At 71.4% G+C, this 57,366-nt stretch carries 51 protein-coding genes, 1 tRNA gene and 1 pseudogene (1 of these 53 only partly in view); 34 read left to right on the forward strand and 19 right to left on the reverse strand.

The genetic code is table 11. The features are described from left to right. The 6 genes from glp to J7E86_RS05855 form a co-directional block, all read left to right on the forward strand. Positions 1-827 (forward strand): gephyrin-like molybdotransferase Glp (gene glp / locus J7E86_RS05830; RefSeq protein ID WP_215080408.1); only part of this gene is annotated, 827 nt, incomplete at its 5' end. A gap of 97 nt (positions 828-924) precedes the next feature. Then, entirely contained in the window at positions 925-1,431 is a 507-nt protein-coding gene (gene moaC / locus J7E86_RS05835) for a cyclic pyranopterin monophosphate synthase MoaC (RefSeq protein ID WP_215080409.1), read from the forward strand. Next, positions 1,431-1,991 (forward strand): MogA/MoaB family molybdenum cofactor biosynthesis protein, encoded by a 561-nt coding sequence (locus J7E86_RS05840; protein ID WP_215080411.1) that lies wholly within the window; start codon positions 1,431-1,433, stop codon positions 1,989-1,991. Before moaC ends, J7E86_RS05840 begins: the two co-directional genes overlap by 1 nt. After that, positions 1,988-2,611 (forward strand): GNAT family N-acetyltransferase, encoded by a 624-nt coding sequence (locus J7E86_RS05845; protein ID WP_215080471.1) that lies wholly within the window; start codon positions 1,988-1,990, stop codon positions 2,609-2,611. Before J7E86_RS05840 ends, J7E86_RS05845 begins: the two co-directional genes overlap by 4 nt. 151 nt (positions 2,612-2,762) lie before the next feature. Then, positions 2,763-3,917: a gephyrin-like molybdotransferase receptor GlpR gene (gene glpR / locus J7E86_RS05850; RefSeq protein ID WP_215080413.1), complete on the forward strand. Its 1,155-nt coding sequence runs from the start codon at positions 2,763-2,765 to the stop codon at positions 3,915-3,917. A 74-nt stretch (positions 3,918-3,991) separates the two neighbouring features. After that, positions 3,992-4,065, forward strand: a tRNA-Ala gene (locus tag J7E86_RS05855). 414 nt (positions 4,066-4,479) lie between these two features. On the opposite strand, the gene J7E86_RS05860 is transcribed toward J7E86_RS05855, so the two are convergent. Beyond that, on the reverse strand, positions 4,480-4,848 hold the full coding sequence (locus J7E86_RS05860) for a hypothetical protein (protein ID WP_215080414.1): 369 nt from the start codon (positions 4,846-4,848) through the stop codon (positions 4,480-4,482). A gap of 1,680 nt (positions 4,849-6,528) precedes the next feature. Here J7E86_RS05860 and J7E86_RS05865 point away from each other — a divergent pair. The 4 genes from J7E86_RS05865 (at position 6,529) to J7E86_RS31990 (ending at position 9,910) form a co-directional block, all read left to right on the forward strand. Further along, the gene (locus J7E86_RS05865) at positions 6,529-7,425 is read left to right on the forward strand and encodes a hypothetical protein (protein WP_215080415.1); all 897 of its coding nucleotides are present in this window, start codon (positions 6,529-6,531) and stop codon (positions 7,423-7,425) included. 575 nt (positions 7,426-8,000) lie between these two features. Continuing rightward, a complete protein-coding gene (locus J7E86_RS05870) occupies positions 8,001-8,645 on the forward strand; it encodes a hypothetical protein (protein WP_308312483.1) in 645 nt (214 codons plus the stop codon). 3 nt (positions 8,646-8,648) lie between these two features. Then, entirely contained in the window at positions 8,649-9,143 is a 495-nt protein-coding gene (locus J7E86_RS05875) for a hypothetical protein (protein WP_215080416.1), read from the forward strand. A 302-nt stretch (positions 9,144-9,445) separates the two neighbouring features. Then, entirely contained in the window at positions 9,446-9,910 is a 465-nt protein-coding gene (locus J7E86_RS31990; protein WP_374223769.1) for a hypothetical protein, read from the forward strand. A gap of 257 nt (positions 9,911-10,167) precedes the next feature. Here the strand turns inward: J7E86_RS31990 and J7E86_RS05885 are convergent, their stop codons facing one another. Continuing rightward, positions 10,168-11,778 (reverse strand): FAD-binding protein, encoded by a 1,611-nt coding sequence (locus tag J7E86_RS05885; RefSeq protein ID WP_251018722.1) that lies wholly within the window; start codon positions 11,776-11,778, stop codon positions 10,168-10,170. 222 nt (positions 11,779-12,000) lie between these two features. Between J7E86_RS05885 and J7E86_RS05890 the strand changes: the two genes are divergently transcribed. Beyond that, a complete protein-coding gene (locus J7E86_RS05890) occupies positions 12,001-12,567 on the forward strand; it encodes a nucleoside deaminase (protein ID WP_215080473.1) in 567 nt (188 codons plus the stop codon). Between the two features lie 75 nt (positions 12,568-12,642). Here the strand turns inward: J7E86_RS05890 and J7E86_RS05895 are convergent, their stop codons facing one another. After that, a complete protein-coding gene (locus tag J7E86_RS05895) occupies positions 12,643-13,218 on the reverse strand; it encodes a TetR/AcrR family transcriptional regulator (RefSeq protein ID WP_215080418.1) in 576 nt (191 codons plus the stop codon). Between the two features lie 156 nt (positions 13,219-13,374). Here J7E86_RS05895 and J7E86_RS05900 point away from each other — a divergent pair, with 156 nt between their 5' ends. Beyond that, the gene (locus J7E86_RS05900; RefSeq protein WP_215080420.1) at positions 13,375-13,959 is read left to right on the forward strand and encodes a dihydrofolate reductase family protein; all 585 of its coding nucleotides are present in this window, start codon (positions 13,375-13,377) and stop codon (positions 13,957-13,959) included. Positions 13,960-14,058: 99 nt separating this feature from the next. Here the strand turns inward: J7E86_RS05900 and J7E86_RS31535 are convergent. Together J7E86_RS31535 and J7E86_RS05910 are read right to left on the reverse strand one after the other, a co-directional pair. Beyond that, a pseudogene (locus J7E86_RS31535) lies at positions 14,059-17,476 on the reverse strand (ATP-dependent DNA helicase). A 225-nt stretch (positions 17,477-17,701) separates the two neighbouring features. Then, on the reverse strand, positions 17,702-19,888 hold the full coding sequence (locus tag J7E86_RS05910; protein WP_215080421.1) for an alpha-N-acetylglucosaminidase: 2,187 nt from the start codon (positions 19,886-19,888) through the stop codon (positions 17,702-17,704). A gap of 232 nt (positions 19,889-20,120) precedes the next feature. Here J7E86_RS05910 and J7E86_RS05915 point away from each other — a divergent pair, with 232 nt between their 5' ends. The 3 genes from J7E86_RS05915 to J7E86_RS05925 all read left to right on the forward strand — a co-directional run bounded on the left by J7E86_RS05915 (position 20,121) and on the right by J7E86_RS05925 (position 22,583). After that, complete coding sequence (locus J7E86_RS05915) at positions 20,121-20,759, forward strand: hypothetical protein (RefSeq protein WP_215080422.1); 639 nt, start codon at positions 20,121-20,123, stop codon at positions 20,757-20,759. 20 nt (positions 20,760-20,779) lie between these two features. Continuing rightward, positions 20,780-22,000 (forward strand): HAMP domain-containing sensor histidine kinase, encoded by a 1,221-nt coding sequence (locus J7E86_RS05920; RefSeq protein WP_215080423.1) that lies wholly within the window; start codon positions 20,780-20,782, stop codon positions 21,998-22,000. Between the two features lie 85 nt (positions 22,001-22,085). Then, a complete protein-coding gene (locus J7E86_RS05925; RefSeq protein WP_215080424.1) occupies positions 22,086-22,583 on the forward strand; it encodes a DUF1269 domain-containing protein in 498 nt (165 codons plus the stop codon). Positions 22,584-22,602: 19 nt separating this feature from the next. On the opposite strand, the gene J7E86_RS05930 is transcribed toward J7E86_RS05925, so the two are convergent. Next, positions 22,603-23,085 (reverse strand): GNAT family N-acetyltransferase, encoded by a 483-nt coding sequence (locus J7E86_RS05930; protein ID WP_215080425.1) that lies wholly within the window; start codon positions 23,083-23,085, stop codon positions 22,603-22,605. A gap of 67 nt (positions 23,086-23,152) precedes the next feature. Between J7E86_RS05930 and J7E86_RS05935 the strand changes: the two genes are divergently transcribed. The 6 genes from J7E86_RS05935 to J7E86_RS05960 all read left to right on the forward strand — a co-directional run bounded on the left by J7E86_RS05935 (position 23,153) and on the right by J7E86_RS05960 (position 26,515). Further along, a complete protein-coding gene (locus J7E86_RS05935) occupies positions 23,153-23,941 on the forward strand; it encodes an exodeoxyribonuclease III (RefSeq protein ID WP_215080427.1) in 789 nt (262 codons plus the stop codon). A 157-nt stretch (positions 23,942-24,098) separates the two neighbouring features. Then, entirely contained in the window at positions 24,099-24,311 is a 213-nt protein-coding gene (locus J7E86_RS05940) for a hypothetical protein (RefSeq protein WP_215080429.1), read from the forward strand. Further along, on the forward strand, positions 24,292-24,828 hold the full coding sequence (locus tag J7E86_RS05945; RefSeq protein ID WP_308312485.1) for a DUF6879 family protein: 537 nt from the start codon (positions 24,292-24,294) through the stop codon (positions 24,826-24,828). The genes J7E86_RS05940 and J7E86_RS05945 overlap by 20 nt, the downstream gene beginning before the upstream one ends. After that, entirely contained in the window at positions 24,812-25,669 is an 858-nt protein-coding gene (locus J7E86_RS05950) for a helix-turn-helix transcriptional regulator (protein ID WP_308312486.1), read from the forward strand. Before J7E86_RS05945 ends, J7E86_RS05950 begins: the two co-directional genes overlap by 17 nt. Before the next feature lie 66 nt (positions 25,670-25,735). Next, a complete protein-coding gene (locus J7E86_RS05955) occupies positions 25,736-25,969 on the forward strand; it encodes a DUF397 domain-containing protein (RefSeq protein WP_215080431.1) in 234 nt (77 codons plus the stop codon). Between the two features lie 78 nt (positions 25,970-26,047). Beyond that, positions 26,048-26,515: a hypothetical protein gene (locus J7E86_RS05960; RefSeq protein ID WP_215080433.1), complete on the forward strand. Its 468-nt coding sequence runs from the start codon at positions 26,048-26,050 to the stop codon at positions 26,513-26,515. 5 nt (positions 26,516-26,520) lie between these two features. Here J7E86_RS05960 and J7E86_RS05965 read toward each other — a convergent pair whose 3' ends face one another. From J7E86_RS05965 to J7E86_RS05975, 3 genes are all read right to left on the reverse strand, one after another. Continuing rightward, positions 26,521-27,717 (reverse strand): MarP family serine protease, encoded by a 1,197-nt coding sequence (locus J7E86_RS05965; RefSeq protein ID WP_215080435.1) that lies wholly within the window; start codon positions 27,715-27,717, stop codon positions 26,521-26,523. 176 nt (positions 27,718-27,893) lie between these two features. Further along, entirely contained in the window at positions 27,894-30,119 is a 2,226-nt protein-coding gene (locus tag J7E86_RS05970) for an MMPL family transporter (protein ID WP_215080437.1), read from the reverse strand. A 105-nt stretch (positions 30,120-30,224) separates the two neighbouring features. Beyond that, a complete protein-coding gene (locus J7E86_RS05975; protein WP_251018723.1) occupies positions 30,225-30,824 on the reverse strand; it encodes a TetR/AcrR family transcriptional regulator in 600 nt (199 codons plus the stop codon). 137 nt (positions 30,825-30,961) lie between these two features. On the opposite strand from J7E86_RS05975, the gene J7E86_RS05980 reads away from it, so the two are divergent. Then, the gene (locus tag J7E86_RS05980; RefSeq protein ID WP_215080438.1) at positions 30,962-34,261 is read left to right on the forward strand and encodes a S41 family peptidase; all 3,300 of its coding nucleotides are present in this window, start codon (positions 30,962-30,964) and stop codon (positions 34,259-34,261) included. 104 nt (positions 34,262-34,365) lie between these two features. Here J7E86_RS05980 and J7E86_RS05985 read toward each other — a convergent pair whose 3' ends face one another. The 3 genes from J7E86_RS05985 to J7E86_RS05995 form a co-directional block, all read right to left on the reverse strand. Then, entirely contained in the window at positions 34,366-34,554 is a 189-nt protein-coding gene (locus tag J7E86_RS05985; RefSeq protein ID WP_215080439.1) for a hypothetical protein, read from the reverse strand. A 103-nt stretch (positions 34,555-34,657) separates the two neighbouring features. Beyond that, positions 34,658-35,542: an SDR family oxidoreductase gene (locus tag J7E86_RS05990; RefSeq protein WP_215080440.1), complete on the reverse strand. Its 885-nt coding sequence runs from the start codon at positions 35,540-35,542 to the stop codon at positions 34,658-34,660. Further along, a complete protein-coding gene (locus J7E86_RS05995) occupies positions 35,539-37,044 on the reverse strand; it encodes an NAD(P)/FAD-dependent oxidoreductase (RefSeq protein WP_215080441.1) in 1,506 nt (501 codons plus the stop codon). Before J7E86_RS05995 ends, J7E86_RS05990 begins: the two co-directional genes overlap by 4 nt. Positions 37,045-37,224: 180 nt before the next feature. On the opposite strand from J7E86_RS05995, the gene J7E86_RS06000 reads away from it, so the two are divergent. Both J7E86_RS06000 and J7E86_RS06005 read left to right on the forward strand, forming a co-directional pair. Then, entirely contained in the window at positions 37,225-37,980 is a 756-nt protein-coding gene (locus J7E86_RS06000; protein WP_215080442.1) for a MerR family transcriptional regulator, read from the forward strand. An 85-nt stretch (positions 37,981-38,065) separates the two neighbouring features. Further along, positions 38,066-38,659, forward strand: coding sequence for a DUF5919 domain-containing protein (locus J7E86_RS06005; protein WP_215080443.1), 594 nt, complete (start codon positions 38,066-38,068; stop codon positions 38,657-38,659). A gap of 333 nt (positions 38,660-38,992) precedes the next feature. On the opposite strand, the gene J7E86_RS06010 is transcribed toward J7E86_RS06005, so the two are convergent. Continuing rightward, on the reverse strand, positions 38,993-41,029 hold the full coding sequence (locus tag J7E86_RS06010) for an MFS transporter (RefSeq protein ID WP_215080444.1): 2,037 nt from the start codon (positions 41,027-41,029) through the stop codon (positions 38,993-38,995). A 228-nt stretch (positions 41,030-41,257) separates the two neighbouring features. Between J7E86_RS06010 and J7E86_RS06015 the strand changes: the two genes are divergently transcribed. From J7E86_RS06015 to J7E86_RS06035, 5 genes are all read left to right on the forward strand, one after another. Next, positions 41,258-42,310 (forward strand): energy-coupling factor ABC transporter permease, encoded by a 1,053-nt coding sequence (locus tag J7E86_RS06015; RefSeq protein WP_215080445.1) that lies wholly within the window; start codon positions 41,258-41,260, stop codon positions 42,308-42,310. A gap of 2 nt (positions 42,311-42,312) precedes the next feature. Next, positions 42,313-43,083 carry a cobalt ECF transporter T component CbiQ gene (cbiQ, locus tag J7E86_RS06020; RefSeq protein ID WP_215080446.1) on the forward strand — a complete coding sequence of 257 codons (771 nt, stop codon included), beginning with the start codon at positions 42,313-42,315 and terminating at the stop codon, positions 43,081-43,083. Between the two features lie 11 nt (positions 43,084-43,094). Further along, positions 43,095-43,958, forward strand: a complete 864-nt coding sequence (locus J7E86_RS06025; protein ID WP_251018724.1) for an energy-coupling factor ABC transporter ATP-binding protein — start codon at positions 43,095-43,097, stop codon at positions 43,956-43,958. A 138-nt stretch (positions 43,959-44,096) separates the two neighbouring features. Then, positions 44,097-45,266: a serine hydrolase gene (locus J7E86_RS06030; RefSeq protein ID WP_215080476.1), complete on the forward strand. Its 1,170-nt coding sequence runs from the start codon at positions 44,097-44,099 to the stop codon at positions 45,264-45,266. A 10-nt stretch (positions 45,267-45,276) separates the two neighbouring features. Further along, positions 45,277-46,077, forward strand: a complete 801-nt coding sequence (locus J7E86_RS06035; protein ID WP_215080447.1) for an SDR family NAD(P)-dependent oxidoreductase — start codon at positions 45,277-45,279, stop codon at positions 46,075-46,077. A gap of 35 nt (positions 46,078-46,112) precedes the next feature. Here J7E86_RS06035 and J7E86_RS06040 read toward each other — a convergent pair whose 3' ends face one another. The 5 genes from J7E86_RS06040 to J7E86_RS06060 all read right to left on the reverse strand — a co-directional run bounded on the left by J7E86_RS06040 (position 46,113) and on the right by J7E86_RS06060 (position 52,111). Further along, entirely contained in the window at positions 46,113-46,964 is an 852-nt protein-coding gene (locus J7E86_RS06040; protein ID WP_215080448.1) for a DMT family transporter, read from the reverse strand. A gap of 649 nt (positions 46,965-47,613) precedes the next feature. Further along, a complete protein-coding gene (locus J7E86_RS06045; RefSeq protein WP_215080449.1) occupies positions 47,614-49,248 on the reverse strand; it encodes a penicillin-binding transpeptidase domain-containing protein in 1,635 nt (544 codons plus the stop codon). A 167-nt stretch (positions 49,249-49,415) separates the two neighbouring features. Beyond that, the gene (locus tag J7E86_RS06050; protein ID WP_215080455.1) at positions 49,416-51,137 is read right to left on the reverse strand and encodes a dolichyl-phosphate-mannose--protein mannosyltransferase; all 1,722 of its coding nucleotides are present in this window, start codon (positions 51,135-51,137) and stop codon (positions 49,416-49,418) included. Further along, entirely contained in the window at positions 51,127-51,699 is a 573-nt protein-coding gene (locus J7E86_RS06055; protein WP_308312487.1) for a methyltransferase domain-containing protein, read from the reverse strand. Before J7E86_RS06055 ends, J7E86_RS06050 begins: the two co-directional genes overlap by 11 nt. 49 nt (positions 51,700-51,748) lie before the next feature. Further along, a complete protein-coding gene (locus J7E86_RS06060) occupies positions 51,749-52,111 on the reverse strand; it encodes a DUF6415 family natural product biosynthesis protein (RefSeq protein WP_215080458.1) in 363 nt (120 codons plus the stop codon). 119 nt (positions 52,112-52,230) lie between these two features. Between J7E86_RS06060 and J7E86_RS06065 the strand changes: the two genes are divergently transcribed. Next, a complete protein-coding gene (locus J7E86_RS06065) occupies positions 52,231-53,565 on the forward strand; it encodes a hypothetical protein (protein ID WP_215080460.1) in 1,335 nt (444 codons plus the stop codon). Positions 53,566-53,576: 11 nt separating this feature from the next. Here the strand turns inward: J7E86_RS06065 and J7E86_RS06070 are convergent, their stop codons facing one another. After that, entirely contained in the window at positions 53,577-53,954 is a 378-nt protein-coding gene (locus tag J7E86_RS06070; protein ID WP_215080462.1) for a hypothetical protein, read from the reverse strand. A 109-nt stretch (positions 53,955-54,063) separates the two neighbouring features. Between J7E86_RS06070 and rsmI the strand changes: the two genes are divergently transcribed. From rsmI to J7E86_RS06090, 4 genes are all read left to right on the forward strand, one after another. Beyond that, on the forward strand, positions 54,064-54,945 hold the full coding sequence (gene rsmI, locus J7E86_RS06075) for a 16S rRNA (cytidine(1402)-2'-O)-methyltransferase (RefSeq protein WP_215080463.1): 882 nt from the start codon (positions 54,064-54,066) through the stop codon (positions 54,943-54,945). Between the two features lie 161 nt (positions 54,946-55,106). Continuing rightward, positions 55,107-55,565, forward strand: a complete 459-nt coding sequence (locus J7E86_RS06080; RefSeq protein WP_215080464.1) for a hypothetical protein — start codon at positions 55,107-55,109, stop codon at positions 55,563-55,565. Between the two features lie 50 nt (positions 55,566-55,615). After that, a complete protein-coding gene (locus tag J7E86_RS06085) occupies positions 55,616-56,560 on the forward strand; it encodes a TatD family hydrolase (RefSeq protein WP_215080465.1) in 945 nt (314 codons plus the stop codon). A gap of 98 nt (positions 56,561-56,658) precedes the next feature. Continuing rightward, positions 56,659-57,366: the start of a resuscitation-promoting factor gene (locus tag J7E86_RS06090; RefSeq protein ID WP_215080466.1), read on the forward strand. Its footprint extends 828 nt past the window's final position; 708 of the gene's 1,536 nt are visible here — the first part of the coding sequence; its start codon is at positions 56,659-56,661; its stop codon lies beyond the right edge, outside the window.

Here is a 57,366-nt window from a genome sequence, read left to right on the forward strand (position 1 = left end):
CCCGCGGCCACGTCCGCGCCCGCGGCAGCGACGTCGCCGCCGGCGAGCTCGCCCTGGCCGCCGGCACGATCCTCGGCCCGCCCCAGATCGGCCTGCTCGCGGCGATCGGCCGCGCCACCGTCACGGTCCGCCCCCGCCCCCGCGTCGTGGTCATGTCCACCGGCAGCGAGCTGGTCCAGCCCGGCGTGGCCCTGGGCCCCGGCGAGATCCACGACTCCAACAGCTTCGCCCTCACCGCCTGCGCCCGCGACGCCGGCGCCATCGCCTACCGCGTGGCCGCCGTCGAGGACGACGCGGACACCCTCCGCTCCACCCTGGAGGACCAGCTCGTACGGGCCGACGCCGTCGTCACCAGCGGCGGTGTCAGCGTCGGCGCCTACGACGTGGTCAAGGAGACCCTCTCCGGCCTCGCGGGCGAGGAGGGCAGCGTCTCCTTCCGCAGGCTCGCCATGCAGCCGGGCAAGCCCCAGGGCTTCGGCCTGGTCGGCCCCGACCGGGTGCCGCTGCTCGCCCTGCCGGGCAACCCCGTCAGCTCGTACGTCTCCTTCGAGCTGTTCGTGCGCCCCGCCATCCGGGCGCTGATGGGCCTCGACCCCATCGACCGCGTCACCGTCCGCGCGGTCTGCGCCGACGCCGTCGCCTCCTCCCCCCAGGGCCGCCGCCAGTACTTGCGCGGCCGTTACGAGGACGGCACGGTCACCGTCGTCGGCGGCGCCGGATCCCACCTCGTCAAGGCCCTCGCCGACGCCAACGCCCTCATAGTCGTTCCCGAGGAGACCACCGCCGTCGAGGCCGGCACCGAAGTCGACGTGGTCCTTCTCGACTGAGTCCTCCCCGGCCGAGCCCTCCCCGCCCGCCCGCACCGCTTCGCCCCGGCAGGCTGCCGGTACGGTGTCTGCCCAAACGGACCGGCCCAGGAGAACGATGAGCAGCGCACACGACCCCCGACTCACTCACCTGGACAGTGCGGGGGCGGCCCGCATGGTCGACGTCTCGGACAAGGACGTCACCGCCCGCACCGCCCGCGCGAGCGGCCGGGTCCTCGTCTCCCCGGCCGTCGTGGCGCTGCTGCGCGGCGAGGGTGTCCCCAAGGGCGACGCGCTCGCCACGGCCCGTATCGCCGGAATCATGGGCGCCAAGCGCACCCCCGACCTCATCCCGCTCTGCCACCCCCTCGCCGTCTCCGGCGTGAAGGTCGATCTGACCGTCACCGACGACGCCGTCGAGATCACCGCCGCCGTGAGGACCACCGACCGCACGGGCGTCGAGATGGAGGCGCTCACCGCCGTCACCGTCGCCGCCCTCACGGTCGTCGACATGGTCAAGGCGGTCGACAAGGACGCGGTGATCACGGACGTACGGGTCGAGGAGAAGACCGGCGGCAAGTCCGGCACGTACACGCGCGCCGCGCGGGAAGCGGGCGACGCGTGATGCCGGGCCCCGGGGGCGACGCCGCCTCTCCCACGCACCGGCCGCAGCGCACGGGTCCGGCAGCGGCTCCGTATCGTGCGTTGGTGGTCACCGCCTCGAACCGGGCCTCCGCCGGTGTCTATGCGGACAGGGGCGGCCCCCTCCTCGCCGAGGGGCTCTCCCGGCTGGGCCTGGCCGTCGACGGGCCCCGGGTCGTCCCCGACGGCGACCCTGTGGAGGCCGCCCTGCGGGAGGCGGTGGCGGAGGAGTACGACGTGGTCGTCACCACCGGCGGCACCGGCATCTCGCCCACCGACCGCACCCCCGACGCCACCCGCCGCGTCCTCGACTACGAGATCCCCGGCATCCCCGAGGCCATCCGGGCCGAAGGGCTGGCCAAGGTCCCCACGGCCGCGCTCTCCCGCGGCCTGGCCGGCGTGGCCGGCCGGACGCTGATCGTGAACCTCCCCGGCTCCTCCGGCGGGGTCCGCGACGGCCTGGCCGTACTGGGGCGGCTGCTGGTCCACGCCGTGGACCAGCTCCACGGCGGTGACCACCCCGGACCCGGGAGCCCGAGCTGAGCGCCACCTGGCCCGTAGAGCTGGCGGACGGCGACGTACTGCTGCGTCCCATCAAACTGCGCGACCAGCACGCCTGGCGGGAGGTCAACCGGCGCAACCGCGACTGGCTGCGCCCCTGGGAGGCCACCATCCCCCCGCCGCCGCCCGGCGGGCCCCTCACCCGGCGTCCCACCTACCGGCAGATGGTCCGCCACCTGCGCGCCGAGGCGCACGCGGGCCGCATGCTGCCCTTCGTCATCGAGTACCAGGGCCGGCTGGCCGGCCAGCTGACCGTGGCAGGGATCACCTGGGGCTCGATGTGTTCGGCCCACGTCGGCTACTGGGTGGACGCGGCCGTCGCCGGCCGGGGTGTCATGCCCACGGCCGTCGCGCTCGCCGTCGACCACTGCTTCCGCACGCTCGGCCTGCACCGCGTGGAGGTCTGCATCCGCCCGGAGAACCTGCCCAGCCGCCGCGTGGTGGAGAAGCTCGGCTTCCGGGAGGAGGGGCTGCGCCCCCGCTATCTGCACATCGACGGTGCCTGGCGCGATCACCTCGTCTACGCGCTCACCGCCGAGGAGGTCGCCGAGGGGCTCCTGGACCACTGGCGCCGGTCGCGGCCCGGTACGGCGCAGAAATAAAATAAACGTTCGAAATTGACTGTCAATTGACGGTATTCGAGTGATCTCGGTCCCAACAATCACAAAAAAAGTTCGAGATATCAGCCGGATCGTGCGACACACCGGGCCAATTGGCGGAATCCCTCGCGTGCGCCCCTCTACGGTGTGAACTGTGAGCAGCAGCGGCCTCATCTACGCAGTCATCGTCGGGGCCTGGGCCGCCTACTTGGTGCCGATGTGGCTCCGTAGGCAGGACGAGCTGAATGAGGCCCGTCCGACGGAACGCTTCAGCACCGCCATCCGGCTGTTGTCCGGACGGGCGGGAATGGAGCGCCGTTACGCCAAGGACCTCGAAGTCCGGCGCGCCGACGACGCGCCGGTCCCAGCCGACCCCGCGGAGCCGGACGCCCGCGGGCCCGAGCCGGACGCGCCGACCGCCATGGTCGACGTCCGGCCCTTCGGCGCGCCTTCTTCCGGATCTTCGGGTTCTGCCGGGTCGCCCGGTTCTCCCGGTTCTTCCGGGGTGGCGCCGGTGTCCTCTTCCCAGGCCCCTCCACCGGCTCCCTCGCCGGCTCCTTCGTCGGCCTCCGCGTCGGCCTCCGCGTCGGCCTCGGCCTCGGCGGCCGCCGAGCGGGCCCGGCGCTCGAAGGTGCTGGCGCGCCGCCGGCGCACGACGGTGATCCTCTTCTTCGCCTTCACGGTCGGCGCGATCGTCGCCGGCGTCGGCGGGCTGGGCTTCCTGTGGGTCCCCGCGGTGCCCGCGATGCTGCTCAGCGCCTACATCGTCTACCTGCGCCTCCAGGAGCGACGCCGGTTCGCCTTCACCATGGACCAGCACCGCGCCGAACTGGCCGCGCAACGGCTCAGGGAGGGGCGCACCCGCCCCCCACACGCCGCGGCGCCGGACCCCGTGACCGCCGCCGCTCCCGTTGACACGGTCGCCCACCCGGCGCCCACCCCGGCCCCGGCCCCCGAGCCGTCGGCCACCGCCGACCGCCGCGCGCTCGTCGAGCAGACCGACCACGCCGAGTGGGTCGACCAGCAGCGCGACCGCGGGGCCGGCGGCGGCTGGGAGCCCGTGCCCGTACCGCTGCCGACGTACGTCACCGCGCCGGTCGCCCCGCGCGCCGGCGACAGCGTCGACCTCGGCGCCCCGGACACCTGGAGCTCCGCCCGCTCCAGCACCGCGGAACCGGCCGGCCGCCGCAAGCAGCCCGCGGAGGACCGCCGCTCGGGCCGCCCCCGCCGCCGCCCGCGCGAGCGCGGCCGCACCCCGCTCTTCGACCAGTACGCCGACGACGACCGCCCCCGCGCGGCCAACGAGTGACGCCCCGCCGCTGACCAGCGGGGAGCGGATTTCCGAGCACCCGGATGGAGGTGCTAGAGTTTCACTCGTTGCAAGGGCCTGTGGCGCAGTCTGGTAGCGCACCTCGTTCGCATCGAGGGGGTCTGGGGTTCAAATCCCCACAGGTCCACCGCAATGACTGTTCTTGAGTTCGCTCGGGAAGAGTTGACGAAATCCCGTCCGATCATCACGATCGGGCGGGATTTCGGCGTTTCCGGGTCTGTTCGAGGGGTTTCCGAACTCGGCGGCTCCGCGGGTGAGTGCTCGGATGGCTGTGAGGCGGGTTCGGGGGTGATTCCGGGTGCGGGAGGCATGCTGGGGTTGCCGCTGGGCGAAAAGCCGGCGGTGTCCTTCCGGGTGGCTCTTCAGCGGTCGCGTGGTGTGGCGATCAAAGCGGTGGGGGATCCCGCCGTTGTCCAGCGGTGTGGCACCGCTGGCGCGGGAGCTGCGGCTCTTGGCCTCGGGGAAGTTGAAACGATCACCACGGCGACGGGAAACGCTCTACGAGCCGCCGAGTGTTCGCAGCGGCCACCCCCGCGGACGCTCAGCCAGCGGTGGCTGTCGGCGCCTGGCCCTGCTCAGTCTGCAGCCGACGCTTCGTCTGCATTTTCGCCAGGGACAGCAGGATCAGTGCACTGTCCTGGTTCTTCTTCGAGTCCTGATAGGTCATGAGGGTGATGACGGTGCCCACACGCACCGTCATCGAGATGCTTGGCTCGGCATAGGCGGCTCTGGGCTCGGTGTAGGCCATGCTCTCGTTGCCAACTCGCGGCATGGAAAACTCAGTGGCCCCGCCCCCGCTCAACTCGGCACTCTTCAGGTTGCTGAATGCCGTGGCAGCCGCTTCCCTGTCTGGATACGCTGTCAGGTACGAGTGCACGCTGCCGGAGTCACCGGGTGCCTTGTACTGCACGGAGCCATGGCTCCAATGCAGCGAGCAGTCCCGGGAGTCGCTGTCCTTCCGTCACCGCTTTGCCCAGGGAACATCCCTGGCATTCAGCGGCGTCACGCCCGCCTTCCAGCCCACCGGCATGCTCTGCAGATCCGGTAGAGCCTTCCTGAGACCTCCTGTATCGAGCACTGTGCCTGGGTCGGAGCTTCCGCCCCGCTGCCCGCCGCTCACAGGACTGGTCCCCTCACGGGGAACCGCCGCACTGCCACCGCATCCGGCCACGGCCAGACCCAACCCCGTCACCAGCATCCAGGCAACCGAGCGTGACCACACCGAACGCGACACACGAGCCCCCTCTCAGCTCTGTCCTCAAAGCACGACCCCGAGCATAGAGGGATGGCCACGCGGGAAAAGATCACTCTGCAATCAGGAAACGATCTCCAAGAGCCTGCTTCGTCGCAGGTGGAGCGCACTCGTGAACACCCGACCGGAGCGGCGTTCTTGAGTTCGCTCAGGATCGGTTGATGAAATCCCGTCTGATCGTTTCGATCGGGCGGGATTTCTGCAGCGCGGCGTGGCCGTCTGGGGCCGCCCGGTGTGCGGCCGCGGACGGTGCCGCCTGGCTGCCATGCTCGCCCTGAGCGGCAAAACCCCGCTGCCTGCGGCTACGACTGTTCTCCGCCGCCGCCCAACTCGTCACCACCGTCCGCCGCCGGCACTTGAAGTTCACCCGCCAGTGGTCCTGGACCGACGTGATCACAGGCGCAACTCAGCGGCTCGATGCACTCCGAACCGCGGCTGACCAGCAACAGTCATCCGTTCCGACGAACATGAACCATCCCACCAGAATCGGGGAACCCGGCGCCCACTCGACGCGAAAGCCGGGCCACCGGCATACCCGCCACCAGCCCGAACAGCCGAAACGGACTGCCGGAAGATCCGATGGGCCTTCACGAAAGATCGAGGTTAAGTGAAGGATTGCGATGAAGAGACTCGCTGCGAGGCCTTCGCTGGCACACCTGCCTGCCATTACACATGAGCAATGCCTGAGTGCTGCCGCACCATTGACGTCTTGAAAGCGTCGGCGGATGGCCGGTTGAGGTCCCTGCGCAAGTCCGCTGAGTCGTACGCTGATCGGTCTGAGCCAGTCTGGCAGCAACGCAGTGCATGACGGCATGGCACTTCAACAACCCCGGCTCTGCCCGCGTGCCCTCATGGTGGGGGGAATTATGAAGACATATTTGAGAAGTATGGCAGCCGCGTCAGCTGCCGCCGCGCTCGCGCTCTCCGTTGCGCAGCCCGCGTCTGCAAACTACCGGAACTTGGATCCTCGCCAGTGCGACGGCTGGGGCTGGAATTTTGAGTTGTTCTATAACCGAGACAACAATGGTGCGCATATTGCATTTGGGTACGACGACGAAAATTTTGGAGTGCCAGACGCCAATATCGGGTCCTATAGATTCTGCAACAACGGTAATGGGGGAGGTGCTGAAGTAAAGAACGCTGCCGCATCAGCGCGGAATCGAACACAATACTACGCGACCGTGTACTACAACAGCTGGTTCCGAGGGAAGTCGGATTCGGTCGAAGTGAATATGAACCTCCTAAACATATTCAACAACAATGCCTCATTCCGATTCACCGGTTAAGCTCTCAGAACTCTACGGCGGTTGAGTCGAGAAGGCTGGACTAGGAGTAAGCGTGAAGGCGAATCGCACCATGGCACTCACCGCATTAGGTGCCGCCGTCGTATTGGGTACCGCTGGGTACCTGACCTCGGGAGGAAAAGAGAAAGAGGAGATCGAGCGAACAGAGTCGGTGGTGGATATCTCTCGCGCCGCCGAAGATGGCCACTTGAGGCTTCCTGTCGAGGCATACCTTCCTGACAAGGCGCAGCGAGAACTGCTCAGGCGTGCCCGTCAGAAGGCAGTCGAGCAGTGCATGAAGGATAAGGGCTTTTCTTGCCGCGCTCCATCGGCCACTAGCCTGCCTGACGATAGCACCGGCAACCTAACGGACGGCCGCTACGGTATTCATGACCGCGCGAAGGCAGCCAAGTTTGGCTATCATCCCGACCCGAAACTTCAGGAGCAGAGGGCTAAGGTGATGGATGCCAGCTCGAAGTCGCTCACGGGATCGTCGGAGCGGGAGCGGCGAGCCCTCATGGGTTCTGCCCCTGCGAAGAATGATGGGTGTATTCAAGAGGTCAAGCAGAGGTTCGCAGGCGCCTCGGCGCAGAACAGCCCTGCCATGAAAATTGCGAATCAGGCGTACGATCAGGCCAAGGCTGACAGGCGAGTCAAGCACGCCTTTTCTGGCTGGGAAGCCTGCATGCGTCACCAAGGCTACTCGTATGGCGAGCCCATGCAAGCCAATGACGACTCGAAATTTGCGACCCGTAGTCCGACGGAGCAGGAAATTCAAGTCGCTGTCACAGACGTTGACTGCCGCTTGCAGAACGAAGTGAATAAGATCTGGTACCAAACCGAAAATGAGTACCAGAAGCGCCTTATCGGCAAGAACTCGGGCGAGTTGGAAACCGCACGGCGGGACGTCGCTCGCAGCCTCTCTGAGGCGCGTAGCCTAGCTAAAGGCTAACCGCGGTGGAAAGTCTTGATCCAAGCATGGCTCCTCATGCCTTTTGTCTAGTACGGCCATGGCTTGCGATTGATGAGGCGTCTCCAGTAGGTGAGACCGCAAGCAAGGGAGGCATGTATTCCCTCAGGCCGATGAGTGCTGATCGCTGACAACTGCCCCCGCACCCCGGTGCCTGGATACTGCTCAGGCGCGCCGGGCTGTAAAAAGTCGGCGGCTGCACGAAACTCACTCCTGCGAGGAGCGCCCGACTGCTGTCAAGCGGAGGTGGCGCTGCGACTTCCACCCTCGTTGGTAGTGCGAGTCGCGCGGCGCGACTCGCACCCGCCCCACCCATAACTTCGGCTACCCGCTACCCGCTACCCGCTACCCGCTACCCGCTGCCCTCTGACTGGGCCTACGACCAATTCGATACGCGCACCATCGGATCCGGCGACGGGCGGATTGAGATCGATAACAACATCGCCTCCGGCCGTGACATCGGGGAGAACTCGTTCAACAAGCCGCGTGGCACCCTTCCCGACGTCAGATTTGACGGTCGCTTCCTGAACGCCCTGCATGACGACATCGGCAAGTACATGCAGTCGATCGGCTTCCCAAACGACGGAGGCAACAGGATCTTCACTCACACTCAGTGCTTTGAGACGATCCTCGCCGAGGACTCCCCCGTCACCTCGTTGTCAAACAGGTTCAACATGCGCAAGGCGCTGATCCAGACGTCCACGTACTGGGAGATGCGCCACTACGACATCATTGACCAAGCTGTGGATGCTGCCGTCGTCTACTACCACACTGGTGTCGGCGGAGGAGTCATACCGAAACGGGATTCGTCCACGGGTATCGCCCAGATCAGTGGGGATGTCGGTATCCGTGCCTGGAACCACTGCATCAACAAAGGCTACGTGTCCGGTGCAATCCTCGACCCTGCCAAGGACTCGGACATCTGGGCGATGTGGCAGAAAGTGAACAAGAATCACGCGTTCAGCGTGCAGACCGTTTCGCTGATCCATCTGTGGGACGCGGAAGGTAAGCCCGGCGGTAACAATCCGCCCGGCGGCGAGTCCACCCTCCGCCCCATTCGCCTGGACTACACAGAAGGTGAGATCTTCGAGGTGCTGCGTCGCTACCAGGGTTGGGGGACAGAGGCGGAGGGGCACGCGACGAAGCGCATGGCCCTCTATCAGATCTTTGAAAAGTACAACGGCATCGTTCGGAGCATGTAAGCCATGGTGAGGGCAGCTGATCCCTTTGAGGGGCACAACCCCTACGCACTGTTGGCGATCATCTTGTTCGGCTTGGTGATCGCCGCCACTCTCGCCGTGTACGGGTTCGCCACCATGGCGCGGCACGGCATGAGGCGATCGGGCATGCCAGTCACTCTGCGCTACCTCGCCTCCTTGGCCGGCGCCGCTGCGGTCGCCGTGTACACCTGGGGCGCAGTCCATCTCATGCTGCTGGACGAGACGGGGCGAGACCAGGCGTGCAAGGAGGCAGTGGGTACCGCCCATGCGATGCACATAGATGGTTACCGCCCCACCTACATTCCCCTACGCCTGGGATGCCACGTCACAGGAGACGGCACATATGCGGCCGGTGTCCCCGAGTACATCATTCCGACGGTGCTGGTGCTGGCATTCATCGCGCTCGTACTCGCCATTTTCGCGGCGTTCGAGTCGGAGCGCCGTATCAGTCATGTCATCAGGAAAGAGGCAGATAGCTGATGAGCACCCTGTATGTATCGCGACGCACCCTTCTCGCCCGCGCTGCCGTCATTACTGGCGCCGCCATCGCTGCTACCCTTCCCGCCTCTCATCTTCTGTCCTCCCAGGCATATGCAGCCGGGAACGATCCGATCCCGGCAGATGTGAAGAAGGCTGTACGCCGGGCGCAGGCGCGGCAGAGACGTGTCCTGACGGGCAAGCCCTCTCACAACGGGTGAGAGATGGAGCGGGTCGCGGACGACGGCGGCTCCATTTTCACCCGCCCTGTCCCGGGAACACCCCTTGCTGGTATCGCGGTGCGCATGGGTGCCGTCGAAGCCATCCTTGTCCATCTAATCCGGCGTTTCCATTACGAGATCGACGAACTTCGTAAGGGGGACGCCGTCGGCTGGCGCTCCCCGGGAAGCACGCGGAACGGGTTGCCTGAGTCCAACCAGGCGTCCGGGACAGCTGTGCAGGTCCGGCCCGGCCACTACCCGGCCGGTACGCGCGGCGGTTTCTCCGCCCATCAGCAGGTGGTGATCCGGGACATCCTGGCAGAACTCGACGGAGTTGCCCGCTGGGGCGGCGACGACCGCAAGGTGGACGAAGCCCTGTTCTACATAGACGTGAAGCCCGGCGACGGCCGACTGGCGAAAGTGGTGGACAGGATCCGCGACTGGAAAGACGTGCCAGGCCGGGGTGCTGGTTCCCCTGTCGAGGTGACGTTACCTAAGCGGCGCGATGCCGCCAAGGCGATGGAATACCGCCAGAGGAAGGCCGCCTGACCTGCTGACCGATTTTCCTGCCTCAGCCCTCGCAGGCTGGATGGCGGAGCTCAGCAGGTCGGTCGCCTGCTGGATCTGGGAATCGATCTCCAGGGCGCTGGGAACCAATCTTCCAATGCCGCACTAGCCACAGGTCAGCCGCACTCGTGAACACCCCACCGCAATGACTGTTCTTGAGTTCGCTCGGGAAGAGTTGAACGGAATCCCGTCCGGTCATCACGATCGGGCGGGATTTCGGCGTTCCAGGGTCTGTTCGCTCACGGTGCGAGGTAGGAGTGGAAGACGTTGTCCGGGTCCCAGGCGGCCTTCAGCTCCTGCAGGCGGTCCCAGGCGGCGGGCGCGTACGAGCGTCGCGCCCGGTCGGCGCCGGCTTCCAGGTCCGCCTCGGCGACGTAGTGGCCGCCGTGCCCCGATGGATCGGCGGAGGCCATGGCCTCCCGGAGCCACTGCGCGTTGGCGCCGTCCGCCGCGGGGTCGTCCCACACCGCGTAGCAGACGAGGTAGGACTCGCCGAGCGGTGCGAAGGCCATGTTCCTCAGCAGGGCGGGGTCTTCGGAGACGGGGAGCACCGGTGCGAGGACGAGGGACTTGGCGGAGGGGGCGCGCGCCACCGCGCCGGCCAGACGGGTCAGCTGCGTCTCGTAGGTCTGTGCCGACCACAGGGTGTCCGCCGCGTAGCGGTGCGCCGAGGGCCACACCGCGCCGGCGCCTTCGTTCAGGCGGGCGATCGAGGTCGGCGCGGCCGGCTGCCGGGAGACGGCGCTGTCGGCGAAGGGGCATGCCTCGACCGGCGAGAGAGCGGCGCGTGCTTCCTCGTGCGTCGTGGCGAACACGGTGCAGCGGAGCACGAGCCGCGGGCCCGGCGGGACGGTGGCCGTCGGTTCACCGGAGGCGGTGAGGACAAGGGCCGTCTCGACGTTCACCGGGAGTTCGCGTGCGACGTCCTCCGCCCAGGCCGCCACGGCACCGGTCGCGGCCGCCGGGAAGGTGAGGCCGGTGGTCAGGACGGATCCTGGCCGGGGGTGCAGGCGGAGCCGGAAGCGGGTGACGACGGCGAAGAAGCCGGGCCCCGCGCCGCGGGCGGCCCAGAAGAGGTCGGGATGCTCCCTCTCGCCGCACGTGAGCGTCCGGCCGTCGGCGGTGACCACCTGGATCTCCAGGACATCGGCGCAGGACGGGCCCCACGCGCGGGAGTTCCAGCCGAGTCCGCCACTGAGCAGGAATCCGCCCACCGCGACGGAAGGGCAGTGGCCCACGGGAAAGGCGAGTTCGTACGGGGCCAGTGCCGCCACCAGGTCCTGTCCGGTGGCGGCGGGCCCCACGGTGGCCGTCGCCGAGGCGGGGTCGACGTCACACCGCCGGAGTCCGGCGAGATCGATCAGCAGGCTCCCGTCACGGAGCTGGGAGCCGGACCAGTTGTGTCCACCGGAACGTGTCGAGACGCGGAGCCCCTCGGAGCGTGCGTACGCGAGGGCCTCGGCAACGTCCCGCTCGGAGCCGGCCCGCACGATGACGTCGGGGAAGCGCTCCGGCGTGAGCCCGTTCCACACCGCGGCGGTCCTGGCACACTCGTACGCGTCGTCGCCCCGCCGGAGCAGGGATCCTTCGAAGCGCGCGGCCCGTGAACGTCCGGGCATCATGACCCCCTCGATGGGCGGGGCGGCCTCCCGCGCGCCCTTGTCGAAGCGGAACCAGCCGCTGAACGCGGAGCCGACCTGGCGCACGTCGTACGAGGCGAAGTAGGCGCGGCCCTCTTCCAGCAGCCTGCCGCGGGCACCGGATGCGAGCCAGCCCTCCAGGTGTTCGCGGGAGTCGAACCGGAAGACGACGACCCAGTGCTCCTGAACCCCCTCGACGGGTCTGAACAACTCGGTCCCCATGAATCCGGGTGACTTTTCCTGCGCTGTGAGGACCGACGGTGGCGTTCTCGGCCCTGGAGTCACGGCTTGCACGGGGACTCACCCTGAGTAGCGTAGTACATATGGCATTTCTCCGGCAAATCGGGTATTCCACCGCCAATGAATACCGCAAGTGGACGCTGTGCGAGGCCCTTCCGCATGGGGGGACCGGCATCGATCGGAGACCCCGTGATGGAACACAAAGAGCTCATCACCGAGGCGGTGCGCCTTGCCACCGAGTCCGTGGAGAACGGCTGGGGCGGCCCCTTCGGCGCGGTCATCACCCGTGACGGGGAGATCGTCGCGCGTGGGCAGAACCGCGTTCTCCTGACCGGGGACCCCACGGCCCACGCCGAGGTCGAGACCATCCGCAAGGCCGTGCAGTACCTCAACCCCGAGGCGCCGTCGATCTCCGAAGAGCGCCAGAACGAGAGCACCCTGCAACTGATTCCCCGCCCCGAGGGATCACCGGACCCCGTGCCCGAGCGGGCCCGGATGCTCCAGGGCTGTTCCATCTACATCAGCGGCGCCCCGTGCCCGATGTGCATGAGCGCCATCTACTGGTCCCGGATCGATGCCGTGTACTTCAGCTGCGCCCTGGAGGACACCCGGCGCATCGGTTTCGACGACTCGTTCCAGTACGAGGACTTCGGAAGGCCGCTCGACGAGCGGCGGATCAAGATCGAGCAACTCCACCCCGAAATCGGTGCCCACGCCTACGACGCGTGGACGAGCAAGCCGAACCGGCACCCGTACTGAGTCTGAACGTACTGAGCCTGAAAGTGCTGAGCCCGAGCGGACGGCGCCGGCCGGGCGCGTGCCGGCGCGGCCCGGTCATCGCGTCGGGACGACGCGCGTGACGACCGTCTCCACGAGCTTGTCGAGTTCGGTGCCGGAGAGCACCTGCGGCAGGGTGAAGTGCTCCAGCAGCAGGCCGGTCATGGCGAGGTAGAGGACCAGCACGGTGTCCGCGTCGCCGGGCAGCCCCGCGTCCAGGTGGAAGCGGACGTTCGCGTCGAGCGCGGTGCGGATGGCGCGGTTGAGCTCGGCCTGGAGGGCCGGTCGGCGGGTGGCCTCCAGACGGAGCTCCAACAGCGCCAGGTAGCCGGTGCGTTCGGCGGTCATGCGGCGCATCAGCCAGCGCATCAGCTCGGTGACCAGCTCGCGGTCGGGTGCGTGGCGCATGGCCCGGTCGACCTGGGCGGGGTCGGGGGTCATGCGGACGTGGATACGGCTGCCCGCCTGGGTGAACAGGTCGTCCCTGCTGGCGAAGTAGTTGCTCGCCGTGCCGGCCGGGACGCCCGCCTGGGCGTCGACCGCGCGGAATGTGAGGCCGCGCGCCCCCTCGCGCGCCAGCACCTCGATGGCGGCGTCGACAAGGGCAGTTCTGCGTTCCGGGTTCCTGGCCATCCGTGTTTCCTTCCGAACTTTTCTGCGGGAAGATCTTGCGCAACCACTACGCCTGGAGCACTATATGCGAAGTGGTTGATAGGGGCGTCACCGCCTCACGGCACCGTCCCCGTATCGCCCACAGGGCCGTATCTCCTACAGAAACCGAGGGCCACCTTGCGCAAGCTCACCTACTTCGTCGCCTGCTCCATCGACGGCTTCATCGGCGACCCCAGTGGTGACGCGTCGTCCATGTACCGGTTCGTGAACGAGGAGTTCCTCGACTTCCTCAAGACGGAGTACCCGGAGACCATCTCCGCCGAGGGCCGCGCGGTCCTCGGATTCAAGGACCTGGAGAGCCGCCGCTTCGACACGGTGATCCAGGGGCGGGCCAGCTATCAGATCGCCCTGGACGCCAACATCACCAGCCCCTACGGGCATCTCCGCGAGTACGTCGCGTCGCGGACCCTGAAGGAGTCGCCCGACGCCCATGTCCGGATCATCGCCGAGGACGTGGTCGGCGCGGTCCGGGAGCTGAAGGCGGAGGACAGCGAGCTGGGCATCTGGCTCTGCGGCGGCTCACGGCTCGCCGGCGAACTGCTGGAGGAGGTCGACGAGCTGGTGATCAAGACCTATCCGCAGGTGTACGGATCGGGCATGCCGATGTTCGGCTCGGACTTCGCGGTCACCGACTTCACGCTCGACTCGGTCCGCGCCTTCGACAACGGGGTGCTGGTCAGGAAGTACAGCCGCCAGCGGTAGGTCATGGGCTGCCCCGTGACATCCCGTCCGATCGTTCAGACCCTTGCGATCGGGCGGGATCCGGGTTTCCGAGGTGGTTCGGCGGCCTGTGCGCGCCCGTCACTTCCCGCCGCGGCCCAGCGCGGGCTCCGTGTCGCGGCCGCCCCAGTTGTCCGGGGTGCGCCACAGGACGTGGACGTCGAAGACGTCGCGGATCGTGTCGGCCGACCAGTCCTCCGCCGGGGGTGCGGAGAGTACCAGGTAGAGGCCGTCGGCCGGGGTGGGCAGCGTGTGGTTGATCTCCAGGAGGCGGGTCGCCCCCGAGCGGAGGTCCTCGTACGTGGAGCGGCCGGCGCCCAGGACCTCGTAGACGAACAGGCCGCCGTCCGTGACGCAGCTGACGTCGACGACCGGGGAGTCGGCCGGCTGGAGGTCGGCCCACAGCAGGGCGGACATCAGCGCGTGGCGCACCGCCTCGTGCTTCCTGCACGTGCGGTCGGCGGCCGCCGCGGTCTCCAGCGCGCGCAGGAAACCCTCCTTCGTGGTCACGGCCGGTGCGGCGGGGGCTTGTTCGAGGGCGGTCACGGGTTCGGGTTCCTCCTGCTCGGGCTGGTGCGCAGCGGTGACGGACGCGTTCTCGCGCTCCGGTTCGGTCTCGGCGTCCGACGCGGCGGCGAGGCGGCCCAGGAGCGTTTCCCGGGCTTCGGCCAGGGCCTCGGCCCAGCCGGAGCCCGCGAGTTCGTCCCGGAGGAGGCTCACGTCCAGCGCCTGGTCCTTGAGCGCGCGGTGGGCACCGGCCACGAGGTCGCGCAGCACGCCCAGGCGGTGCCGGTCCGGGGAGCCGAGCACCCGCCGTACGTCCACCCAGTCCGCCTGGTCGCGGCGCAGGACGCGGTTGGCCATGCCCTGGAGCTCGGAGAGCCGGCCGCGGGCGTCCTCCGGAACGCTTCCGTCCGCGCCGGCCAGCTCCTCCAGAACGCCGAGTGCCGCCACGTAGCGCTCCGCCATCCTGGGCGTGATGGGCCGGCGGCCGCGCTGGTCGGCGGTGAGGACGCTCTGGTTCGTCTCGTTGGCGAAGACCCAGCAGTCGAGCGTCTCGCCCGGACGCGGCGGAGCAGAGCCGTGCCGGACGGTCAGGACCAGGGGGCGGTCGGTGCCGGGGGACAGGGCCTTCACCTTGTAGCGGCCGCCGGGCCCCGGGCCGACGACCCGTACGCGGATGTCGGCACCGATCTCGGGGGCGTCGTCCGGTGCCGTAGTGGGTTCCGGGTCGGCGGGCGGCGGCTCGGTGGTGTCGTCGTCGGTGTTCGTGAGGATCTCCGGGAGCGGGGACGTGTGCAGCACGGTCAGGCTCTGCGTGCTGCGGGTGAGGGCGATGTAGAGCTGTCGCAGGCCGGCCGGGCCGCGGTCGGCGATGGTGGCGGGCTCGACGACCAGGACGTGGTCGTACTCCATGCCCTTGGCCTGGGCCGCGGCCAGGACGGACACCGCCTCGCGGCCCGGGCCGGTGACGTCGGCGCTCCGGTCGAGGTGGCGGCCGATCTCGTCGAGCCAGTCCGAGTCGTCGGGGACGATGACGGCCACGGAGCGCAGGGTGCGCCCGTCGTTGGTGCCCACCAGGCGGGTCACCTGGGCGACGGTGTCGTCGAGGAGCTTCCACGGCTCGGTCGCCACCGCCCGTACGGCGTCCTCGCCGGCCTCGCGCACGGCCTGCGGATAGGGCAGCGCGGGGGCGACCGCGCGGGCGAGGGGCGCGACGAACGCCATGATCTCCGCCGGGACGCGGTAGCTGGTGTTCAGCTCGGCGACGCGCCAGTCCCCGTGGTCGGAGAGCAGGGTGCCGAGGCGGTCCCAGTCGGTGTGGGTCTGGGGTCCGGTGGCCTGGGCGAGGTCGCCGAGGACCGTCATGGAGCCGTTGACGGCGCAGCGCCGGCGCAGGGCGCGGGCCTGCATGGGGGTGAGGTCCTGGGCCTCGTCGATGACGATGTGGCCGTAGCGTCTGGGGGTCTCCCCGGTGATGAGGAAACGGAGTTCCTCCAGGCAGACCCGGTCGTCGAGGGTCCAGGGGTCGGCGTCGGCGGTGGCGGCCCGGGGGCGGTGCAGGGCCGCGCGCTCGTCGTCGTCGAGGATGCCGTCGGCGCAGGCGCGGAGGAGGTCGGGCGCGTCGTAGAGACTGCGCAGGGCCTCCCTGGCGCCCGGCGAGGGCCAGACGCGTTCGACGAGCCGTTCGACCCGGCGGTTGCGTTCCAGGTCGCGGCGGATGGTGTCGCTCCGGCCGCGGCGCGGGGCGACGGCGGCGAGTTCCCGCAGGAGACGGTCGACGAGCAGGCTGCGGAAGCGGTCGCGGCGGTCCCGGTAGGCGCCCTCGCCGCCGCGGGCCTCGTCGAGCAGGGCGATGACCTCGGACCGGGGGACGCGCAGGGTCGTGCTGCCGGCGGTGACGACGACCGCGGGCTCGTCGCCCTCGAAGGAGGGTGCGGTGGTGAGGTCGTCGAGGGCCTCGGGCCGGCACTCGTTCTCGACCCGGCGCCGCAGGACGGCCGCCATGCGCTCGTCGGACTTCACCCGCCGCGCCCGCGGGGTGTCGGTGCCGAGGATCTCGCCGTCCCACAGGCGGGTCAGCTGGACGGAGTTGACGTCCCGGGTGCCGAGGGTGGGCAGGACCTGCCCGACGTAGTCGAGGAACCGCTGGTGCGGGCCGATGACGAGGATGTCCTGGGCCTTGAAGTGCTCGTTGTTGACGAGCCAGGTCACGCGGTGGAGACCGACCGCGGACTTGCCGGTGCCGGGGCCGCCCTGCACGACGAGTATGTCGGAAGGGGAGCCGGTGACCAGGTCCATCTGGTCGCGGCGGATGGTCTCGACGATGTCCCGCATGCGGCCGCTGCGCGAGCGCTGCAGCTCGCGGAGCAGGAAGTCGTCCGGCTGGAGGGGCTTGCGCCGCCGGAGGCGGGTGAGGTCGCCGGGCGGGCCCTTCCTCCGCGCCGTGCCCGGCCGCGGCTGGGCATCCGGGGCGGGCCTGGGCGCGGGGATGAGGGGCGTGGGGATGAGAGGTGCGGGGGCGGTGGATTCAGGGACGGGGGGTTCGGCGACCGCCGGGGCGATCTCGTCGAAGTAGTCCTCGACGACGCGCTGGACGCAGCGTAACTGCCGCCGCAGGACGACGTCCCCCGGCGCCTCGGGCCGCGCCTCGGACCACTTCTTCGCCAGAGGGCTGGTCCACAGCAGGACCACCGGCTCGTTCGTGACGTCGTCGCGCACGCCGCGCCGGCCTATGTACCAGGAGCGGGGCTCGCCGCCCGGTTCCTCGGGCGCGTCGACGCGGGAGATGACCAGCGACTCGTCGCCGAGCCCCCCCGTAGGCCCTCGCCCGATGCTCCGCGTCGATCCGGTTGGCGATGCCGTCCTTGCCGCTGGCGGACGCCGTGGCGGCCGGTGCCCCGCTCATCCCGGCCAGCCGCGCGGTGTAGCAGTCGTACGCGTGGTCCACCGCCTTCTGCTCGACGGCGATGGCCTCGTCGCGTGTGGTGGTGCTCATGTGCATCCCTCCCCGCGGCGCCCCGCGGACGGCCGCAACGGGCCCGCGCCCGTACCCCGTTGAAATAACTATCAGAGACAGGGCCGTGACGAACAGTCAGGCGTCCGCACGCCGGGGCACCGGCTGCCCGACGGGCGTGGAGAGGATCAGGGCCTGTCCAGGGAGGGGGCCGTCCCCGTCCGGGCGCCGGCGGCATGGGACACCACCCGCCGACGGCGCACGCCACTACAGCCGCGACGCCACCCGTCGCGCGATCGCCACGATGTCGCCCGTCGGCCGGGTCGCGTACGCCGGGTGGGTGCGGGTCCAGTGGTCTTCCAGGGCGTACCAGTCGATCGGCTTCGGTTTGCGGTGGGTGGTCAGGGCTGTGGTCAGTTCCGTGAAGTACGTCTTCCAGCGCAGGCGGTAGAGGCCGCCGATCAGGCCCGACCATTCGCGGTTGGCGTAGTCGCGGAGCTTGCCGGTGTCGGCGGAGGCGCGGGGGCCCCAGGTGGTGAGGAGGGAGACGGCGTCGTGGGCGAGGCGGTCGCGTTCGGCGGGGGTGGTGCCCCAGGCGCGGGCGTCGGCGATCCAGCGGCCCAGGAGGTGGTGCTCGTCGGTGGCGACGGCCTGCTCCAGGAGGGTCATCCAGTCGAACCACTGGCGGGTGAGCGTGGTGAAGCGGTCGCGGTCGCCGGCGTCGTAGGCGGCCTTGACGCGCGGGAGCAGGAGGCGGCTCCGGTTGGAGACGGCCTGGCGGGTGACGTCGAGGAGGTCGTAGCGGTAGGCCGGGCCGCGCCGCAGGCCCGGGGCCACGGCGAGGAGTTCGGTCAGGGCGCGGTCGAACTCCTTCGCGTCGTAGCGGAGGTGGCGCGGTGACCAGCTCGCCGCGTGGCTGACGGCCAGGTCCGGGCGGGCGCCGAAGAGGCCGTCGGCGGGTTCGCTCCAGCCGTCGGAGCGGCTGGTGCCGTAGGCGGTGCGGCGCAGCACGTCCCAGGCGTGTACGGCGTGGGCGTCGGCGGCGCCGTAACGGTAGAGCGGCCACTGCTCGAACCACGCCTTCAGCTCCACCGGGCCGTCCGTCCACGGCAGGTCGCTGAAGAGGGCGAGGGCGGCGGGGTTGTTGTCGGCGGCCTCCGGCATCAGGGCGATGCCGCACAGGGCGCTGCGGGACTTGGTGCGCCAGGCGTGGTACAGGGCCGCCCAGTCCGGGGTGTTGGCGCCCATCGCGGTGTGGCCGCCGAAGTTCCAGATCGAGCCGAAGGCGTACGGCGTGCCGCGCCAGTCCGCCTCGCGGTCGGTGACCTGGGGGTAGTGGTCGGAGATGCCGTCGAGGATGAGCATGCGGGAGCGGTCGACGGCGTCGACGATCTCCCGGCGCGGGTTCTTCTGCCAGCCGAGGATGGCCCACACGGCGCCCGGGTGCGCGGCGCGCAGCGCCTTCTCCACGGCCCGCGCCGCATCGCCCACCGGCACGTCGCCGGGCTTCCCGCCCTCGTGCAGCAGGTCCATCTTGTACATCGACGTGGCTCCGAACAGCCCCTTCTGCACCCGGTAGAAGGTCCGCGCGACCCGGCCGAAGTGCGCGGTGCGCGGGTCGAGCCAGTCAGGCCGCCGGAAGCCGCCCCAGTCGCCCTGGGGGACGGTGCGCGCGCCGGGGTTGCGGTGGGCGAAGCCGGGCGGCACGGTGCCGAAGTAGCCGGGCAGCACCGGCGTCATGCCCAGCTCCCGCAGCCGCCGTACGATCCGCTGCCCCAGCGCCGCGCGGCGGTCGAGGAGCGCGGCGGGGACGGGCCCGCCGAAGGACTCCATGTTCTGCAGCAGCCACCACGGCTGGTGGGCGGGTCCGGGCACCCAGCGGCGCAGCTCGGTGTCGCTGTAGCCGTACTCCGCGAACGTACGGGCGTAGACGGCGTCGGCGCCCGCGTAGACCAGCACTTCGTTGAAGCCGTGCAGCGCCAGTACATCGATTTCGTGTTCCCAGTAGTCCCACCCTCTGTACGGCCCGGTATAGCCGTCGTTGGTGTCGTTGAGGACGAAGCGGTGGTGGACGTTCGCGGCCTTGACGAGCGGGGTACGGACGCCGGGGAGCCGGTCGGGGAGGGCGGTCTGCGCACCGTTCCAGGAGAAGTGGGCGTGGGCCGTGTGTCTGAGGTACCAGTGGAAGCCCGTCAGCTGGGTCGCCGGCGTGGTGCCCTCCACCACGATCGCGCCCGGCTGTCCCGTCACCCGGAAGGCGTCGGTGTCGCCGCGGCGCGGCACCGTGCGGAAGGCGACCTGGCGGTGGTGGCGGGGGAGCAGCCTGGCCAGGGCAGCGGCGGCGGCGGAGGCCGGTTCCGGGTGGGGCGTGGCGCCCGCGGAGGGCACGCCCACCGCTCCCAGGGCGGCGGACCCGGCGAGGGCACCGAGGAGCGTACGACGGGCGATGGGCATGAACGACCTCCACCGTGGCGCTGCGGCGAGCGGACTGGACCACTGGAGCGCGGTGATCCTACGAGCTGATAAGCGCCATAAAGCAAGGGCGCGGGCGGCAATCCAGCCACGCCGGTTACATTTGGCACGAATGGCCCCATCGGATGGGCAGGAACTGCTAAGCACCGCCGGATCCGGCATCAGCCCCGTCGGCCCCGTTGAGCCCTCCCACCCGAGGAAGCCCGTGCGACACGTGCGCTCCGCGCGATCCCTCGCCGCGACACCGGTCGCCGCGGTCCTCGCCATGGGTCTGGGAGCCGTGCTGTTGTGGGGGTGCGCCGACCCCGGGGGACTGAAGGTCAGCGGCCCCGCGCAGAGTCCCTCGGCCCCTACCGGCCAGGTCTACGTCACCGAGGGCGCCGGAAGGCCGGCGCTGCGCCGCCCGGCGGCCTTCGCGATCTCCGACGCGGTCCGGCTCACCGGTCTGCGCTGGACGTCCTGGGGCGGGGCCACCGCCGAGGCCGCCGGTGAGGTCGGGGGCACCTGGTGCGGCCGGGACTGCCGGGACAGGCCGTACCGGGCGAGGGTCACACTCAGCGGGCTCGTACGGCCGGAGCGTCCCGGGCGGGACCAGGCGGCCGGGGAGGGCCGCTCCGCTTCGGGCGGCCGTTCCGCTTCGGGTGATGGCTCCGCTTCGGGCGACCGCTGGGCTTCCGGCGGCCGTTCCGCTTCCGGCGGCCGTTCCGCTTCCGGCGGCCGCTCCGCGCACGACCGCTCCGCACAGGATCGTTCCGCCTACTACTACAGCCGCGCCACGATAGACGCCGACGGCCTCCCGGCCGAGGCGCAGCGCGAGCTGCGCGACCTGCGGCTCCCTGTCCCCAAGCGTTAGCCGCCGAGGAGCCTGAGACCATGGGACTGCGCACGAAGATCGGCGTGGCCATCACCGCCACCGCCGCCCTGGTCGCCGTCATCATGGGCCTCGTCGTCCACCAGCGCACCGCGGTCAACCAGCTGGAGACCGCGCGCGAGTCCATCGAGGCCCGGCTCGGCTCGGCCGTCGAGGACCACGCCGCCGGCGTCGACCGGCCCCGTACGCTGGTCAACCCCGAGCGGATACCCGGGCCGTTGCGGCGCGCCATCGACCAGGGCAAGCGCGCGACCTACCTGGACCGCGACGGATCCGACCCCGTCCTCTGGGCCGGCAGCCGGCTCGGCCGCGACACCATCGTCGTCAGGCACCCCTACACCCGCCAGACCGAGCACCTGCGCGACCTGGACCACGACCTGTGGTGGGCCGGCGGCCTCGGCACCGCCTTCGCCTGCCTGGTCGGCGTGGCCCTCGCGACCGTCGCGGGCCGCCGCCTGAACGCCTCCGCCCGCACCGCCGAGCGCATCGCCCGCGGCGACCTCACCGCCCGGTTGCGGCCGCGCGGCGGCAAGGACGAGATCGCCCGCCTGATCGTCGCCGTCAACACCATGGCCGACGCGCTCGCCGCCCGCCTCCGAGCGGAACGCGAGGTCACCTCCAACATCGCGCACGAACTGCGCACCCCCGTCGCCGGGCTCGTCGCCGCGGCCGCGCTGCTGCCGGAGGGCCGGTCCGCCGAGATGGTGCGGGAACGGGCGCGGCGGCTGAGCGACCTCATGGAGGACGTCCTGGAGGTCGCCCGCCTGGACGGCTCGGCCGAGCGCGCCGAGACGGACGTACGCCGCCTGGGCGAGCTGACCCGGCGGGCGGTCGGCGCGACGGCCGTTCCGGGGGACGTCGAGGTGCGGATCGTGCGCGACTGCCTGGTCGAGACCGACGGCCGCCGCGTCGAGCGGATCGTGGCCAACCTCGTCACCAACGCCTTCCGGCACGGCGCCGCGCCGGTCCTGGCCGAGGTCGACGACGGCCTCCTGCGGGTGCGCGACGGCGGGCCCGGCTTCCCGCGGGCGCTGCTGGTCTCCGGCCCGCAGCGCTTCCGTACGGGCTCGGGCGCCGGCCTCGGGCTGGGGCTGACGATCGCCGCCGGGCAGGCGCGGGTGCTGGGCGCGCGGCTGACGTTCGCGAACCCGGAGGGCGGGGGCGCGGAGGCGACGCTGGATCTGACGGACTCGGTTCGCGGGCCGGCGGACGACGAGGGGTGAACATGCGCGCCGGCGGGGCAGGCGCAACAGTGGAAACACCGCGATCGCCGGTGCCACCCGCCCGCGCACGATGGGGAGAGCAACGATGGACGAGCACGTCCTGTTCATGAACGTCGACGGCGTCCACGCCGGGCAGCGCGCCCTCGACGCCCTCCGGCAGGCCCACGCCGACGGCGACGTCCGGCTCCACGAGGCCACGGTGATCTCCCGGGACGCGGAGGGCGCCCTCGACTTCCCCGACTCCGTCGACCACACCGCCAGTGCGCGGGGCTTCGCCGTGGGCGGCCTGGTCGGCGGCCTCCTCGGCATTCTCGGCGGCCCGCTCGGCGTCATGATCGGCTTCGGCGCGGGCGGACTGATCGGTGGCGCGCACGACGCGCGCGAGGCCACGGCGGCGAACGCGGCGGTGGAGATGCTCGCGGCCGAGGTGCCGCCGGGCAGTACGGTCCTGATCGCGGAGCTGGCGGAGGACCGGCCGGACCTGGTGGACGACGCGCTGGAGCCCTACGGGACGGGCCTGGAACGGTACGCGGCGGAGGACGTCCGCAAGGCGGTGGAGGCGGCGATCGAGGAGGGCCGGTGACGGCCGGCCCTCCGGCCGTTCACAGCGACAGCGGCTTGGTGAAGCACCGGCTGTCGTCCGCGCAGCGGTACAGCCCGAACTTCCGCTCGGCCGGCTCGTAACCGCTCGACAAGTACAGCGCGATGGCCTCCGGCTGCATGGTCCCGGTCTCGAGCACCATGCGCGTCCGCCCCGCCCCGCGCGCGCTGTCCTCCAGCGCGGCGAGGATCTTCCGGGCCAGCCCGCGGCCGCGCGCGCCGGGGACCACGTACATCCGCTTCAGCTCGGCGTCGCCGTCCGCGTACTCCTCCTCGCCCGCATCCTGCGACCGCCAGCCGCCGGTGGCGACGGGGGCGCCGTCGTCGTCGTACGCGATGAGATATAGGCCACGCGGCGCCACGAACTGCGCCGGGTCCATCGGGGTGAGGTCACCCTCGCCGTAGCGCTCCGCGTACTCCAGCTGTACCTGGTCAGTCAGCTTCACGGCGTCCGGGTGGTCGTAGGCGGCGGTCACGATACGCATCCGGAAATCGTACGGGCGTGTGGGGCGGGTGCGGCAGGGCTGTCGTGGAAGTCGGTATCGTGCCGGAATGCTCACCGTGACCACCGTGAATGTGAACGGGCTGCGCGCCGCCGCCAAGAAGGGCTTCGTCGAGTGGCTGGCCGCGACCGGGGCCGACGTCGTCTGCCTCCAGGAAGTCCGCGCCGAGGCCCACCAGCTCCCCGACGAGGTCCGCGACCCCGAGGGCTGGCATGTCGTGCACGCCCCCGCCGCGGCGAAGGGCCGCGCGGGCGTCTCGGTGTACTCCCGGCGTGAGCCGGACGCGGTGCGGATCGGCTTCGGCTCGGCGGAGTTCGACGGCAGCGGCCGCTACGCGGAGATCGACCTGCCGGGCGTCACGGTCGCCAGCCTCTACCTGCCCTCGGGCGAGGTCGGCACGGAGCGCCAGGACGAGAAGGAACGCTTCATGGCGGAGTTCCTCCCCTACCTGACCGGGCTGCGCGCCCGGGCGGCGGCGGAGGGCCGTGAGGTCCTGGTCTGCGGCGACTGGAACATCGCCCACACCGAGGCCGACCTCAAGAACTGGAAGGCCAACCGCAAGAGCGCCGGCTTCCTCCCCGAGGAGCGGGAGTGGCTCACCAAGGTCTTCACGGAGTACGTGGACGTGGTCCGCGCCCTCCACCCGGGCGTCGAGGGCCCGTACTCCTGGTGGTCCTACCGCGGCCGCGCCTTCGACAACGACTCGGGCTGGCGCATCGACTACCTGGTCGCGACGCCGGGCCTGGCGGAGCGCGCCCTGAAGGCGACGGTGGAGCGGGCCGCTTCGCACGACCTGCGCTGGTCGGACCATGCGCCGGTGACGGCGGTCTTCGGGTAGCGGCGGGCTTCCGGCCCCTGCTCGGCCTTCTCGGCCGGGCGGGGGCCTTGTGTTGCTGCGGCGGGTTTATGCGAGTACGTGACTGAACGCCGGGTCGGCCTTGTTGGGGGGAATCACTGTCCGTAGCGTGCTGACAACAGCTAGGGGAGGGGACCACATGAAGCTGACCACGATCGCCGGAGGCCCGTGCGGCAGCGGCGATGACAAGTGCGGGAACGGCGACTGCCCGACCGTGTTTGCCACGGACCGGCCGGGCATGCTCGCGGTGCAAGGTTACGACGTGGACCACCGGACGCCTGAAGGCGAATCGGTCGTCATGATCCCGGAAGACGTCCTCAAGGAGGCTGCCCGTGCCCGTGGATGGTTCTGAGCCCGTGTTCCTGGACGGGGACGACTGGAAAGCGTACTTCCGCAACTTCAAGCAATCCGCGTTCCGGCTTGAAGTGCATCAGGTGTACACCATGCCTGGGGAGGCTGAGACGTTCAGTAGCTTCTTGGCCGGGGAGCCCAAACCTGATGGGTTCAACGGGACGTGGCATCAGACGATCCGGGGGCATGCGGCAGCGGGCAGGACCATGACGCGCGCGAAAGTCGTTCGCAGGCCACTCACGGACTACAGCCGGTACTTGTTCGAGTGGTGCCTCCCGGGGAACGTTGACGCCGGAGAGAACTACCGGATCGTGGATCTGACGGACAAGGACAACCCGGGCCTGCCCGAACAGGACTTCTGGATGTTCGACGAAACCACGGTGGTCCACCTCAACTACCGTCCGGACGGCACTCAGATCAACAGGGAGTTGATCCAGTCGCCGAACATCGAAAAGTACCTCGCGTGGCGTGATCTCGCCCTGAGTAACTCGATTCCCTTCAGTGGCTATCGAGCCTGAAAATCAGGCAAGGGAGCGAAGAGGTCTCGCGGAGGCGCTACGGGGCCTCCGCGAGGCTTCTGGTCTGAGTGGTGAGCGCCTGGCCGTACGTTGCAATATGAGCCAGGCGAAGATCAGTCGGATAGAGACCGGTCGGACCCTGCCCACTGTCATTGATGTGCAACGAATCCTGACCGCCCTGGATGTGCCCGAGGAAGTATCGAGCGAGCTCCTGAGGTTGGCGCGCAGGGCGAATGTCGATTACGCCTCATGGCGCACCTATGCCCGCGTCGGTCTGTACCGGAAGCAGGCGGAGCTGAGGGCGCTGGAGTCGACATCGCGAGTCATGCGGCACTTCCTTCCTGCCGTTCCTACCGGCCTATTGCATGTTCGGCAATATGCTGAGCAGACGCTCTCGAAGACGGTGAGCCGTGATCCGGCCAGGGATGTCGCCAGATCGGTGCAGGCCCGTATGGACCGGCAGGCCATTCTCGACGACCGATCCCGCAGCTTCGCCTTCCTGCTGACGGAACAGGCGGTCAGATGGCGCAGGGCAGACGGCGGCATCATGGCGGCCCAGTGCGCACACATGGCCGCTCTCTCTCATAAGCCGAACGTGGAAATCGCGGTCATTCCGCAAAGTGTGCGGGTTCCTGGTAGTCCCATGAACGTTTTCGTTGTCTATGACGAGCGATTGGTGACAGTCGAACTGTTTTCCGGAGAGGTCGTGTTGCGTGATCCACGGGACATCTCTCACCATCTGGAGCTGTTCGACCTGTTCCTTGCGTACGCCCTCCGAGGCGCCGAGGCTACGGCATTTCTTCGGGAAGTTGCCGAGGAGTTCATGCGGCTACGTGATTAGCGGTACTCGCGAGGTCCGGTCCGTAGCACCATGGGTGCAGGACACGGACTACCGGGAAGGTTTGTCATGCAGAAAGCAACCTGCTTGTACGATCTCGGAATCGACGGCGCTCAATTCGTCAAGGCATGCGGCGGGAACACCCACCCCGACGGCGAATCCTGCGTCACCCTCGCCCGCATCGCCGTGGACGCGTGGGCCCTGGGCGACAGCAAGCGGCCGGGCGCCGAGCCCTTGAGGTTCACCACCGCCGAACTGGACGCGGCCGGCATCGACCCCGCCCGCTTCGGCCTCTCGGCCTGAACCCTCCTTCCCCTCGCGGCTTCCGCTCTTCTTCACAAGAGAGCGGGAGCCGCCCTCCACCGCACGGAGAAGGGCCCCTTGCACTGGCACGGCTATCTGTGGATCGGAGACAAAGCCGTCTTCGACAAGGAGAGTGTCCGGCGACCGCCCTCTGCCGTGGAGCCCGTCGGGAGCAGCGCGCCGGACGTCGTCGCGCGTTACCGGGAAGCGGTCGCCGAGTGGCGGGTGACGCAGGTGCCGCCCCTGGAGACGGCTTACTGGCTCGTGCGGCCCGCTCGGCTGGTTCAGGGAACGTGGGAGGACCCCGTCGGCGCCGCACGGTGGTTGGCGGAACGTCTCGCGCAGTACGCGCCCCGGTTCGCGGCCGAGAGGGAACGGGACGTACACCGGCTCGCCCGGAAGGCGGAACGGGCGGCCGAGACGTTCCAGCGCGGCGGTGACGTCTCCTGCGGGCACTACCTCACCCGCCCGGAGTTCCTCAGCGTCGCCGTCGTGACGTGTTCCCCGAACCGGGCCGCGCCGCAGCACCCTTGCCCCCTCGCGTGAGGCACCTACAACGCCGCCCTGCTCCCCGTCCCCACCGGGACCGTCGCCGTCGCCGCGCGGGTCGCGGCCGTCGTGACCTGGTCCGCGGTCAGGACGTAGCCCGTTTCCGCGTCGGACGTGGAGCGGGCGAAGACGACGCCGTAGACCTTGCCCGACGGGGTCAGGAGGGGGCCGCCGGAGTTGCCGGGGCGGACGGTGGAGCGGATCGAGTAGACGGTGCGGGTGGTGATGCCGTCGCCGTAGATGTCCTGGCCCTTGGCGCGGAGCTCGTTGGCGACGGTCGCGGCGCGCAGGTCGAGGCCGCCGTTCTCCGGGAAGCCCGCGACGACGGCCGCGTCGCCGCGCTTGGCGGTCTTGTCGAAGGGCAGGACGGGCGCGTCGAGGCCCGGCACGTTCAGGACGGCGACGTCCGTCCTCGGGTCGAAGAGGACGACCTGGGCCTTGTACGCGCGGCCGACGCCGCCGACCTGTACGGTCGGCCGGTCGACGCCGGCCACGACGTGGGCGTTGGTCATCACGTGGTGCGCGGCGTAGACGAAGCCGCTGCCCTCCTGGCCGCGCCGCCCGTCGCCGACGTCGGCGACGCCCTCGACCTTGACGACGCTCTGGCGGGCCGCCCGCGTCGCCGCGCCGGTGACCGCGTCGCCGGAGGGCTTGGCGACACCGGTGGCGGGCTCGTTCTCGAAGGGGTTGAAGACCTGGGGGAACCCGGCGCCGGAGAGGGCGTCCGTCGTGCGGCTGAACCACGTGGGCGCCTGCTCGGGCATCGCCTTCTGCACCGCGCCCAGCAGTGTGGAGTCCTTGATCTGCTTCGTCAGGAGGGTGGAGCCGGCCGAGACGAGGACGCTGGCGGCGACCCAGCCGACCAGCAGCACGGCCAGGGAGTTGACGGCCGCGCCGCCGATCCCGTCCACGCCGCGTACGGGCGCCCACGTCAGGCGGCGCCGCAGTTGCCAGGCGAACCGTCCGGCCAGCGCGTGCCCGGCCGCGGCGGGCAGCAGGACGACGAGGACGGCGACGACGGCCGCGGTCGACGTGCCGGCCTCGAAGGGCTCCAGCGCGTAGGGCAGCGCCAGGACGCCGAGCACCGCGCCGCCGACGAATCCGGCGAGCAGGACGACACCGGCGACCAGTCCGCGCCGGAAGCCGGAGGCGGCGTAGGCGACGACGATCAGCAGGAGAAGCACATCGAGCAGGTTCAACGCGGAGCCCTTTCCATCACGCGCGACCCCCGACCGCGCCCACACGGGTGTGGACTAGAGAAAACGCCCGTTTGGGGACCAACGGTTCCCTCGGATGGCGTACACCACAGAGAAAGGCCCGGTGCGGGCCCCTGCCGTAACAGGGGTCCGCACCGGGCCGGTGCTCGGTGAGCGGATCAGACGCGGCTCGGCTCGCGGTCGTCGGCGGACGTGTCCACCGGGCCCGCCGCCGGCGCCTCGTGCGCCAGCTGCTTGTGCAGCTGCTCGCCCTCGACGTCCACGTTCGGCAGGATCCTGCCGAGCCAGCCCGGCAGCCACCAGGCCGCCTTGCCGAGCAGGGCGAGGACCGCCGGGACGATCGCCATGCGGACGACGAACGCGTCGAAGAAGACCGCGATGGCCAGGCCGAAGCCGATCATCTTGATCATCGATTCCGAGGAGCCGATGAATCCCGCGAAGACGCTCATCATGATGATGGCGGCGGCCGTGACGACCCGCGCGCCGTGCTTGAAGCCGGTCACGACCGCCTGGCCGGGGCGCTCGCCGTGGACGAACGCCTCGCGCATGCGGGTGACGAGGAAGACCTCGTAGTCCATCGCCAGACCGAAGACGACGCCCACCATGAAGATCGGCATCATGCTCATGATCGGGCCGGTCTCCTCGACGCCGAAGAGCGAGCCGAGCCAGCCCCACTGGAAGACCGCGACGACCGCGCCGAGCGCGGCGACCACGGACAGCAGGAAGCCGAGCGCGGCCTTCAGCGGAACGAGCACGGACCGGAAGACGACCATCAGCAGCAGGAAGGCCAGGCCGACGACGAGCGCGAGGTAGGGCAGCAGCGCGTCGTTGAGCTTCTGCGAGACGTCGATGTTCATCGCCGTCGAGCCGGTGACGAGCACCGTGGCGCCGGTGTCCGACTTCAGGGACGCGCCCTTGCCGCGGATCGTGTGGACCAGGTCCTCGGTCTCCGTGCCGGTCGGCTTGGACTTCGGCACGACCGTGAGGATGGCCGTGTCACCGTCCTTGTTGAACGCCGCCGGAGTGACCGTGGCGACGTTGTCCAGGCCCGTCAGCGTGTCGTGGACCTTCGCCGCCGCGCCCTGCGCGTCCTTGACGCCGGCCACGTCGGTGATCACCATCAGCGGTCCGTTGAAGCCCGGCCCGAAGCCCTCGGACAGCAGGTCGTACGCCTTGCGCTGCGTGGTGTTCTTGGACGCGGCGCCGTCGTCGGGCAGGCCCAGCTCCAGCGAGGCGGCGGGCACGGCGATCACGCCGAGGCCGAGCACACCAGCCACCAGGACCATCACCGGCTTGCGGAGCACGAAGCGCGCCCAGCGGGTGCCCATGTTGGGCTTGTCGCCGAAGGTCGCCCCCGGGCCGGCCTTGCGGACCTTGCGGGCCAGCACCTGCTTGCCCGCGAAGCCCAGCAGGGCCGGGATGAAGGACAGCGCGATGAGGACGGCGATGGCGACCGTACCGGCGGCGGCCATGCCCATCTTCGTCAGCATCGGGATGTTGACGACCGCCAGACCGGCGAGCGCGATGACCACCGTCAGGCCTGCGAAGACCACCGCGGAGCCCGCGGTGCCGACGGCCCGGCCGGCGGCCTCCTCGCGCTCCCGGCCCTCGGCGAGCTCGGCGCGGAAGCGGGAGACGATGAACAGCGCGTAGTCGATGCCGACCGCGAGGCCGATCATCATGGCCAGCGTCGAGGTGTTGCTGGACAGGTCCAGGACCGGCGCCAGCGCGGCGATCGAGGAGACGCCGATGCCCACCCCGATGATGGCGGTCAGCAGCGGCAGCCCGGCGGCGACCAGCGAGCCGAAGGTGATCAGCAGGACGACCGCCGACACCGCGATGCCGATGGCCTCCGAGCCGCCCTCGGGCATCTCCTGGAGCACGCTGCCGCCGACCTCCACGGTCAGCCCGGCGTCACGGCCGTGCTGCGCGGCGTCCTTGAGGTTCTCGCGCGAGTCCTCGGTCAGGTCGGTGGACTTGACCTTGTACGCGGCGGACGCGTAGCCGGTGGTCTCCGCCGGCTTGTTGACGGCGTTGCCCTGGAACGGGTCGATGACCGACGCCACCTGCGGGCCGCGCTTCAGCTCGCCGAGGACCTTCTCGACGGCCGCCTTGTTCTTCGCGTCGGTCAGCTTCTGGCCCTCGGGGGCCTTGAAGACGACGCGGGCGGACGCGTTCTGTTCGTTGTTGCCCGGGAAGCGCTTCTCCAGCAGGTCGAACGCCTGCTGCGCCTCGGTGCCGGGGATGGAGAAGTCGTTGTTGGTCGACTTCGACGCGGTGGCGGCGCCGACCCCGGCGAGCACCAGCAGCGTCACCCATATCAGGGCGAAGTACCAGCGTCGCCGAAAGGCGAGCCGGCCGAGTTTATAGAGGAACGTGGCCACGAAGCGTTGTGCTCCCGTCGGATCAAATGGACGAACAGGGCGTGGGGAACCGGCCCGACGACGAGAGCGGCGCGTCAGGTGGGGGGTGTGGGGCCCCGGTGTGGGTTATCGGCCGAGAGCGGGGAGGATCACGGCATCGATATAGCGGGACAGGTACGCGGGGTCCGCGTGCCGGTCCTCGATCAGCGGTCGGGTGATGAACGCGCCGAGGATCGTGTGCGAGACGTACTCCAGCGCCGGATTGTCCGCGGCGACCTCGCCCCGGGCGACCGCGCGCCGCAGCATCGTGTCGAAGCCCTCGGTCTCGGGCTTGATCAGCAGCTCGCGCAGCGCCCGGTGGAGATCGGCGTTGGTGTGGATCGCGTGTCCGAGCCCGCGCATCAGGGCGGTGTCCCGCTCCATCTGCGCCTCGTCGGCCTCGCACACCAGCGCGTGCAGATCACCGCGCAGGGTGCCCGTGTCGATCTCCGCGACCTTGACGGGCTTCTTGTGGCGCAGCGCGCTGACGACCAGCTCCGGCTTGCCCTTCCACTGGCGGTAGAGCGTCGCCTTGCTGGAGTGCGTACGGGCCGCGACGGCGTCCATGGTGAGGGCGTCGTAGCCGACCTCGCGGAGGATGTCGAGCACGGCTTCGTAGAGCTCGGCCTCCCGTTCGGGCGTCAGCCGGGTGCGGCGCACCGGCGGCTCGGGTGGTTCTGTCGGCATTCGCTCCCCCTTCCGACTCACTGAACGAAACGGTTTCGTACACCACGAGCCTACGCCGGTCGAGATACGAGACGGCACGGTTCCGCTGGTGTTCTGCGTCACGAACCGAGTTGCCGCGACCCCCGGGGGCCGAAACCATGGGTGGGGTGAGAGAGGAACCCGGCGCGTCTGGCGCGTATCTCCGATTTCCGCATCTGCACGGCGATCTCCTCTGCTTCACCGCCGAGGACGATCTCTGGGTGGCCCCCCTGCCGTCCTCCGGCACCGGCACCGGCACCGGCCCCGCCGGGCGGGCCTGGCGGCTGACCGTCGACCGCACCCGCGTCGGGCACCCCCGCTTCTCCCCGGACGGGCGGCACATCGCCTTCACCACCTGGCGCAGCCTCGACCCCGAGATCCACCTCGCCCCCGTCGAGGGCGGCCCGGCCCACCGGCTCAGCTACTGGGGCAGCCCCGACGCCCGCGTCTGCGGCTGGGCGCCGCCCGACGAGAACGGGCAGTGCGACATCCTCGCCGTCTCCTCGCACGGCCAGCCCTTCTCCTACTTCTCCTGGGCCTACCGCCTGCCCACCGACGGCAGCCCCGGCGGCCGGCTGCCCTGGGGCCCGGCCTCCGACTTCTCCATCCGGGCCGACGACCACAAGACGCTGCTGCTCACCGGCAAGCCCCCGCACGAACCCGCCTCCTGGAAGCGCTACCGCGGCGGCGCCACCGGCCGGCTGTGGCTGCACGGCACCCGGCTGGTACCCGGCATCGGCGGGCACCTGGACGCGCCGATGTTCGTCGGCGACCGCATCGCCTTCCTCTCCGACCACGAAGGCGTCGGCAACCTCTACTCCTGCCTGCCCGACAGCTCCGACCTGCGCCGCCACACCGACCACGACGCCTTCTACGCCCGGCACGCCTCCACTGACGGCACCCGCGTCGTCTACCAGTGCGCCGGCGAACTGTGGCTGGTCGACGACCTCGGCCCGGGCGCCGCCCCGCGCCGGCTCGACGTGCGCCTGGCCGGGCCGCGCGCGGGCCGTCGTACGTACCAGGTGCAGGCCGCCTCCCACGTCGACGCCCTCGCCGTCGACTCCACCGGCCGGGCCAGCGCCGTCCAGGTCCGCGGCAGCCTCTACTGGCTCACCCACCGCGACGGCCCCGCCCGCGCGATCGCCGACACCCCGGGCGTACGCGTCCGGCAGCCGGAGATGCTCGGCTCGACCGGCCAGGTCGCCTACGTCACCGACGCGGAGGGCGAGGACGCCATCGAGATCGCCCAACTGCCGCGCGCCACCGGCCCCGCCGCGCCCCGCCGCCTGGCGGCGGGCCGGATCGGCCGGGTGCACGAGCTCGTCGCCGCGCCGGACGGCGAACGGCTGGCCGTCGCCGCGCACGACGGGCGGCTGCTGCTGGTGGACACCTCCCCGGAAGGCGAGGGCGAAAGCGAGGCCAGCGAGCTGATCCGGTCAGTCAACGGGCCCGTGCGCGACCTCGCGTTCTCGCCCGACTCGGCCTGGCTGACCTGGTCGCACCCCGGCATCGGCCGCTCGCTGCGCCAGATCAAGATCGCCCGGCTCGCGGACCGGACGGTCGTCGACGTCACCAACGGCCGCTTCGAGGACGAGCAACCCGTCTTCACCCGCGACGGCCGCTACCTCGCCTTCCTCTCCTGGCGCGGCTTCGACCCCGTCTACGACGTGCACACCGGCGACCTCTCCTTCCCGCTGGGCTGCCGCCCCTACCTCGTACCGCTGTCGTCGGCGACGCCCTCGCCGTTCGCGCTCACCACGGAGGGCCGGCCGCCGTCCGGCGGGCTGGACGCCGACGACAACGGCGGCGCGGGCGGGGCGACGCTGATCGAGGTGGAGGGCGTGGAGAGCCGGGTGACGCCGTTCCCGGTGGCCGCCTCGAAGTACTCGGCGCTGCACCCGGTCGCCGGCGGCGGTCTGGTGTGGCTGCGCTGGCCCATCTCCGGCGCCCTGGGCGAGACCTTCGCCAACCCCGCCGACACCTCCGGCCGCCCGACCCTCGAACACTTCGACCTGGGCAAGGCCAAGCGCACCGAACTCACCAGCTCCCTCGACTGGTTCGCGGTCAGTGGCGACGGCAGCCGCCTGGTCGTCAACGACGAGGGCGAGCTGCGCGCCGTACCCGCCACGGACATCGGCGACAGCGACTCCACCGTCTTCATCGACATGCGGCGCATCCTGCACGAGGTCGACCCGGCGGCCGAGTGGCGTCAGGCGTACGAGGAGGCCGGCCGGATCGTCCGCGCGTACTTCTGGGAACCGGGGATGTGCGGCGTCGACTGGGACGCGGTGCTGGCGCAGTACCGCCCGCTGGTCGAACGCGTCGCCACCCCCGACGACTTCGCCGACCTGCTGCGGGAGGTCCTCGGCGAACTGGGCACCTCGCACGCCTACGTCGCCGGCGCGCGCCGCAACGAGGGCCCGCCGCACTACCAGCGCGCCATCGGGCTGCTCGGGGCCAACCTGATCCGTGACAAGGGCGGCGCCTGGACCGTCCGCCGCATCCTGCCCGGCGACTCCTCCGACTCCAAGGCCCGCTCACCGCTCGCCGGTTCGGGCATCCGCGAGGGCGCGGCCCTCACCCACGTCGACGGCCGCCCGGTCGACCCGGTCGCCGGCCCGTACCCGCTGCTGGCGGCGGCGGGCGGCACGACCGTGGAGCTGACGTTCGTCTCCCCGGACGGCGAGGGGCCGCCGCGCCGGGTGGCCGTGGTGCCGCTGATCGACGAGCGGCCGCTGCGCTACCAGGACTGGGTGGCCAAGCGGCGCGCGGTCGTCCGCGAGATGAGCGGCGGCAAGTGCGGCTACCTCCACATCCCCGACATGGGCGGCTCCGGGTGGGCGCAGTTCAACCGCGACCTGCGGATGGAGATGTCGATGCCGGCGCTCATCGTGGACGTGCGCGGCAACGCCGGCGGCAACATCAGCGAGCTCGTCGTGGAGAAGCTGACCCGCACGATCATCGGCTGGGACCTCACGCGCGACGCGCAGGCGGTGTCGTACGCGAGCAACGCGCCGCGCGGCCCGGTCGTGGCCATCGCCGACGAGATGACGTCCTCCGACGGCGACATGATCACCGCGGCCTTCAAGCTCCAGGGCATCGGGCCGGTGGTGGGCCTGCGCACCTGGGGCGGGGTCGTCGGGATGACGGGGCGGCACCGGCTCGGCGACGGCACGGCCATCACCGTGCCGATGAACGCCGCGTGGTTCGACGCCTACGGCTGGGACGTGGAGAACCACGGCGTGGAGCCCGACATCGAGGTGGACCGCACCCCGCTGGACTGGGCGGAGGGCCGGCACAAGCAGCTCGACGACGCGGTGCGGCTGGCGCTCGACCTGCTGGAGCGGCACGGGGCGGCGGAGCCGCCGGACTACTCCGGGGTGCCGGACCGGCGCCGGCCGGAGCTGCCGCCGCGGTGAGCCGAATCAAGCCCGTCCGGCGTCGCGAGTATGGGCACTGGTAAGGGGCGCTCTCAATGGAGAGCGCCCCTTACCGTTGACCAATACGGCCGGCGGCGCGGCCGTCAGCTGCGGTCGTCCATCTCGTCCTGGATGTCGTCGAAGCTGCGCTGACCTTGCTGCTTGCCCTGCTCGGCGCGTTCCCGCAGGCGCTCCTGCTCGCTCTGGCCGCGCTGCTGCGCCTCGTCCTGCTTGCCCTGCATCTTCTCCTTGGCCTTCCGGGCCTTCTCCTGCATGTCGTCCTTGATGCCCATGCTGTTCTCACTCCTCGGGGAGGGGGATGGGTGGGGCGGGGGAGAACCCCGGAACAGCGTGGCACGCCGCCTCACGCGCCGCATGTCGTGTGACTACACTCCGCTACCGCACCGTGCTAGCCCTGGCCTTCTCGTCCGCCGCCCCGCCCGCGCCCACGAGCCCGGCGCGGATCCCGGTCAGCCGGGGCTCGAAGCGGCGCATCTCGCGCTGGGCGCCGAGCGCGAGGAGACCGGGCAGCGAGCCGCGCAGGGCCTGCGCGCCGCGCAGCCAGCTCTGCCCGTAGACGTGCGCCGACCGGCGCTCGATGCCCGTCACCAGGCGGTCGACGGTCGGTCCGAGGGGGTAGGTGCGGTTCGCCGGCCAGGGCAGCCGCTGCCGCAGCTCGCGCATCACGTCGTTCTCGTCGGCGCCGCGCACCATGTCGGTGTCGGTCCAGCTCAGATAGCCGACGCCGACGCGTACGCCCTTGTGGCCGACCTCGGCGCGCAGGCAGTGCGCGTACGCCTCGACGCCCGACTTCGACGCGCAGTAGGCGCTCATCATCGGCGCGGGGGCGATCGCGGCGAGCGAGGCGATCTGGAGCAGATAGCCGCGGCTCTCGGTCAGTACGGGCAGGAAGGCGCGGCCGGTGACGGCGCTGCCGATGAGGTTGACCTCGACGACCCGGCGCCAGGCGTCGGGGTCGGAGTCGGCGAACGGCCCGCCGGTGGCGACACCGGCGTTGGCGACGACGACGTCCACCTTGCCGAAGCGGGCCTTGACCTCGCCGGCGACCTGGGCCATCGCCGCGTGGTCGGTGACGTCGGCGTGCCAGTACGCCGCGTCCTCGTGCAGCGAGCCGGCGACGGCGCGCAGCTCCTCCGGCTCCAGTCCCACCAGCGCCACACGGGCCCCACGCGCCGACAGCTTGCGGGCGAGCAGCTCGCCCACGCCACGGGCCGCGCCGGTGACCACCGCGACCTGGCCCTCCAGGCTCGTACGGCTCATCGGGCCGCCTCCGCCGCGACGGCGGCCGTACGGACCTTCGGCGCCCGCAGGACCTGGTACTCGGTGAGGTCCACCCGCCGGGTGACCTTGCGGAACTCGGAGGTGGTGCCGGGCCAGACCACGGTGTTGCGGCCCTCCGCGTCCAGATACCAGCTGTCGCAGCCGCCGGTGTTCCACACCGTGCGCCGCATCCGGGTCTGGAGCCCGCGGTTCCAGACGCCCACGGCGGAGGGGCGGGCGTCGAGTGCCGCCCTGCCGCCGAGGGTGTCCAACTGCCGCATGAAGTCGGCCAGGTAGTTCAGCTGGGCCTCGATGATGAGGATCATCGAGCTGTTGCCGAGACCGGTGTTGGGGCCGATGATCGTCAGGAAATTGGGGAACCCGGCGGCGCTGGTGCCGCGCAGGGCGGCCATCCCGTCCTTCCACTCCTCCGCGAGCGTCGTGCCGCCGGCGCCCGTCACCCGCTCGGCGATGGGCATGTCCGTCACCCGGAACCCGGTGCCGAAGACGATCGCGTCGGCCTCCGCCTCCCTGCCGTCCGCCGCGACGAGCGTGGAGCCGCGGACCTCGGCGAGCCCGGAGGAGACGACGTCCACATTGGGCCGGGCGAGGGCGGGGTAGTAGTCGTTGGAGAGCAGGATGCGCTTGCAGCCTATGCGGTAGTCGGGCGTGAGCTCCGCCAGCAGCGCCGGGTCCTTGACGGCCTTGCGCAGGTGCGACCTGGCCAGCGACTCCAGCAGCCCCAGCAGCTCCGGGTGCTTGGTGAACGCGCTCACCTGCAACTCGCGGATGGCCCAAAGCAACTGGCGGCGCAGCACGCGGGTGAGCGGTGCCTTGGCGTGCAGCCATTGCTCGGCCGCGGTGATCCGGCGGTCGGCGCGGGGCAGGACCCACGGCGGCGTGCGCTGGAAGAGGGTGAGGTGCCGTACGTCCGGCTGCACGGCCGGCACGATCTGGGCCGCCGAGGCGCCGGTGCCGATCACCGCGACGCGCTTGCCGCGCAGGTCGTAGTCGTGGTCCCAGCGGGCGGAGTGGAAGACCTTGCCGGGGAAGTCCGCCAGGCCCGGGACGTCCGGGACCTTCGGCTCGGACAGCGGCCCGGTCGCGGAGACGACCACGTCGGCGGTGAGCGGTCCGGAGGCGGTGTCCAGCTCCCACAACAGCCGCTCGGCGTCCCAGCGCGCGCTGTGGACCTCGGAGTGGAAACGCAGGTGGGGGCGGAGGCCGAAGGTGTCCGCGACGCGCTCCAGGTAGGCGCGGATGTGCGGCTGGCCGGAGAAGTTGCGCGGCCACTCGGGGTTGGGGGCGAAGGAGAAGGAGTAGAGATGGGAGGGGACGTCGCAGCGACAGCCCGGATAGGTGTTGTCCCGCCAGGTGCCGCCGACGGAGCCCGCCCGCTCCAGGACCACGAAGTCGGTGACGCCCTCGCGGCGCAGCCGTACGGCCGCGCCCAGCCCGCCGAATCCGGACCCGATCACCGCCACGCGTACGTGCTCGGTCATGCCTCCGCCTCCCGGTGCAGCTTCAACCGTGCCAGTGATTACTGGCACAGTTCGGAGCGTAGGGCAGTTGTTCGACGAGCGATAGGGGGCCGTGGCAAGGAAGTTACCGACGGTTCGCCTGCTCATCGCCCGGTCATCGCTTGTCGCCGCCACACTCACGGAAGGGCATAAGGTGCCGGAATGGCGAGTGACGAGTACGCCGTCGGCGAGCCGCACGGGCCGTCCGACGTACGGGGTGAGCAGCGCGAATACCGTGTGACGGCGCTGGCCGAGGCGGCCGGGATCACGGTGCGCACGCTGCGTTTCTACCGCGAGCGCCGCCTCCTCCCGCCGCCGCGCCGCGAGGGCCGCATCGCCTGGTACGGCCCGCACCACCTGGCGCGGCTGCGCACGATCGGCGCGCTCCTCGACCGCGGCCACACCCTGGGCGGCATCGCCGAGCTGCTCGCGGCCTTCGAATGCGGCCGGGACGTGGGCGAACTCCTCGGACTGGCGGGCGCGTCCATCACGGTCCCGTGGTCGGAGGAGACCGCGGTCCGCCTCACCCCCGAGGAACTGGCCGACCGCTTCGAGGGCGAGGTCACCCCCGAGAACCTGACCGCCACACTGGACATGGGCTACCTCGCGGTGGACGGAGAGGAGATCATCCACGTCAGTCGCCGCCTGCTCGACGCGTCGACGGCACTGGTCCGCCACGGGGTCCCCCTGGCGGAGGTCCTGGCGGCGGGCCGCGAGGTCCGCGCCCACGCGGACGCGCTGGCGGAGACGTTCACGAAGCTGCTGCGTGCGCATGTCCTGGGAGGCGAGAGCCCGTTGACCCCGGAAACCCTCGCCGAATTCCGCCCCCTGGCGAAGACGATCGTCGAGGCGGAACTGGCGCTGGCGCTGGCGCGCAGGGCTCGGGCGGAGGGGGAGGACCCGCCGGCGGGTTCATAAGCCGCGGGCTGGGGGGATGGCCACGGCTCGTGTGGGAACGGTCCGAGCAGACCGTTCCCACACGGCGCTGGGAGTTGACGAAGACATGCTGTGGCCCAAGGCAGTCAAGGAGCGCATCAAGGCGGGTACGGACAGGGAGATCGTCCACAGTTACCCGTACCGGTCCGCATGTCCGTCGACCGTCTGGGGGGAACTGGTCGAGAACGCCACCGGCGAGCTGTTCTTCGCGGGCTTCACGAACTACTTCCTCTGGCTCGACCAGCCCGACTTCGTCGGCACACTGCGCCGCAAGGCGCGGCAGGGCTGCCGGGTCCGGTTCCTCCTCGGCGACCCCGCCGGTGAGGTCACCCGGCAGCGCGAGGAGATCGAGGACGTCGCCCTGAAGGTCTCCACCCGGATCAGGATCACCCTGGAACACCTGGCCAGGCTGGGCCCGGCGGAGGCGGTGGAGACCCGTTTCTCCGCACCGGCGGACGCGGTCAACCACATCTCGCTGTCCGTCTTCCGCTTCGACGACCAGGCGCTGGTCACCCCGCACCTCGCGCGGCTCGTCGGCCACGACTCACCGCTGCTGCACCTGCGCCGCCACGGGGAGGGCGGGATGTTCTCCCGCTTCGCGGACCACAGCGAGGAGCTGTGGTCGCGGGGGCTGCCCGTGCCGGCGGCGGGCCCGTTCTGAAGGCGGCGCCCGGCCATGCCGTGTCCGGCGGAGCATGTGAGGGGGGCGGGCCGTGTCGCGCGCACCACTGCTGCGCGGAGGTGTCCTCAATCGCCGGACGGGCTTGTTTTCGCTGAGCTCAGCCGCGATCAAGCCCGTCCGGCGTTTGAGGACGCGCCCGCAGGGCGCCCGCCGCCGCAGGCGGCAAAACGGCCCGCGGCCGAAGATCCGCCGGGCTACGGCCTGGCGTCGTCCGGCCGTGCACCCCGCGGTCGCCGCACTCCGCACAAGCAGGCCCTCCGGGAACGCGGCATCCGACAGAACGCGCCATCCGACTGCCGGACGGCGAAACGCTCACACCGCGATCCGCTCCTGTTCCTCCTCCGCTTCCTCCAGCAGGCGGGACGCCATCGTGTCCAGGGCGCGGTCGAGGAGGGCGCGGTCCGCGGGGTCGGTGATGTCCCAGTCGTCCAGGCGGGTCGCCAGCCAGTCGCGCCACGTGCGGCTCAGGCGGTCCATCTCCGCCTCGCCCGCCGGGGTCAGCGTCAGGCGGTCGCCGTCGCGGTGGGCCCAGCCCCCATCCACCGTCCGGGTGACGGCCGGCGCTAGGACCTCCGGCGGCATCCGGTGGGCGGTGGCCAGCGAGGACAGCGTGGCCTCGCCGCGCACCCGCAGGCGCCAGTGGATCTGGCCCAGTGTCCACGCCTCCGCCGGGTCCAGCGGACTGCCCGACCCCGCCAGGATCTCGCGGCTCACCGGGCTCTTCGCCCGCCGCATGACACCCGCCACCGCCCGCTCCAACTGGCGTTCCGCTTCCCCCGAGTCGGGAGCCGCGAAGCCCTCGCCCATGTCGGACGCCCCGGCCCGCGCGCTGTCGCGCAGCGGCACCTCCTTGAGGAACCACGCCACCACGAAGCCGAGCAGCGCGACCGGCACCACCCACAGGAACACGTAATTGATCGTCTCCGCGTAGGCGTCGACGACCGGCCGGGCCTGTGCCGCGGGGAGCCGCGCGAGGTCCTGCGGGCTCTGCACCGCGGACAGCGGCACCTCCGGGGAGCGAAGGAGCGCCTCCACCAGGTTGGGCCGGAGCTGTTTGACGTAGAGCGTGCCGAAGATGGCCGTGCCGAAGGCGCTGCCGAGCGTGCGGAAGAACGTCACCCCCGAGGTGGCCGTGCCCAGTTCGTGGTACGGCACCGTGTTCTGCACGGCGATCGTCAGCACCTGCATGGCCAGTCCGATGCCGGCGCCTAGCACGAACATGTACAGCGACTCCAGCCACGGGCCCGTCGTCGCTCCCATCCTCGACATCAGGAACAGCCCGAGCGCCATCACGGCCATCCCCGACAGCGGGAACGCGCGGTAGCGGCCCGTACGGCTGACGGTCATGCCGGAGAGCATGGACGCGCCCAGCAGCCCGGCGACCATCGGCAGCGCCCGTACGCCCGACATGGTGGCCGACACCCCGTCCACGTACTGGAGGTAGGTCGGCAGGTACGTGAGCGAGCCGAGCATCGCGAAGCCGACGATGAAGCTGAGCACCGAGCAGACGACGAAGACGGGGTTGGCGAAGAGGTGCATGGGGAGCATGGGTTCCTTCGCCCGCAGCTCCACCAGGACGAACGCGGTCAGCAGGACGACCGAGGCCGCGAACAGGCCGATGATGACCGCCGAGCCCCACGCGTACTGGCTGCCGCCCCACTCCAGGGCCAGGACGAGCCCGGAGGCGCCCAGCGCCACCAGCGCGATGCCCGCGTAGTCGATCAGCGGCCGCACCGCCGAGCGGACCACCGGGATCGTCCGGGCGGCCATCACGACCATGACGATCGCGACCGGCACATTGACGTAGAAGCACCAGCGCCACGTCGCCTGGTCGGTGAAGATGCCGCCGAGCGTCGGGCCGACGACCGTGGTCACCCCGAAGACCGCGCCGAGGGCGCCCTGGTACTTGCCGCGCTCGCGCAGCGGGATGACGTCCGCGATCAGGGCCATGGCCGTGACCATCAGACCGCCGCCGCCGATGCCCTGGAGGGCGCGGGCGGCGATCAGCATCAGCATGGAGTTCGCGGCGCCCGCGAAGACCGACCCGGCGGTGAAGACCACCGCGCTGAGCTGGAAGACCACCTTGCGCCCGAACAGGTCGCCGAACTTGCCGACCAGCACCGTCGAGACCGTCTCCGCCAGCAGGTAGGCGGTCACCACCCACGCCATGTGACCGCCGCCGCCCAGGTCAGCGACGATCGTCGGCAGGGCCGTGGAGACGATGGTCTGGTCGAGGGCCGCCAGCAGCATGCCGAGGACGATGGTGACGAAGACGAGATTCGTCCGGCGGCGGCTGAGCACCGGCGGGGCCGCGGGGACCCCGGCGGTGCGTGCGGCGGCCGTGGTCATCGTGGCAACCTCCCGCGATCTGCCGAAAACTCCGGGGTCCTCCCAGGCTCAGCATTCGGGCAGACGCCGACTCCCGCCACCGCTGGCGGCGCGCGGGTGAGCGAGGGGCGTGCAAGAGCGGCGCACACGCTCTTGCGAGGTTTTCGCAATGCGCGCCTATCATCGGCCACTGGCCGGCCGACGGCCGCGACACGAAAAAGAACCCCCCAGCAGAGCGGAGCCCCGCCCATGCACGTACCCGACGGATTCATCGACGCCCCGGTATCCGTGGCCACCGGTGTCCTCGCCGCGGGCGCCGTCTCCGTCGGCCTGCGCGGCGCCCGCAGGGAGCTGGACGACAAGGCGGCCCCGCTGGCCGGACTCGTCGCCGCCTTCGTCTTCGCCGTGCAGATGCTGAACTTCCCCGTCGCCGCCGGCACCAGCGGCCACCTCCTCGGCGGTGCCCTCGCCGCGATCCTCGTCGGCCCGTACACCGGCGTGCTCTGCATATCCGTCGTCCTGCTCATGCAGAGCGTCCTGTTCGCGGACGGCGGCCTGACCGCGCTCGGCGTCAACATCAGCGACATGGCCGTCGTCACGACCGTCGTCGCCTACGGGATCTTCCGGGCGCTCGTCCGCGTCCTGCCGCGCCGCCCGTCCGGCGTCACGATCGCCTCCTTCGTGGCCGCGCTCGTGTCCGTACCGGCCGCGGCCTGCGCGTTCACCCTGATCTACGCGCTCGGCGGCACCACCGACGTGCCCCTCGGCAAGGTCTTCACCGCCATGGCCGGCGTGCACGTCCTCATCGGCGTCGGCGAAGCCGTGATCACCGCGCTGACCGTCGGCGCCGTCGTCGCCGTACGGCCCGACCTCGTGCACGGCGCCCGCGGCCTCGTACGCCCCCTGGAGCTGCGGAGCCCGGACGGGACCGCGCTGCCCGCCCCCGCCGCCCCGGCCCCCGCGCCCGCCCGCCGCTCCACCCGGCCCGTGTGGATCGCCGGCCTCCTCGCCGCCCTCGTCTGCGCCGGCGGCGTCAGCTACTACGCCTCCACCAGCCCCGACGGCCTGGAGAAGGTCGCCCACGACAAGGGCCTCGACAGCAAGGCCGAGGACCACGCCGCCAAGGACTCCCCGCTCGCCGACTACCAGGTCAAGGACGTCTCCGACGCCCGGATCTCCGGCGGCCTCGCCGGGGTGATCGGCGTCGGCGTCACCCTCGTCGCCGGCACCGGCGTCTTCCTCGTCGTACGCCGCCGCCGCACGGCCGCGCCCGCCGACGCACCCGTCACCGGGACCGCCTGACCATGGGCGCGGGACACACCCACCACCAGCTCTACCGCCCCGGCCGCTCCCCGGTGCACCGGCTGCCGCCGCACTGCAAGCTCGTCGCCGTCCTCGGCTTCGTGCTCGTCGTCGTCTCCACGCCGCGCGAGGCGCTGTGGGCGTTCGCGGTGTACGCGCTGCTGCTCGCCACCGTCGCCGCGACGGCCCGTGTCCCCGCCGCCTTCCTGCTCAAGCGGCTGCTGATCGAGATCCCCTTCGTGGCCTTCGCCCTGCTGATGCCGTTCGTCGCGCGGGGCGACCGCATCGACGTCCTCGGCCTCCACCTGAGCACGTCCGGGCTCTGGGGCGCCTGGAACATCCTCGCCAAGGGCACCCTCGGCGTCGCCGCGTCCGTCCTGCTGGCCTCCACCACCGAGCTGCGCTCCCTGCTGCTCGGCCTCCAGCGGCTGCGCCTGCCGTCGCTGCTCGTGCAGATCGCCTCCTTCATGATCCGCTACGGGGACGTCGTCACGGACGAGATGCGGCGCATGCGCGTCGCCCGGGAGTCCCGGGGCTTCACCGCGCGCGGCGTGCGCCACTGGGGGGTGCTGGCCAGAACCGCGGGCGCGCTGTTCATCCGCTCCTACGAGCGCGGGGAGCGCGTGCACCTGGCGATGGTCAGCCGGGGCTACACGGGAACCATGCCCCTGATCGACGAGGTGACCGCGACCCGTACGCAATGGGCGTACGCCGCCGCGCTTCCGCTGGCCGCCCTCGCGGTCCGCCTGACCGGATGGACCCTGACCGGATGAACCTTGACCGGATGGACCCTGACATGACCCGCTCCGACGTGATCCCGGCGGACCCGGCCGCCTCGCTGGAGGTCCGCGGACTCGCCTTCGCCTACCCCGACGGCCACCAGGCCCTCTTCGGCGTCGACCTGACCGTCCCGCGCGGCGAGCGCGTCGCCCTGCTCGGGCCCAACGGCGCAGGCAAGACCACGCTCGTCCTGCACCTCAACGGCATCCTCGGCGGCGGCGTGGGCACCGTCCGGGTCGGCGGGCTGCCCGTGGAGAAGCGGAACCTCGCCGAGGTCCGCCGCCGCGTCGGCATCGTCTTCCAGGACCCCGACGACCAGCTCTTCATGCCCACCGTCCGCGAGGACGTCGCCTTCGGCCCGGCCGCCGCCGGGGTGCGCGGCCCCGAGCTGGAGGCCCGCGTGCGCAAGGCCCTCGCCCAGGTCGGCATGGAAGCCTTCGCGGACCGGCCCCCGCACCACCTGTCCTTCGGGCAGCGGCGGCGGGTGGCCGTGGCCACCGTCCTCGTCATGGAGCCGGAGATCCTCGTCCTGGACGAGCCCTCCTCCAACCTCGACCCCGCCTCCCGCCGCGAGCTCGCCGACATCCTGCGCTCGCTGGACGTCACGGTGCTGATGGTCACGCACGACCTGCCGTACGCCCTGGAGCTGTGCGGCCGGTCCGTGGTGCTGAGCGACGGGGTGATCACCGCCGACGGGCCGACCCGGGACCTGCTCTGCGACGAGGAGCTGATGCGCGCCCACCGGCTGGAGCTGCCGTTCGGCTTCGACCCGCGCTCGGTGACAACACAGCAGCCCGTCCGGCGCTTGAGGACACCGCCGCGCAGCGGTGGTGCGGACGGTACGGCCCGCAGCCGCCCGCTTACATGATCCGCCGGACACGGCCACCGGCGGTTCCGGGAGCCCCGGTCTACGCGCATTGAGGATCGCGTTGCACCATGGTGGGGGATTTATCGCGATCGACGCATTCGGCACAGCATTCGGCACAGTGGGAGCAGGAGAACAGTGGTGGACGTCCAGGGCACGGTGGCGGACGGTTTCGAACCGGTCCGGGACGCCTTCGCGGAGAACTTCGCCCGGCGCGGGGAGCGCGGCGCGGCCGTCGCCGTCTACCGCCGGGGCCACAAGGTCGTCGACCTGTGGGCCGGCACCAAGGACGCCGACGGCGACGCCCCCTGGACCCCGGACACCGCCCAGGTCGTCCGCTCGGCCACCAAGGGCGTCGCCGCCGCCGTGCCGCTCCTGCTCCACCAGCGCGGCCAGGTCGACCTGGACGCACCCGTCGGCACGTACTGGCCCGAGTTCAAGGCCGCCGGCAAGGAGCGCGTCCTCGTACGCCACCTGCTCTCGCACCGCGCCGGGCTGCCCGTCCTCGACACGCCCCTGACCCCTGCCCAGGCCATCGACGGCGAGAGCGGCCCGCGCGCCGTCGCCGCCCAGGCCCCCGCCTGGGAGCCCGGCACCGCCCACGGCTACCACGCCCAGACCTACAGCTGGCTGCTCGGCGAGCTGATCCTGCGCATCACCGGCCGGACCATCGGCGCCTGGGTCGCCGAGGAGATAGCCGGCCCGCTCGGCGCCGGCCTGTGGATCGGCCTGCCCGACGCCGAACGCGGCCGCGTCGGCCGCGTCGCCGACATCGAACCGCCCACCGGCCCCGCCACGGGCCTGCGCGTACGGCCCAAGAAGGCCGTCTCCGACGCCTACGACGACCCACAGTCCCTCACCCGCCGCGCCTTCGCCGCGATCGAGCCCCTGGCCGACGAGAACGACCCCGCCTACCGCGCCGCCGAGCTCCCCGCCTCCGCCGGCATCGCCACCGCCGACGGCCTGGCCCGCTTCTACGCCGCCCTCCTCGGCGACACCGACGGCGGCGGCCGCCGCCTCTTCGCGCCCGCGACGCTCACCCTGGCCCGTACGGAGGAGTCCGCCGGCCCCGACCGCGTCCTGGTCGTGAACACCCGCTTCGGCCTCGGCTACATGCTCCACGGCCCCGCCTCCCCGCTGCTGGCCCCCGGCTCCTTCGGCCACCCCGGCCGCGGCGGCTCCCTCGCCTTCGCCGACCCCGAGTCCGGCATCGCCTTCGGCTACGTCACCAACGGCCACCAGAAGAACGTCACCGCCGACCCGCGGGCCCAGGCCCTGGTGCGGGCGGTTGCGAAGGCCACCGCCGGGTAGTGCTTGCCGCATGACGGCAGCGCGCTTCGACGGCTACGCGGTACTGATCACGGGCGCCGGGCGGGGCATCGGCGAGGCCACGGCCCGCCGCTTCGCGTCGGAGGGTGCGCGGGTCCTCCTCACCGACCTGGACGGCCCGCGCGCCGAGAAGGCCGCGGCCGGCCTGCGCGGCGCGGGCCTCACGGCCGAGTCCTTCGCCTGCGACGTCGGCGACCGGGCGGCCGTCGAGGCGGCGGTCGCCACCGCCGTCGACCGCTTCGGCCGCCTGGACGTCCTGGTCAACAACGCCCTCTCCTGCCACGCCGACACCCCGCTCGTCGAGGACCAGCCCGACGACACCTGGCTGAGGGACCTCGACATCACCCTCACCGGCGCCTTCCGCTGCGTACGGGCGGCCATGCCGCACCTGGCGGCCGCCGGCGGCCGCGGCAGTGTCGTCAGCATCGGCTCGGTCAACGCCGAACAGGACTTCGGCAACCACGCCTACAGCGCCGCCAAGGCCGGCCTGGCCAGCCTCACCCGCACCGTCGCGGGCCAGTGCGCGGCACGCGGCGTACGCGTCAACCTCGTCGCGCCCGGCACCGTCGACACCCCCAACTGGCACGGCCGTGAGACGACGCTGGAACGGGCCGCCCCGCTCTACCCGCTGGGCCGGGTGGGCCGCCCCGAGGACATCGCCGCCGCGGTGGCCTTCCTCGCCTCACCGGACGCCTCATGGATCACGGGCGTCACCCTCCCCGTGGACGGCGGGATGCTGGCCCGCAACGCGGGGTGGTGGCAGGCGGTCAAGGGCCCCGGGGAGGCGTGCTGATCGAGTGCCGGGACGGCGGGGTCCTCGGACTGCCCTCACCCCGCGTGCAGCATCAGCCCGATGCCGAGCACCATCAGTCCCGCCGCCGCGATCCTCGGCGCACCGAAGCGCTCCTTCAGGACCACCGCGCCGATCGCCGCGCCGACGATGATCGACGACTCCCGCAGCGCGGCGATGGGTGCGAGCGCCGCGCGGGTCTGGCCCCACAGGACCAGCCCGTACGCGAAGAGGGACAGCACCCCGCCGAGCAGGCCGCGCGCCGCGTGGGGGCGCAGCTCGGACAGCAGCCGGCCGCGGCGGACGGCCAGGGCGCAGGCGGGGATGGCGAGTCCTTCGAGGATCATCAGCCAGGCGATGTAGCCCAGCGGTGAGCCGGAGGCGCGGACGCCCAGGCCGTCGACGACCGTGTACGAGGCGATGGCCAGGCCGGTCGCGAGCGCCGCCGTGATGGCAGGCCAGTGCGGGCGGGCGCCCGAGCCGCGGATGCCCCACAGCGCGACGCCGACCAGCCCCGCCGAGGCGACGGCGACGCCCGCCAGCTGCCAGGAGCCGGGGACCTCGCCGGCGAAGGAGGCCGCGAGGACGGTGACCGCCAGCGGTGCGCTGCCGCGGGCGATCGGGTACATCTGCCCGAAGTCGCCGAGCGTGAACGACCGCATGAGCAGTAGCTGGTAGACGACGTGCAGCACCGCCGAGGCCAGCAGGTACGGCCAGGCGTCACCGGCCGGCGCCGGCACGAACGGCAGCAGCGCCAGCCCGCAGACGGCACCACCGCCACCCACGAGGGTGAAGGCGAGCAGCTGGTCCTTGATGCCGTGCGCGATGGCGTTCCAACTGGCGTGCGCCACCGCGGCGATGAGAACCGCCGCGGCGACCAGCGGCGTCACGCGGCGCGCTCGCGCGCCGTCGGGACCACGACCCGTATGTGTACCGGAGTGCTCATGGCCCTTGACGCTAGCGCCGCGTGGGCGGGCCCGCTGTAGTGCCGGTCACGCGGTGTGCGCCCGCGCAGGGTTGATGGCCGCGCTCCGGGTGCTGCCTGCGCGGCGGGCGTACTGGCGCGGCGGCCGCAGCCGGCGTGCTGGTCGGCGTCCCCGTTCGAGTGGTCGCGTGGGTGCCGGCCGGCACCCACGCCCCGGCCGCCGTCGGCGCGCCGACCGGCATCCGCCCCCGCGGGTCACGCGCGCGGTGGTCGGCAACCCGGTCCGGGTGATCGCCCGCAGCCCACCGGGCGCCGCCGTTCCGGCTCCGCCGTGGTCCCCGCGTTCGGGGGGCCTCACCACTTCGGCGCGGCACAGCCGTTCCGGCTCCGCGCGCTGTGGTTCCCCGCGTCCGCGGGCCTTCGCCCGCGTTCCGCCCGGCGCAGCCGACCCGCTCCGCCCGGGCGGTTTTTCACCATCTGGCCTGGCGCAGCCGCTCGCGCCCCGCCGCGCGGGGGTCCCGCGGCACCCGGGTCCCGTCACCACCTGGCCCGGCGCAGCCGACCCGCTCCGCTCGGGGCGGTTCGTCACCACCCCGCCCGGCGCAGCCGAACCGTCACCCCGCCCGCAGCACCGCCGCCACGATCGGGCCCGCCGAGTCGCCGCCGTGACCGCCCTGCGGGACGACGGCCGCCGCGGCGACGTCGCCGCGGTAGCCCGTGAACCAGCCGTTGGGCGCGGCCTGGTTGTCGACCTCGGCGGAGCCCGTCTTCGCGCCGATGTCGTCGCCGAGCCCGGACATCGCCTTCGCGCCCGTACCCGACGTCGCCGTGAGCCGCATCATCGAGCGCAGCTGCTGCGCGACCGCGGCGGGCAGTGCGCGCGGCGCCCGTGCGAGTTCGCGGTCGTCGACGGAGGGGGCCACTAGGTAGGGCTGGTGGAAGGCGCCGTCGCGGACGGTCGCGGCGACGGAGGCCATGTTCAGCGGGGACATCTGGACCCGGCCCTGGCCGATCATCGCGGCGGCCTTCCCGGAGCCGGTGTCGGCCGGCACGCTGCCGTCGAACGAGGCGACGCCGGTCTTCCACTCCAGGCCGAGGCCGAAGACGTCCTTGGCCTCGGCGGCGAGGGCGCCGTCGGGCACATCGCCGGCCAGGGAGATGAAGGCGGTGTTGCAGGAGTCCGCGAAGTCCCGCGCGAAGGTCGCGGAGGGGTTCTCGCTGCCCTCGACGTTGTGGAAGCGCATGCCGTAGGTGGCGTACTTCGGACACGGCAGCGGCTTGTCCGGTGCCGCCTTGCCCTGCTCCAGGAGCATCGCCGCCGTCACGATCTTCATCGTGGAGCCGGGCGCGGTCTGGCCCAGCAGCGCGGTGTTGAACTCCGTCTTCTTGGAGTTGGCCACCGCCAGGATCTCGCCGGTGCCGGCCTTCAGCGCGACGACGGAGGCGTCGGTGCGGCCGGCCACCGCCGATTCGGCGGCGCGCTGCACGTCCGCGTCCAGCGTGGTCGTCAGCCGGCCGGGCTTGCCCTTGGAGACCACGTGCAGGGTCTTCGGCTCGGCGGCGCCTCCGTTCGCGCCCGGGGCCTCTTTCGGGACCGCGGCCCGGACGCTCACGGCGGGCACGCCGCCGGCCTGCTGACCGTACCGCCTGCGCAGCTCCGGCAGAACGGCCACGAGCGAGGGATGGTCCTTGGCGTCCAGCGCGGTGCCGTTGCGGTCGACGGCGGTGATCTCCGGGGCCGCGCCGGCGTCGGTTCTCAGCGTCTCGCCGCGCGCGAGCTGCGGGTGCACGACGGAGGGCTGCCAGTCCACCAGCGCGCGGCCGCTGGTCGTGCCGCGGACGACGACGAGAGAGGATTCGTACGACCAGGTGGAGCGCTGCTCCCCGAAGTGGACCTGTGCGGTGACGGAGAACGGCACCTTGGCGCCGGCGGCGGTCCCCGGCTTGAGCTCCACCTTCTCGACGTGGGCCTGCTCGCGGTAACCGGTCAGGGCGGTGGTCGCCGCCGGGACGTTGTCGGTCAGCTCGGCGGCCCTGGCCGCGTCGCCCGCCTCCCAGGCCGCGAGGAACTCACGGGCGGTCCTGTCGATCTCGCCGTCCGTCGGCGGCCCGGTCTTCACCGGCGCGGCCTTGCCGTGGGTGGACGACGGGTTCGTGACCGCGTCGACGAGGTTGTACGCGCCGAGCCCGGCCGCCCCCACCATCGCGGCGGCGACGCCCCCCAGCGCGATCTTCGCACCCTTGTGCATAAGTCAGTCCCCTCCCGGTCCCCACCCAGGTCTTAATCACTCGATTAAAACCTCCGATTCGGCACTGTACGGGACGGGAATGACACGAGGGACCGGGATGGCCGGAATCCACCACCCCGGAATCACCGGCTCCGCCATGGCTCCTGATGGAGCGTCAGCTCAGAGGGTCAGATCCAGGTGTCGAACCACATCCGGTCGCGCCACGCCTCCATCGGGATCGGATGCCCGGTGTAGAGGGGGAAGAAGTAGATGAAGTTCCACGCGATCAGCAGCACCAGCGTGCCCGCGCCGATCGCCCCCACCACCCGGCGCCGCTCCGAGGACCCCGGCGGCCCCAGGATCGCCCCGATCATCATGGCCACCGCCAGACACAGGAACGGCACGAACACCACCGCGTAGAACACGAAGATGGTCCGCTCCTGCCACAGGAACCACGGCAGATAACCCGCCGCCACCGCGCACAGCACGCCGCCCGCCCGCCAGTCACGCCGGAACGCCCACCGGTAGAGCAGGTACAGCAGCGCGAAGCACGCCGCCCACCACAGCAGCGGGGTGCCCAGCGCGAGCACCTCGCGGGCGCACTTGTCGGCCGTGTCCGTCGGGCAGCCGTCCGTGCCGGGCGCCGGCGACTCGTAGAAGTACGAGACCGGACGGGACTGGACCAGCCAGCTCCACGGGTTGGACTGGTAGGTGTGCGGCGAGGAGAGCGTGGTGTTGAAGTCCCACACCTCGCGCTCGTACTTCCACAGGCTGCGCAGCGGATTGAGGACACCCGCCAGGAACCCGTCCGGGCTGTGGCCGCCCTCGGTCTCCGCCCAGTGCCGGTAGTAACCGCTGTGCCGCCAGCCGTCCTTCTCGCTGTACGTACCGCTGTTGGCGAACCAGCCGGTCCACGACGCCAGGTAGACGCCCACGGCCACCGGCACCGTCGACAGGAACGCCCACGGCACGTCACGGCGCAGCGCGGCGAGCGCGGGGACGCGGGCACCGGCGACGCGGCGCGCGCCCATGTCCCACACCACCATCAGCAGCCCGAACGCCGCCAGGTACACCACGCCGTTCCACTTCGTGGCGCAGGCCAGCCCCAGGAACACCCCCGCGGCGAGCCGCCACGGCCGCCACCCCAGCCCCAGCCGGCCGCCGACCGCGGCGTCCGGCCGTACGAGCCCGTCGTCGCCCTCCGGCAGCGCCGCCGCCAGCCGCGCCCGGGCCTTGTCCCGGTCCACCAGCACACAGCCGAACGCCGCCAGCACGAAGAACATCAGCACCGAGTCGAGCAGCGAGGTCCGGCTCATCACGAAGTGCAGCCCGTCCACCGCCAGCAGGGCACCGGCGAGGCAGCCCAGGAAGGTGGAACGGAACAGCCGGCGTCCGATGCGGCACAGCATCAGCACCGTCAGCGTGCCGAGCACGGCGACCACGAAACGCCAGCCGAACGGATTCAGCCCGTACAGCCACTCACCGACGCCGATGACCCACTTGCCCACCGGCGGGTGCACCACGTAGCCCGGCGCGTCGGGGACGTCGCTCCAGCCGCCGAGGACCTTGTCGTTGATGTCGTCGGGCCACTTCGCCTCGTAGCCGTACTTCCACAGCGCCCAGGCGTCCTTCGCGTAATACGTCTCGTCGAATATCACCGCCTTGGGGCTGCCCAGGTGCCAGAAGCGGATCAGCCCCGCGAAGAGCGCCACGGCCAGCGGTCCGGCCCACCCCGACCAGCGGGTCCACCTCCGCGCCCGCTCCCCGGGGAACGGCGGCACGAGCCGCTCGCGCACGCCCGGCCGCCGCCCCTCCACATAGCCGAACCGGCGGAGTCTGCGCTGCCACGGAGGCTGCTGCTCGTCTGCCGTCTCGCCCTGCCGGGCCCGGGTCGCGGTGTCACTGGTCACCGCGCCATCGTAGGGAACCGGCCTGTGCGAATCCCCGGCGCGCCGCGCGCGGCCCCCGGCGAGGCGTCAGCGTACGGTCTCCTTCTCCGTTCCGAGCCACACCGTGGAACCACTCCCCGTGACGGTCAGGCCGAAGTCGAAAATCTCCGGCCCAACCCGCCGGGCGCGTCTGTGCCACCCATGCGCGGGGAACGCGCAGCACGGAGGCGGTGGACAGGAGGCGGTCGTACGGTGCGGCGGCCGGGTGGCCCTGCTCGCCATCGGCCGTGATGACGGCGGTGCCGTACCCGGCGGCACGCAGCGTGGTGCGGGCGGCTTCGGCGAGCGCGGGGTCGATCTCGACGGTCGTGACGTTCCCGGGGCCGACCCGGTATTCGATGAGTGCGGCGTTGCAGCTCGTGCCGGATCCCACCTCCAGGACGTGCTGCCCGGGGTGGAGGTCCGCTTCGGCGAGCATCGTGAACACCGCGTCGGGTGCGCTGATGGAACTGGTCGGTACCGTGCCCGTTCCCCCGGCGGGCACCTTGCCGTCGTCGACCTGGGTGACGACGGGCGACCGCACGTCGTACACCGTCCGTGCCCACCGGTGGGGTGATCAGGCGGTGGGGTGATCAGGCGTCGAGAGGCAGGTGACACCGGAGACGGTGGCAGACGCGGCCGAGATCCTGCATGTGACCGACGGCCGACCGCAGGCCCGTGCCGGGCCCCGCGCCGAGTACGCGGCGGGTTTCGGACAGCGCCGACCTCGCCTGGTGCCACTCGGCCGTGCCGTGGTCCATGCGGCGGGCGCGGTCCTCGACGTGCGGTACGAGCCGAGTGACGAAGCTCCGCAACCGTTCGGTGAGGTCCTCCACGGCCTCGGCGCGCGGCAGGACGGCGGAGGGCGCCAAGGCGCGGCCGACGGCATCGGTAAGGGCGTGGCGCATCTCCGCCGTGAAGCGGTCGGCGCCGGGCGTCGTCGCGGCTGAGTTCATGAACGGGCTCCCTCATAGAGATCTGTTCGCATGCCGAGGTAACTACGGAAAGGGGCCCGGCCGGTACCGTGAGAGGGAGGCGTGAATGTGAAAGCCATGAAAGTCGGCGGGAGTTGAGCATGGCGAGCAGCCCACGAACCCCGAACACCGGCCTCGCGGACCTGCTGGACGACACGCGGTGGTCCCGGGCCCAGTTCGCCACGGCGGTCAATCGAACCGGCGTCGAGGCCGGCCTGTCACTGCGCTACGACCAGTCCGCCGTCTCGCACTGGCTGTCCGGAACGATGCCACGGGCCCAGGTCAGGCCCATCGTGCTCGAAGCCCTCTCACGGCGGCTGAAAGGACCGGTCACCCACGCGGAGGCCGGCTTCGCCCCGCCCCCGCCCGGCGCGAGCGGTGACACCCTCGAAGAGCTCGTCGACGTGGGAAGGGCCGATATGGACCCGTCCCGGAGGGGGGTCCTCACCGCAGGCATGTACTCGGCGGCGCTGGCCGTTCCGCTCTTCCCGGACCTCGCCGGGCGCGCGGCTCACGCGAGCACCGGCCGGACCGTGCGCATCGGTGAAGCGGAGGTCACCACGGTCCGCACCATGACCGAGAAGATCGCCGACATCCTGGACGAGCTCGGCGGTGGCCACGCCCGGCCCATGGCAGCGGCCTTCCTGGTCAACACCGTCGCCCCCTACTTGAAGGCATCGGCACCGGAGAAGATCCGCAAGGACATGCTGGCCGCCGCCTCCGACCTCGTGTACCTCACGGGCTGGATGGCGATGTACGAGCGTGAGCACGGCCTCGGCCAGCGCTACTACACCAAGGCGCTCAAGCTGGCCGGGGCGGCGGAAGACCACATCACGTACTGCCGGACCCTGCGCGGCATGAGCCTCCAGGCGTCGAACCTCGGCTACGGCGCGAAAGCTCTGCAACTGGCCGACGCCGCAGCCGAGGCATCGCCGAAGGCCGGACCACGCCTGAAGGCGTTCCTCGCCGGGCAGCAGGCCCACGCGGCGTCGATGACCGGGGACCGGCACACCGCCTTCACCCGTCTTCGGGAGACGGAGGCCGCGCTGTCGAAGGCGGATTCGCGGCGCGAGGCCATCGGCGGTTATGACACCAGCGCCTACCAGTTCCACGTCTCGCACGTGCTCTACGAGTGCAAGGACCTCGAAGGATCCATCCGCGCCATGCGGGAATCCCTCAAGGCCCAGCCCCGGCAGCAGCGCCAGGGCCGCGTCCACTCGAACGGACTGCTGGCGCAGCGCCAGTTCGATCTGGGGCACGTCGAGGCTGCGTGTGCCACGTGGCACGCCTTCCTGGACGACTACGTGCAGCTCTCGTCCGCGCGCGGTGACGAGCACTTCGACACGATGCGGCGCCGCGTCCGGCAGTACGCGACCACCCGCGCGGTACGCGAGCTGGCCGAGCGGGCGGGCGAGGTGGCTCGCGCCAAAAGCTGACCGGCGGACGCCTAGCCCGCGCTCAGCCGCCGCAGGTTCTCCTCGATGGCGGCCTCCGTCAGCCGGAGTTCCGCCGTCGGGCTGAACTGCACGATCTCGCTGCCCGCGGAGGCCAGCGGTACGTGGCCGCGCGGGAGGTAGAACGCGTCGCCCTCCTCGAAGACCTCCTCGTGGTCGGGGTAGCGGTAGGTCACCCGGCCCTTGAGGACGTAGCCCCAGTGCGGGCAGGCGCACTGGTCGTCGGGCAGGCCCCGCAGCAGCAGGGTGCCGTCGACGTCCTCACGGAAGGTCACGAAATTGACCGTGTAGCCGTCGATGTCCTCGTGCCGGTCCAGCACCTGCCCGTGGTCCTGGACCTGGGCGGCGCTCTCCTTCGATACCTTCGGCATGCGTCTCACCTCCTCGGGGAGGTCCGAAGGTGCACCTCCAGCGTCTCCCCTCGGCGGGCCCGGGGCCACCAGGGGCGGCGCCACCGCCCGACCCTGCGAGGATGGGGCTGTGACTGGAACGCTCGTACTCGCAGGTACCCCCATCGGTGACGTCGACGACGCGCCCCCGCGGCTGGCCGCCGAGCTCGCCGCCGCCGAGGTGATCGCCGCCGAGGACACCCGGCGGCTGCGCCGCCTCACCCAGGCGCTGGGCGTGCACACCACCGGCCGGGTCGTGTCCTACTTCGAGGGCAACGAGTCGGCCCGTACGCCCGAGCTCGTCGAGGCACTGGCCGGCGGGGCGCGGGTGCTGCTGGTCACCGACGCGGGGATGCCGTCGGTGTCCGACCCCGGCTACCGGCTGGTGGCCGCCGCCGTGGAGCGGGACATCAAGGTCACGGCCGTGCCGGGGCCGTCGGCCGTGCTGACGGCGCTCGCGGTGAGCGGGCTGCCCGTGGACCGGTTCTGCTTCGAGGGCTTCCTGCCGCGCAAGGCGGGGGAGCGGCTCGGGCGGCTGCGGGAGATCGCGGACGAGCGCCGCACCCTCGTCTACTTCGAGGCGCCGCACCGGCTGGACGACACCCTCGCCGCCATGGCCGAGGTGCTGGGCGCCACCCGCCGGGCCGCGGTGTGCCGGGAGCTGACCAAGACCTACGAGGAGGTCAAGCGCGGCCCGCTCGCCGAGCTCGCCGCCTGGGCGGCCGAGGGCGTGCGCGGCGAGATCACCATCGTGGTGGAGGGCGCCCCCGAGCCCGGCCCGCAGAACCTCGACGCCGCCGAGCTGGTCCGCCGGGTGCGGGTCAGGGAAGAGGCCGGGGAACGCCGCAAGGAGGCCATCGTGGCCGTCGCGGCGGAATTGGGGCTTCCCAAGCGGGAGGTTTTCGACGCCGTCGTCGCGGCCAAAAACGCCGCTGTACAGCAGGGCCCATCAGAAGGTAAAGGGCTATCGTGAAAGGCAAAGCTTAGGCCTGGCAGCCTGGCATTTTGGGCAGTGCGACGCCAAGTTCCTCCCAATTCGGAGGAGAGGCTGCTGCGTCATCGCCGGGAAAGGCGTTCCCTGGGTGTGGGACGTCCATCCCGGAGAGACTTGTCCTCAGGACAAGAGGAGCTGCCATGAGCGAGTTCGCAGGAACCTCGAACGGTGTCCAAGCGATGACCGGCTCGCACCCGGTCACCGAGCCCGGCGCACCCGAGCCGGCGCACGAGTCGTACGCCTTCGCCTGCATGCGGTGCGGGCACGGGTGGGAACAGTCGTACGAGATAACGCACCACACCGACGCCGAGGGCCGGCCCTTCGTCATCTACTACGCGGACGGTCAGCGCGTGACCTCGCCGCTGACCCACCCGACCTGCCTGAACTGCGGTGAGCACGTGGTGCGCATCATGCGGTCCGGCCGGGTCAAGCAGATCGCCGACGCCCTGCACCGCCCCGCCCAGCGGGCCGTACCCGCCACCGAACAGGCTCCCGCCGGCCCGGTCCACGCGGGCGGCCCCGAGCCCGCCGACAGCACCCCGCACGAGCGGCACTGGCACCTGTCGGACATCCTGCACCCCTTCCAGCACCGCCGGTGAGCGGGCACCGGGCGTGAACCCCGGGCCACGCGCTCCCTAGAATCGCGGTCATGGCGGCAACAGCATCGAACAGCGGCGACACCGGCGGCAAGCGGAACCGGAACGACAAGGACGTCCCTCCGCCGCTCCCGGAGCCCCTGAACGTGCCCGTCGCCGATTCGCACACCCATCTGGACATGCTCCCCCAGCTACCGCTGGGAGGGGCCCCCGGTAAAGGCGTGGAAGAATCACTGGCCAAGGCGGCTTCCGTCGGCGTGACCACGGTGATCCAGGTGGGGTGCGACGTGGCCGGCTCCCGCTGGGCCGCCGAGACGGCCGCCGCCCACGACAGCGTCTGGGCCACCGTGGCCCTGCACCCCAACGAAGCGCCCCGCATCGTCCTGGGCGACCCCGACAACTGGTCGCGCCAGGGCGCCCGCGAGCCCGGCGGCGACACCGCCCTCGACGCGGCCCTGGCCGAGATCGACGCCCTCGCCGCCCTGCCGCACGTACGCGGCGTCGGCGAGACCGGCCTCGACTTCTTCCGCACCGGCCCCGAGGGCATGGCCGCGCAGGAACACTCCTTCCGCCGCCACATCGACATCGCCAAGCGCCACGGCAAGGCCCTCGTCATCCACGACCGCGACGCCCACGCCGACGTCCTGCGCGTCCTGAAGGAGGAAGGCGCCCCCGAACGGGTCGTCTTCCACTGCTTCTCCGGCGACGCCGACATGGCCAGGACCTGCGCCGACGCCGGCTACTACCTCTCCTTCGCCGGCAACGTCACCTTCAAGAACGCCCAGCACCTGCGCGACGCCCTCGCCGTCGCCCCGCTGGACCGGGTGCTCGTCGAGACCGACGCGCCCTTCCTGACCCCCATGCCCTATCGCGGACGGCCCAACGCGCCGTACCTCATTCCGGTCACCTTGCGCGCCATGGCCGACTACCGGGACCTCGACGTCGACGCCCTGGCCACGGCGGTCGCCGCGAATACCGCCCGCGCGTTCGGATACTGAACCGCACCGGCCGCGACACCCTGTGTTTATCCGACTTTGGAGAGTGACACTCCCTCCGCTACAGTCCCGGGCCGAAGCTCGACCCAGGGGAGTGTCACGTGACTCATGCACCGGGCAGCCCCCGCGCCGCACGCCGCGGTGCGGCGGAAGCACCGCCGTATGACCCGTACGGGCCCTACGACCCGTACGAACCCTCCGACCACTACACCGCGTACGACACGTACGACACGCACGAGCAGCACCGCGCGCCGTACGAGCCCTACGACGCGCCCGCCGAGCCCTACTGGATATACCAACCGCCGCTCGGCCTGTACGACCCCTTCCTGCCCGAGCCCCGCGAGGCCGTGGCCTTCGCCCACCCCGAGCTCACCGACGACCTCCCGGCCGGGCTCCCCACCGACCTGCCCGAGCTGCCGGACCTGCCCGGCCCGCCCGACCTGCCGCACGTGCCCCGCCAGGCCGCCGTCCCGCGCCCGCAGGACGACGCCGGCGAAGGCACCGGCACCCGCCGCGCCGCCCGCCGCAAGCGCCCCGGGGACCGCCCCGACGCCCTGCGCCGGCTGCTGCCGCAGGCCCTCGTCGTGGTGTTCCTCGCGGGCGGCACCACCGCCTTCATCGCCAGCGACAAGACCGTCCGGCTCAACGTCGAGGGCCGCTCCCGCACCCTGCACACCTTCGCCGACGACGTCGACGAACTCCTCGCCGACGAGCACATGGCCATCGGCGCCCACGACGCCGTCACCCCCGGCCACGGCCACGACCTCGCCCCCGGCGACGAGATCACCGTCCGCTACGGGCGCCCCGTC

Source organism: Streptomyces sp. ISL-11 (assembly GCF_018614525.1).
Taxonomy (GTDB): domain Bacteria; phylum Actinomycetota; class Actinomycetes; order Streptomycetales; family Streptomycetaceae; genus Streptomyces.

Coding starts and splice junctions, on each gene's coding strand:
- moaC (WP_215080409.1), top strand. CDS start 925: ATGAGCAGCGCACACGACCCCCGACTCACTCACCTGGACAGTGCGGGG.
- J7E86_RS05840 (WP_215080411.1), top strand. CDS start 1,431: ATGCCGGGCCCCGGGGGCGACGCCGCCTCTCCCACGCACCGGCCGCAG.
- J7E86_RS05870 (WP_308312483.1), top strand. CDS start 8,001: ATGCAGTCGATCGGCTTCCCAAACGACGGAGGCAACAGGATCTTCACT.
- J7E86_RS05875 (WP_215080416.1), top strand. CDS start 8,649: ATGGTGAGGGCAGCTGATCCCTTTGAGGGGCACAACCCCTACGCACTG.
- J7E86_RS31990 (WP_374223769.1), top strand. CDS start 9,446: ATGGGTGCCGTCGAAGCCATCCTTGTCCATCTAATCCGGCGTTTCCAT.
- J7E86_RS05890 (WP_215080473.1), top strand. CDS start 12,001: ATGGAACACAAAGAGCTCATCACCGAGGCGGTGCGCCTTGCCACCGAG.
- J7E86_RS05895 (WP_215080418.1), bottom strand. CDS start 13,218: ATGGCCAGGAACCCGGAACGCAGAACTGCCCTTGTCGACGCCGCCATC.
- J7E86_RS05910 (WP_215080421.1), bottom strand. CDS start 19,888: ATGCCCATCGCCCGTCGTACGCTCCTCGGTGCCCTCGCCGGGTCCGCC.
- J7E86_RS05920 (WP_215080423.1), top strand. CDS start 20,780: ATGGGACTGCGCACGAAGATCGGCGTGGCCATCACCGCCACCGCCGCC.
- J7E86_RS05925 (WP_215080424.1), top strand. CDS start 22,086: ATGGACGAGCACGTCCTGTTCATGAACGTCGACGGCGTCCACGCCGGG.
- J7E86_RS05930 (WP_215080425.1), bottom strand. CDS start 23,085: ATGCGTATCGTGACCGCCGCCTACGACCACCCGGACGCCGTGAAGCTG.
- J7E86_RS05935 (WP_215080427.1), top strand. CDS start 23,153: ATGCTCACCGTGACCACCGTGAATGTGAACGGGCTGCGCGCCGCCGCC.
- J7E86_RS05940 (WP_215080429.1), top strand. CDS start 24,099: ATGAAGCTGACCACGATCGCCGGAGGCCCGTGCGGCAGCGGCGATGAC.
- J7E86_RS05955 (WP_215080431.1), top strand. CDS start 25,736: ATGCAGAAAGCAACCTGCTTGTACGATCTCGGAATCGACGGCGCTCAA.
- J7E86_RS05975 (WP_251018723.1), bottom strand. CDS start 30,824: ATGCCGACAGAACCACCCGAGCCGCCGGTGCGCCGCACCCGGCTGACG.
- J7E86_RS05980 (WP_215080438.1), top strand. CDS start 30,962: ATGGGTGGGGTGAGAGAGGAACCCGGCGCGTCTGGCGCGTATCTCCGA.
- J7E86_RS05985 (WP_215080439.1), bottom strand. CDS start 34,554: ATGGGCATCAAGGACGACATGCAGGAGAAGGCCCGGAAGGCCAAGGAG.
- J7E86_RS05990 (WP_215080440.1), bottom strand. CDS start 35,542: ATGAGCCGTACGAGCCTGGAGGGCCAGGTCGCGGTGGTCACCGGCGCG.
- J7E86_RS05995 (WP_215080441.1), bottom strand. CDS start 37,044: ATGACCGAGCACGTACGCGTGGCGGTGATCGGGTCCGGATTCGGCGGG.
- J7E86_RS06000 (WP_215080442.1), top strand. CDS start 37,225: ATGGCGAGTGACGAGTACGCCGTCGGCGAGCCGCACGGGCCGTCCGAC.
- J7E86_RS06005 (WP_215080443.1), top strand. CDS start 38,066: ATGCTGTGGCCCAAGGCAGTCAAGGAGCGCATCAAGGCGGGTACGGAC.
- J7E86_RS06010 (WP_215080444.1), bottom strand. CDS start 41,029: ATGACCACGGCCGCCGCACGCACCGCCGGGGTCCCCGCGGCCCCGCCG.
- J7E86_RS06015 (WP_215080445.1), top strand. CDS start 41,258: ATGCACGTACCCGACGGATTCATCGACGCCCCGGTATCCGTGGCCACC.
- cbiQ (WP_215080446.1), top strand. CDS start 42,313: ATGGGCGCGGGACACACCCACCACCAGCTCTACCGCCCCGGCCGCTCC.
- J7E86_RS06025 (WP_251018724.1), top strand. CDS start 43,095: ATGGACCCTGACATGACCCGCTCCGACGTGATCCCGGCGGACCCGGCC.
- J7E86_RS06035 (WP_215080447.1), top strand. CDS start 45,277: ATGACGGCAGCGCGCTTCGACGGCTACGCGGTACTGATCACGGGCGCC.
- J7E86_RS06045 (WP_215080449.1), bottom strand. CDS start 49,248: ATGCACAAGGGTGCGAAGATCGCGCTGGGGGGCGTCGCCGCCGCGATG.
- J7E86_RS06060 (WP_215080458.1), bottom strand. CDS start 52,111: ATGAACTCAGCCGCGACGACGCCCGGCGCCGACCGCTTCACGGCGGAG.
- J7E86_RS06065 (WP_215080460.1), top strand. CDS start 52,231: ATGGCGAGCAGCCCACGAACCCCGAACACCGGCCTCGCGGACCTGCTG.
- J7E86_RS06070 (WP_215080462.1), bottom strand. CDS start 53,954: ATGCCGAAGGTATCGAAGGAGAGCGCCGCCCAGGTCCAGGACCACGGG.
- J7E86_RS06080 (WP_215080464.1), top strand. CDS start 55,107: ATGAGCGAGTTCGCAGGAACCTCGAACGGTGTCCAAGCGATGACCGGC.
- J7E86_RS06085 (WP_215080465.1), top strand. CDS start 55,616: ATGGCGGCAACAGCATCGAACAGCGGCGACACCGGCGGCAAGCGGAAC.